Raw genomic sequence first — 57,501 nt, forward strand, 5'->3', positions numbered from 1 at the left:
ACGCTGTTTTGTAATGTTCGAATTGTGGAATGTTATTCAAATGCCGCTGTCTGTATGAAATATAGTCTTGAAACCGCCCGCCAGAGGGTGTAGTATACAAGATATCAATTTCATATGACTCGTATAATATTGGGGATATGGCCCAAAAGTTTCTACCGGACGACCACTGTAATCGTCCGACTATGAGTGATAGCGCATCGGCTTCGGATGAAATGCGGGCATTTATTTGTGCGCTCATCCGTCAGGGACTACAACCCCAGGACAGGCTTCACTTGAGAAACAACTCAAGAGAGCCTGTCCTTTTTTTGGTTTTGGCAGGTTTTATTCTATTTTAAAGTAAAGAAGGAGCGATACCCACAATCATGAAAGTTTTGGAGGAACGTATTCGTCAAGAGGGACAGATTTTATCCGACACGGTATTAAAGGTAGATTCATTTTTGAACCATCAGGTAGATACAGCATTGGCGCTGGAGATTGGTAAGGAGTTTGCACGTCTTTTCGGTGGTGCTCCCATTACGAAGGTGCTTACAATTGAAGCAAGCGGCATTCAGTTTGCCATGGCTACAGCCATTGCATTGGGTGTACCGTTCATCTATGCGAAGAAAAAGAAGGCAATCACGCTGAACGAGCAGGTATACTTCGCTGAGGTCCACTCGTTTACACGGCAGGAAACCTATCAGGTGAGTATTTCCCAAAAATATCTCGATGCCAGCGACCATGTGCTGATCGTGGATGACTTTCTGGCGACTGGCGCAGCATTGGTCGGACTTACGGATATTGTGAAGGAAGCAGGAGCGGAGCTGGCCGGGGTCGGCTGCGTGATTGAAAAGAGCTTTCAGGAAGGCCGTGGACTGCTGGAGCAAAGAGGTATTGCCGTACGCTCTCTTGCGCGTATCGCTTCCATGGCACCGGGCGAGGTTCATTTTATAGAAGAAGCGGGTGCAGTGATTCCTTCCGTTAAGGAGAATGTGGGATGCTAAGCAAACAAAAGTTATTCGCGCTGGGCTTCCAGCATGTGATGGCGATGTATGCCGGAGCGATTGCCGTACCTCTGATTGTAGGGGGAGCATTGCACCTGACGCCAGCCCAAATGGCCTATCTGGTAGCTGCGGATCTGTTCACCTGCGGGATTGCCACGTTGTTGCAGATTATGGGCACTCGGTTTTTCGGCAGTCGATTGCCTGTCATTTTAGGCTGTACGTTTACGGCGGTGGGGCCGATTATCGCGATTGCGTCGACCTCGAATTTGGCGACCGCGTACGGAGCCATTATTTTATCCGGTATATTCGTGGTGCTCGCGGCACCGCTGTATGGCAAGCTGCTACGCTTTTTCCCGACGGTGGTTACGGGTTCGGTGGTTACGATTATCGGCTTGTCCCTCATTCCGGTGGCGATGAATAATGTAGCCGGGGGTCAGGGCAGCGCAGATTTTGGACAGCCGCGTAATTTGCTGCTGGCGTTAGTTACTTTGCTGGTTATTCTGTTCGTGAATCGGTTGGCCAAAGGCTTTTTGCGCTCGATTTCTGTGCTCATCGGTTTGTTTGCAGGCACGGTGGTCGCTTATGCGATGGGGATGGTACATTTTGCTCCAGTGGCGCAAGCGTCTTGGGTGAGTGTTGCGCAGCCGTTTTATTTTGGTAAGCCTGAGTTTAGCATTATGGCAGTATGTACGATGATTATCGTTAATATTGTCAGCATGGTCGAGTCTACGGGCGTTTACTTGGCGGTAGGCAAGGCGATTGATCAAAAGGTGGAGCAGAAGCAAATCGTCAATGGTTTGCGCTCTGAAGGACTTGCGATTATGCTCGGGGGTATTTTCAATGCGTTTCCTTACACGGCTTTCTCGCAAAATGTAGGTCTGATTTCGCTGACACGTGTCAAGTCGCGGAACGTTATTTTTGCTGCGGGTGGTATTATGGTTGTTCTTGGTCTGTTGCCCAAACTGGCCGCCTTAACGACAGTGATTCCTAATGCTGTGCTGGGCGGGGCGATGATCGTTATGTTCGGTTCGGTTGCTGCATCGGGCATGTCTATTTTGTCAGAAGTGGACTTGAGGAAGGAAAGCAATCTGCTGATCGCGGCATGTAGCATTGCGGTGGGCCTCGGCTCTGCCGTGCTGCCCCAAATGTTCGACCAACTGCCGAGCTTTGCCAAAATGCTGCTGCAAAATGGTATCGTATCTGGCTCGATTACGGCGATTGTCTTGAATATTGTTTTAACGAAAAAACAGGGCGAATCGGTCAAAGGCGGGACGGTGTCAGAGGTTCCGCAGAAGGTTTAACGATTAGGGTTAGGTAAAGACAGCCGGAGAGAGGACGTAAGCCTCTTTTTCCGGCTGTTTGGTATGGAGCTATTCAGAATGAATTATTTGTTCAGCAGCATGAAGTTATTAATAAAACCCTCTTCCTGTATGAAGATCGGGGTTTGGATTTTTGATGTGAAATCATAATAGTACACGCCGCGCCCTTCCTCCTGATTTTTCTGGGAGGCGCTGCCTAGATAGTAGATACCCTTGCCGTCCGGGGACATATAGATAAAGCTGCGAGACGAAATGGGTAGCTCTAATTTGGTGCGTTTGCCCGTTGCGATATCGACAAGACTATACTCGGGGTTTCCGTGATTAATGAAACGGGCAGTTACCAGAAGTAACTGATCATTACTGCTAGACATGGACAGGATTTGTTCGTTCTTTAGTGTAATGATAGGCCGTTCTTGTTTGGTGTTGGTATTGATTTCTGTAACCTTGTAGTTTGCCGGCGTTGTAAATGTATTCTTTTTTGATGCAATGTCTGACCGTTTATCTTGCTCTTTCTCTGAAAATTGTGTATTGTAAATTGTTTTTTTTTCAGGATTATAAGATATAGACCAGGTGTGCTTATCCTGATTTTCATCATGCATAAATTGCATTGTATGAGTTGACTTATTGTAGAAAATAGTTTTAAGTGTACGTTCTCCTTTTTTGACAGCAGCCAGAACGAGTGGACCTTCTGGAGTCGTTGGTACGATACGATTAATGGCAAACAAATTATCAGAAAGTTGTTCAGTTTTTTTTGAATTCAAATCGTATGAAAATAACTGATCTCCCTTATCGCCAACATCGGCAGAATAATAAATCTTGTGATCAGGTAATGACACTACAGAAAGTGGATATTGAGAGGTGTAAGGAACATCGGCCATCTTCGTCATTTTTTTGCTGCTCAAATCATACGTCATGACCCGCATAACCATACCTTTATCTGTATTTTTCCCATTCACATATTCTGTATAGGTCATGGATAGATATAGGCTTTGTTCGAGTGGAGCTGACTTTTCGCCTGATTGGATTTGTTTCAATGGATTTGATTCTGCTGCTGGAGTAGAAGATGGAGAGCAGGCAGATAATAGTGCTGGAACGAGCAAGGAAATTATAATTAAGCGAATGCCGCTTGTTTTCAAAGGGATACATCCTTTCTGAGATGAGGGATTTACTGATTGAATATTGACAATTTAAATAGGGAAAAGGACAGGGCGTAAGCCCTATCCTTCTTTCATATGAAGATATTAGAATGTATAAAAATATCTTCCAGAAAATGAGAGGGATGAACTCCATGTCAAGCCTAAATCTTGCACGCCAGTTTTCCAAATATCAATAACAGCATCCGGCAGACTTCCATTGTCAGCCTTAGTGAAATCATGGACATTATTGTTGTCAATATTTCTTACAGAAATTTTTGTTGCAAACTCTGGATTATCAATAGCCCCTTTTGTTGCACAGTCGCCTCTTTTTAGTGAATTGGAATTTTCACCAGTTGAGTCCGTAAAGTTTGTCCCTCTACCTGTGCCTTGAACCTTGCCGCTCGATTTTCCGGTAATGACGATTTCATTATTATGTGATCCGTATGTATAAGTCCCTGGTGCTTTGCGTGTTCCGCGTGGCAGTGCCTGAAGTGAAACATTATTAGTAGTAATGGAATTTTCCTTTTGCTCAGGCAAGATAATATCTTTGATATAACCTTCACCATCATAAATTACTTTTAAACCAGGCTGAGGGTCAGGGTTATCAATATGATATACCGGCAGTGATTTAGCTTCTTCTTTGATTTCTTTAATCAGTGCTTCTTCTTTTTCTAGCTCAATTTGTTGTTCAGCAGTGAGTGGAGCAATAGCAGCTAGAGATTTTTGTGGTTCAGGCACAGGAGTTCCTTTTTCTAATACAACCATGTTATTGTTCTCATCATATTGGATGATTGTACCTGCTAACATTTGGTCAGGGATTTTTTCTCCTTTCTCGGCATGAGAGATTGCTGGACTGACGACCCCCCAAGAGATGAATAATGTTGCAGCCAGAATTGCTTGTGGTAGAAACTTTACTTTCATACAAAGCGCCCCCTTGAAAAATTTGTAAATCCATAGATAGCATAAATGAGCTTACAAACTATGTCAACCTTTTAATGGAATATATGAATATATTTATCTATATTTTGTGTCTGCAAGAGTCCATTAGTCGGATATGAACTACATTTATTGACAGCCTTGCATTGAAAATCCATTTTCTTGATTCTCGCCGTATCGTTTAAATTTAAAATATTGCGCATGTCTATTTTGTTAGAGGTGGATTTGCAGAAGGAAAGCAATCTGCTGATCGCGGCATGTAGCATTGCGGTGGGCCTCGGCTCTGTCGTGCTGCCCCAAATGTTTGACCAACTGCCGAGCTTTGCCAAAATGCTGCTGCAAAACGGTATCGTATCCGGCTCGATTACGGCGATTGTCTTGAATATCGTTTTAACGAAAAAACAGGGCGAATGGGTCAAAGGCGGGAAGGTGTCAGAGGTTCCGCAGAAGGTTTAACGATTAGGATTAGATAAAGACCGCGGGAGAGAGGACGTAAGCCTATTTTTCCGGCTTTTTGGCATAGAGTTATTGATAAAACCCCCTTCCTGTATGAAGATCGGGGTTTGAGATTCTATTAGAAGAATTTGCTAGAGTGATAGGCGAGGTCATGGTATAATCTACCTTATGGATTTTGAATAGTGGTGGATGTTTTCAGACCACGGCGCAGCTTCCCGAAAGGGGGTGAAGCCGATGGTCAACCTTGTGTCGTGCTACGATGTGTTGCGTTGGATGGTTACGTTACTAAGCCTGGTGTTTAGTATTCGTAAACTTTATCGCTGGCTACGTCGGAAATTTCGGAACAAGCGAAAACCCACCGTGTAATTAGGTTAGGCGCCTAACGGTGGGTTTAGCTACGCATTTAGCGCGCCGTGATGATCCACAGCCTTTCAAGTCCTAAGAGTCTTTGCCGTTGGTAGCGGCGAAGGCTCTTTTTAGTATACGGACACGGTGGTTATCTCTATACCTAATTTTATCACGTCCATTGCGTGCATGCAACGCAAAGTCATAGCCTTGATCCTTGCCGTATCGTTTAAATTTAAAATATTGCGCAGCATTTGTTGACAAGCCTGTAACAACAAAATAAGATAGTCCTAATTCGTAATATAGAGGAATAAAGGAAGAAAACAGGTGTGAACCGGACTTTCCACTTACAGGGTTTCGCTGAAATCATGTAGATGGCTGTTGTGCGTGTTCACTTAAAAGGGAAGTTCGGTAGATTCCGACACGGACCCGCCACTGTATACAGGCATCAGCAGGGAATTGCTGTAGCTTTCAGAACAGCCACTGGAACTGTGAGGAACCGGGAAGGCCTGAGAGATAAGCCTGAAGTCAGGAGACCTGCCTGTTTTAACATCACTGTCAGACCCACGGGATGCTGGGGAGGTGGTTAGGCGTGCTGCATACAGAATGTCTGAAACCGATCCGATCCCCTTGTTTTTAGAGGGTGAAGAGGGTGAGCTTAGGCATTTGATAATGAAAGCATTTCTGACTGCTGATCAAGCGGTCGGGGATGCTTTTTTTTGCGCTAGGTATTTGTGAATGACAAGACAGAGGGGGAGTCAATAGAATGATAAGCAATCGTAAAAAGCGTTCATGGTTTATATGTACAGGGGTGATGCTGCTGCTGGCAGTTATGGCTCTGGGGGGATGCTCGACAACTAGTAAGACGGCGGATAGCCCCAGCAAGGGCGAGAACACATCCACACAACAGGCTACAGCAGATAAGAAACTGGTGATGGCGTATACGTGGAAACCGTCGGGCGTTGACCCGCACGGAGACAATAGCTGGGATGTCATGCGGTCCGGCGCAGGTGAGACACTTGTCCGTTTGAATGAAAAGCTGGAGCCAGTGGCTTGGCTGGCCAAGGAATGGAAGCAGGACAGTCCCACAGTTTGGACGTTCGGCTTGCAGGATAAGGTCACTTTTCATGACGGAAAGAGTATGGACGCGGAAAGTGTGAAAGCTTCCCTGCTGCGCTCCATCGAGAAAAGCCATTTGGCAAAGGATTTGCTAGACGTAAAGTCGATTGATGTAACTGGGCCGCTGGCGTTGAAAATCACGACTAACCAGCCCAATTCAGCGCTGGTGTCCAATCTGGCTGATCCATCGACGATTGTGCTGGATGTAGCGTCTATGAAGGATGAGCAGAGCTACCCTGCGATGACAGGTGCTTTTAAAATTAAAGCGTTCAACAAGGATCAGTCCTTGGTCGTAGAGCGTTATGACGGATATTGGGGCGAGAAGGCCCGGCTGGCTGAAGCAACGATGAAGTTCATTACGGACGGCAATTCACGCCTGTTGGCGCTGCAATCTGGCGAAGTAGATGTAGCGACTGATATTCCGGTGGATAACGCGGAGGTATTAAAAAAGAACGATAAGCTGCAAGTGCTGTCGGCTCCCTCTTTGCGCACTCATATGATCGTGTATAACATGGAGTCGCCTGTGTTCAAGGATGCCGCGAACCGCAAAGTAGTGGACAGCCTGATACCACGTGCATCCATTGTGAGTGCGATCATGAGAGGCTATGGTACGGAGGCAAGCAGCCCATTCCCGAGCATTCTCCCCTTCGGCAAGGTGGAACGTAAAGTGCTGGACGGAACGGCAGGGCAGTTGTTGACGAAGGACGGCTGGCAAAAGGATGCCCAAGGTACATGGACCAAGCAGGGCAAGCCGTTCGAGGTTACATTGCTGACCTTCCCTCAGCGTCCAGAGCTTTCGGTCATGGCTGAGGTGATTCAGAGCCAACTGCTGAAAGAGGGCATCCAGGTGAAGATTCGCAAGGTGGAAAATATCGACGGGGCGCTAACCAAAAACGATTGGGATTTTGCCATGTACAGTATGCTGACTGCCCATACGGGGGAGCCGCAATATTTTATGGACATGTTTTATTCCTCTAAAAGCGAGGCCAATGTAAGCCGTTATAGTTCCAAACCGCTGGAGAACCTCCTTGGCAGCTTGAAGCTGGCAAAGGATACAGCACAGCGTAATGCCGTGACATTGCAAGCGCTGGATATCATTAATACCGATTTGCCGCAGTCGTTTATTGTTCACCCTGATAATGTATTTGGGGTGAAAAAAGGGGTAGAGGGCTTTACACCGCATCCGATTGAGTATTACTACATTACGGCGCAATCCGATATTGCGGAATAACGGACTGGATACCCTATGATTCGTTTTATTCTGGAACGTGTGGCGCAACTGGTCATTATTGTGTTCGTTGTATCCACGCTGACATTTGTGCTGATGAGGCTGGCTCCCGGCGACCCTGCTACCATTCTGCTCACCGCGCATAATGTGCCTGCCTCTGAGGAGGCGTTGACGGCGCTGCGGAAGGAGCTGGGCTTGAGCGAGCCGCTTCATATTCAGTATGTAAACTGGCTGCGTGATGTGTTCACAGGGCATTGGGGCACCTCCTATGTATCCAAGGAGTCGGTGCTAACCGAACTGTGGAACAGACTGCCTGCTACCGTGGAGCTGGCCTCGGCGGGCTTTGCCGTCATGACGTTGCTGACTCTTGGGATGGGGCTGGCTGCCTCGGTAAAATCCAGCGGTTGGCTGGATCGTCTGGGAAGGCTGTTTGCACTGCTCGGATCGTCCATCCCCTCTTTTTGGCTTGGCTTTCTGCTGATTTACCTGTTCACCGTCCGTTTGGGCTGGCTCCCGTCCATGGGTCGGGAAGATTGGACTCATTTGGTACTGCCAGCGCTGACCCTTGGGGCAGGTTTGGGGGCTGTGCAAGCCCGTGTACTGCGTGCCCAAATGTTGGAGCTGGGTGACCGGAATTTTGTGAAGGCGGCGAAGGCCAGAGGCTTTTCCCGTACGTATGTTTTGTTTTTTGAGATATTCAAGCATGCGATTTTGCCGATCATCACGTTGTTAGGCACGAATTTGTCATTTATGCTGGCGGGCAATGTCATCGTAGAGACGATTTTTTCATGGCCGGGTTTGGGCAAGTATTTTATAGACGCGATTACGCAGCGGGATTATCCGGTGATTCAGGGGTATGTTATTTTTGCTGCATTTTTAATTGTAGGTGTTCAGTGTTTGGTGGATTTGGTCCAAACGGCTATAGATCCGAGGCTGCGTTTGCGTTAGGGGAGGAAGTTGAAAATGAAAAACATGCGGCTGTCCTTCAAAGGAAGCTTACTGACAGGAGGCGTAATGCTGGGCCTGATCGTACTGCTCGGATTGCTGGCTCCATGGGTTGCCCCTCATGATCCTCTCAATGTCAATCTCCTGAAGCGCCTGGAGCCGCCCAGCCGGGAATATCCCTTCGGTACGGACCATTTGGGGAGGGATGTGCTGTCACGGCTGATTTACGGGATTCGGACCAGCGTACTGATTGCTTGTGCGATTACAGTGACCACCTTGTGTATCAGTTTGCCGATAGGCTTGCTCATTGGCTATGTGCGCGGGCGTGTGGATCAGCTAGTCATGCGGGTGATTGACGGAGTGCTTGCTTTTCCCGATATTATTTTGACGGTGGCGATTGTGGGTATCTTGGGTCCAGGCTTTGTAAACATGACCTTAGCCATTATTGCGGTACGGTGGGCCGGGTATGTTCGGTATATTCGCACCCTTGTTCAAAAAGCCTGTCAGGAGGACTATGTCCGATACGCCCGTTTATCCGGTAATTCACATGTGCGCGTACTCAGAAGCTATGTATTGCCGCAGGCGCTGCCACAGCTGCTTGTGTATGCGGTTTGGGACATCGGGCGAGTGGTGCTTATGGTTGCCGGACTTTCCTTTCTGGGGCTGGGTGTACAGCCGCCTAAGCCGGAATGGGGCGTGATGCTGCATGATGCGACGTCGTATTTTCAGGTGGCGCCGCATGTCATGATTTTTCCGGGCTTGGCGATTATGCTATTTGTGCTTGCCTGCCAGCTTCTGGGAGACCGATTCTCGGAAAAGGGGGCGGCAGAATGAAGGATGGGACAGGACAGATGAATGGAAATATGGCAGGGCGCAAGCCACTGTTACACGTGGAACATTTGGAGATATGTCGCATAGGCACAGGAGCGGGTACACGCATTGACGCAGCAGCAGGTACGGACGCAGGTAGGAAGCCGGGTGCGAATGGGAAAACAATGCGGATAAGCGGACATCAACCGTTGCTCAGGGATGTCAGCTTTTCCGTGTATCCGGGGGAAATTGTGGCCTTGACCGGGCCGAGCGGATGCGGCAAGAGTCTGACCGCGCACGCAATCTCGGGCATGCTGGAGCCGGGGATCGGCGTTACGCAGGGGCATATGTACTACAACGGGGAGGACATCGTCCCGTTCGATGAACGGCGCTGGCAAAGGCTGCGCCGCGAGGACATTGCCCTGCTCATTCAACAATCGCTGAGCGGGTTGAATCCGATCCGTACCGTCCGCGCACAGCTGACGGACACGCTTAGACTGCACGGGCGGCGCTGGATGCCGCCCGACCAGAGGGGGCTGGGCAACCTCCCCCGCCCTGTACAGCATCAAGCCCCCCCACAGGTCGTGCTGCCCCGGATGTGGCAGATGCTGAGCGGGATTGCACAGCTGGCTGGGGGCTGCGCTACTCAAGCGCAGGAGGCTTATCTGTGCTCTTTATTGAGCAAGGTCGGGTTTGCAGACCCTGAGCATATTTTGTCCTCGTACCCTTTTGAATTAAGCGGAGGGATGTGTCAAAGGGTACTGCTGGCTGCGATGCTAAGCTCCGGTCCGCGCCTTTTTATTGCCGATGAGCCTACCACGGCGCTGGATGTTATCAACCGGGACAAGGTTCTGGCGTTATTCCAACAGTTGAGAGAGGATTTGGATCTCACTATTTTGTTGATTTCTCATGATCGTCAGGGTGTGAGTCGTGTAGCGGATCGTGTACTGGAGATGAGCCCGGAAGGAAGGATGCGCGAATGATACTGGAACTAAAGCAAGTGACCAAAGCCTATCCTGTCCGCAGACGGAGAAAAGGCTGGTCCAACAAGCAAGATAGCGGGCAGGCCGCCGTGAAGCAGGTGAGTCTGGAGCTGCAACGGGGAGAATGCCTCGGACTGGTTGGCGAAAGCGGAAGCGGCAAAAGTACGCTGGCACAATGTATCCTAAGGCTGGAATCGTTGACCTCGGGGGAGATTTGGCTGGATCATCAGCCCATTCACACCGGAAGGATGAAGGATATCCATCTGTACAAACGAATCCAGCTGGTCGCACAGGATTCGTCTTCCTCGCTCCATCCTCGCATGATCATACGAGATATTTTGGAGGAGCCGATACGCAACTATTTTCCCGAACGAAAAGCGCAAGCACTGGAGATCTGCCTGTCTTTACTGGAATCGGTGGGGCTGGACGCGGAATGTCTGGAGAAATACCCATCGCAGCTAAGTGGCGGACAAAAGCAGCGGGTATGCATCGCCCGTGCGCTGGCGGTGGAGCCGGAAATCATCTTGTTCGACGAGTCTGTCGCCAATCTCGATACGGAAACGCAGGCTTCCGTACTGGACATGCTCAAGAAAGCACAGGAGGAGCGCCAGCTATCCTATCTTTTTATCACCCATGATCTTCAATCTACCCGTCCGTTTTGTGATCGGATTGTCGTCATGTATCAGGGGGAGATTGTGGAGATATTTCAGGAGTGGGATAAAGACCTGTTACAGCATGAATACACGCGTACTCTGTTTCAAACGTTGGCGGAATGAGCCATACCTCTCATATTCTACAAATTTAAAATAAATATAAGCTTTCTTTGTCGAATATTGATCGAGCGCTGTGACGAGAAGGACCGGATTTTTGAATCGGCTCATCCTGCGGTGCAGCGGCTGATTTCGTCCATTTTACCGGAACATCCAGCAGTCCGTCTTTCACTTCATGAATGAGAGTTGACCCGCAAGGGTCCTTTTTTTGTGCAACATATGGATAAGTAATTGAAATCAAATTTACTTGTTGTATTATTTAAATAACCCGTTATAATATAAAATCACAGTAAATCACTTGGATTAAAAAGGGATATCCTAATATGAGGAAATCTGCTTTCGTACTCAATTGCTGGAGCAGTACAATGCGAAGAACGGTCGTAAAATACGTGGAACGGGCTAAGCTGGATGAGCATAGCGTTCCGTCTGAAGGCGGATTGATCAATTGGCTGGTATTTCTATATCGAATTTAGATCTCTTTTGTTCCTACAGCTAGATTCTCTTTTCGTAAATCTAGTGGATCACGATCAGCTTTTCTACATAGCTGGAGATGTGGTCCTGAAAGCCAGAAAGCAGTTGTCGCAGACTTTCCTCTGTGATGGTTGCTTTTTCTTTTACATGCTGAGCCTCTATCAGCTTCGTTTCTAGTTGTAGAGTCTGTAAAATAAATTGTGTACTCACCCACGCTTATTTCCAATTTCACTTAAATCAGTCTTGTGATTTTTTGTGAAGTACGTAATGTATAGAATAAAAAGTGTTGAAATGAATTCCGAGGGGGAGCTATGTATCAAAAGGGGGCAATATCGTGAGGCCATCGGAATTGGCTTGATCTTTTCGCTCTCCATTGTGTTGTTCGTCGCTATTTATTCCCAAACGATACCGAATCAGGACATGCCGCCTGTGAAGCGGGGAGTGCTGGATTTGTCGAATTGGGATTTCCACAAGCAGGGATGGGTCAACCTGGATGGAGAGTGGGAATTTTATGAAGGTGAATTACTGGAGCCTGTCGATTTTCACGAAGGGACGCGTACAGAGGTCTCGTATTTATCCGTACCTGGCACGTGGAGAGGGAAATCAGCGAATGGCGGTATGAACCGAAGAGGGTATGGCACGTACCGGTTGAAAGTGCTGGTTAAAGATACGGATGAAGTTTTAGGTTTAAAAATAAGGAGTATTCGCCTTTCCCATCGATTGTTCATTAACGGCAAGTTAGAAGGCGAAAGTGGGCGCCCAGCAGTCGATATCAAGGAGCATCAGCCTGGAAATACGCCCTACAGTGCGTTTTTTCACACGGATGCCAAAGAAATTGACATTGTAATTCAAGTGTCTAACTACGTATTTGTCACCGGTGGTATTGCTGGCTCGATCCCATTCGGATTGGCTGAAGATGTGACGAAGCTAAATGGTATACAGGTCGGCACCGATATCGGAATTATATTGATTCTTGGCATGTTTGGCGTGTATCATCTCAGCTTCTGCCTGCTAGGGCGAAGAGAGAAAACATATTGGCTCAGCGGGCTATATTTGCTGCTGCTTTTATTGGAAAAAGCACTTTTTGGCGAAAAAATTTTACAGAGAGTACTGCCTGGCCTCCCTTTTGATATTACTTACAAGCTGCTGGATTTAAGCGAATTTGTCGGAGCTGTGGTACTCATCCTGTTTTTCAGTTCAGTTGAAGCCCGCCTCATATCGTCTCGGATGATGAAGCTGATACTGGCTCCGTTAGGCCTATATATTACGGCGGTTGTCGTGTTGCCTTATCGTGTGCATATCCAGGGAAAATACGTTTTCTTTTTTTACTTAATCATCGTTTTCCTATATATTATTGGCAGAATGGCGTATCTGTATATTCAAAGCCAAGGCGGCTCATCCGATCGGAAGGAATTAATGCTTTTTATTGGCGGGAGCGTTTCGATGATGGTCTTTTTGGTGGACGGAAGCCTCTATTCGGAAAATATGGTTTCGACCGATCTGGTGGGAAAACTCGGGGTGATTTGTTTCATTATCATTATGAATATTCTGCTCGTGGTTCGATTCTCCAATGCTTATGAGAAGACGGAAATCCTTTCATATCAATTGACGGTCTCCAATCAGCTCAAGGACGAGTTTTTGATGAACACATCCCACGAGCTCAAGACTCCACTGCATGGAATCCTGAATATGACGTCTTATTTGCTGGATGATGAGGAAAAAAATCTGTCGCCGAAGCAAAAACGGAATCTTTCGCTGATCAAGGATACATCTATCAAGCTGTCCATGCTCATTCACGATTTGGTCGATGTTACCCGTTTGAGGCACGGGGAACTGCGTCTGCATCCGACCGCTGTGGATGCCAGAATGGTAACGCAGATTGTATTCGACGTGCTGCAATTTGAACTTTTGGGAAAAGCTGTGCGACTGGATAATCAAGTCGGTCCCGACGTCTGGGTGCAAGCGGACGAAAATCGTCTGCGTCAAATTATGTACAATCTGGTCAGCAATGCCGTTAAGCATACAGACAAAGGGTCGATCAAGGTGGTGTCGAGCGTTACCAAGGGAACTGTTACGATTTCTGTCGAGGATACTGGAACAGGGATTCCTAAGGATAAGCATGCTGTGATTTTCGAATATTTTGAGCAGCTTGACGGGCCGCTGCCGAAGGATGGATATACAGGAATGGGCGTTGGTTTGTACATTAGCCGCAAGTTGGTCGAACGGATGAGTGGAGAAATTCGGGTGGATTGGTCGGAGGTCGGTCAAGGCACGCGCATGACGTTTACATTGCCAAGCGCAGTCCAAGTACCGGCTAATCGTGAAACGGCATATGCGTTGCAAGAGCAGCAGCGATATACCGATAAGGATCAGGAGCTGAATATTTGGGATGGACACGAGCATACAGTCATGATTGTTGACGATGAAGCCTCTAATATCCACACCTTGTTGAATATTTTGAAACGGCATCGCTACAATGTCGTCACCGCTTTCTCAGCAAAAGAAGCATTGGAGAAAATAGAAGAGTACCCGCAAGTCGATCTTGTCATTCTCGATGTGATGATGCCGGGGATCTCGGGCATTGAGCTGTGTCAGAGACTACGAAGCAGCTACTCTATTCTCGACCTGCCCATTTTGTTCGCAACGGTTAAGGATACGCCGCAAGACATCGCGCTCGGCTTCAGGGCCGGGGCAAACGATTATTTGACTAAGCCGTTTGAGGCGGAAACGCTCATTGCCAGAATCCAGACCCTGATCGCTGTGAAAACATCGCTCCAAGAAGCGATTCGCAATGAGCTGGCGTTCCATCAAGCGCAGATCAAACCGCATTTTCTCTACAACGCCTTGAGCAGCGTTATTTCATTCTGCTATACGGACGGGGAAAAAGCTGCGTACTTGTTATCGATGCTCAGTCAGTACTTGCGCTACATCCTGGACATGGATTCTTCCACACTGTTCGTCCCTCTCTACCAGGAAATGGAGTTGATCCAGGCTTATGTTGAGATTGAAAAAGCCCGTTTCGGAGAGAGGTTCGACTACGACTTTCACTACGATAACCGTATAGATCATTTGGGAATTCCTTCCTTATGCATCCAGCCTTTTGTCGAGAATGCGATTCGGCACGGTTTGTTCGAGAAGGAAGGTTACGGCAAGGTGACGCTCAGGATCGACGAGGAAGATGGTTATATCCGGGTGGTAGTCGAAGACGATGGCGTCGGCATACCGGATGATCTGTTGGATCGCATGTCCAAAGGAGATATGCATGATTGCGGCATCGGCATCCATAATATCCGCAAGCGTCTGGACTCTCTGCCAGGGGCAACGCTAAACATCAGCTCCGATAGGGGAAGAGGAACTAAAATAACGATGTATTTGCCTGTAAGGAATAACGAAAAGATCGGTTCGGGTAAACGGAGGAGGAGCGAGATTGTTTAATGTGGTCATTGTGGAGGACGAAATACCGATTTTGAATTTAATGAAATATGTCATCGGGCAAAACCCGTACTTTACGATCATAGGTGCTTTTACAAGCTCGCTTGAGGCGCTGGCCAGCCTGTCTGAGCTTCGGCCGGATGTCGCTTTCCTCGATGTGGAAATGCCAAAGATGAACGGGCTGGAACTCGCGGAAAATATCAACGAAGCGTCGGAGCAGACGAAAATCATCTTCACGACGGCTTACAAGCATTATGCGCTGGATGCATTCAAGGTTTATGCCTTCGACTATATTTTGAAGCCCGTGACACCCGCGGCGATCGAGCGGGTCGCAAACCGGCTGTTCAAGCTGCATCGACCTGTCGGCGATGCTGAACAGCAGGTGGGGCTTGCCTCGATTCGGTGCTTTGGAGGATTCGAGGTCCGAAGTCGGGAAGGGTCGCTAATCCGCTTTCCGACACGCAAGACGGAGGAGTTATTCGCTTATTTCCTCTGCCATCCGGGTCAGAATCTCAACAAGTGGCGATTGGCGGAATTGCTGTGGCCGGATATGAGCGAGGACCGCGCGTCGCATAATTTGCACAACACGATGTATCGTTTAAAGAAACTGTTGAAAGAGCAAGAGATCGGCATGGAGATTCAGAAAACGAACGAAGGATACATGCTGGAACCATCGAATCGAACGTACGATGTGCTGGAATATGAACGGTATGACTTTTCTCTTGCGGGAGGACTTCAGGATGAGGCGCAAGCGGAACATGTATGCTCGCTCTACAAAGGTCCGCTGCTGGATAGAAAAGATTACTTCTGGAAAGCTCCGCTGGAGGAAGTATTCTGCAAACGGTACACATCGCTTGTACGCAGCTTGATCCAACAGAATCTTGCCAGGGAGGATTGGAAAAGGGCGGAGCAGAAGATTGATTCGTATTTGACTGTATACCCCCTGCACGAGGAGATGAATCAGACTTTGTTGAGCATCTATGCAAGCAGTGGGGACAAGGAGAAAATCGTCAGGCATTACGCGCAGTTCGAGGCTTCCTATCGCAAGGAGCTGGGGCTGGAGCCACCGCAGAAGCTGAGAAGCCAGAAGGCGTCATATTTGGAGTAGGTCGGCAAAGTTTTTCTTGTCCGACCTTTTTTACCGAAACTGAATACTGGATGAATAAGAAAGTGATTATTCCCGATTGAACAATCTATTAGGGGATAGTCTCTTTTTGTTTTTTTTTCGACATTATTCGTGGTTTTGTGAGAATTTTGTGAGAACAGTTTGATAGTATGTATTGCAATGGGGGGAGGCAATAAGGGGCGAGTGAATCAAGCGATACTGTTGGGAGTTCTGGCAAATTGAGCGTTTCAATGCCGATTTATAATCAGGACGAGCAGAAACACGAAGTTGCGACGGTAATTAGCACGGGAAATATATAGCATATTATGGAAAACATTAAATATGGAAAGCGGGGGCATCCCATTCCGCAAAACGATCAGGGGGGAACAAAATGTTTAGAAAAGAAAAAATGAAGCTTACGGCAGTGGTAGTTATTCTATGTATAATTTCAACTTTGTTAGGTAATTTTAATGCCGCTTCTGCGGCTACTACTGACATATTAAAGAAAGCCTATATTACAAGCTTCAATACTGGCAAGGTTGATGTGGTGGATTTGGAAAGCGGTACGGTGGAATTGGGCAAAATTACGGTCGGGAGTGAGCCTAATAGCGCAGCGTTCAACCCGAACGGTACCCAGGTTTTTGTGACCAACAGAGCGAGTGGAACTGTTTCGGTGATTAATCCGGCTACTGATACAGTGGTCGGCACAATAACAGTGGGCTCACAACCTCACGGAGTAGCCTTTAATTCGGATGGCAGCAAAGCTTATGTAGCTAATATGAGCAGCAGCACACTGTCTGTAATCAATACAGCAACGCTTACAGTTACGGGTACAGTAAGTGTATTATCACGTCCTGTAGCCATGGTAGCGGCAGCCCAGAAGCTTTATCTGACTCAGTCTGGCGCTAACAAAGTAGCAGTCGTGGATTTTACCAACGATACGATTACCAGTCAAATTACGGTGGGAACCAGCCCGTATGGTCTTTCGGTTAATCCTGCGGGTACCAAGATTTATGTAGCAAATCAAGGGAACAAAACAGTTTCTGTCATCAACGTTGTGGACAACACGGTGGAAGCAACTGTAACTGTGGACAACTCCCCGTCGGCTACTGAGGTGTCTCCCGACGGGAGCAGGGTTTACGTGGCTAATAGTGGCTCTGGAACTGTTTCAGTAATCAATACCGCTAGTAATACAGTGGAAAGCACCGTAGCGGTTGGTTCTTATCCCTATGTGGTCGGTATCTCGGCTGATGGCAGCAAAGCCTTTACGGTCAATTATGGCAGCAGCAACATGAGCGTAATCAGGACATCAGATAATAAGGTAATTCAGACTATAGCTTTAAGCAGTGGTCCCTTCATGGTCGGTACCTTCATGGTTTCTACGGCTGTGGCTGCTGGCCAGAACCCTCCTGTTTCTTCAGATGCCACACTAAGCTCGCTGAATTTAAGCGGCATTACGCTCGATCAAACGGTAACTGGAAGTGTGTACGCCTACACCGCAACTGTGCCTAACGATATTTCTGTTACGACAGCTACGTATACAACTACGGATAGCCGCGCGACAGCGGCTTTACAGCTTAATGGGGCTCCAGTTAACAATCCGATTAATCTAAGTGTGGGGTCAAATATCATTAGCTTTGTAGTGACTGCACAGGATGGAACGACGAAAAGCTATACGGTCAATGTCACACGAGCTGGTTCAAATAGTGTTGCCTTAAGCTCGCTGAATTTAAGCGGCATTACGCTCGATCAAACGGTAAGTGAAAGTGTGTACGCCTACACCGCAACTGTGCCTAACGATATTTCTGTTACGACAGCTACGTATACAACTACGGATAGCCGCGCGACGGCTGCTTTACAGCTCAATGGGACTCCGGTCAACAATCCGATTAGTCTAAATGTGGGGTCAAATATTATTAGCTTTGTAGTGACTGCACAGGATGGAACGACGAAAAGCTATACGGTCAATGTCACACGGGCTCCCCGGTTGGTGACTGCTATCACAGTGTCGGGCGATAGTGGAACAATGTCCGTTGGAGACTCTCTTCAATTTAAGGCAAATGTAACTCCTGACAATGCAACGGATAAAACCTTTAGCTGGTCGGTAATTGCTGGTACAGGGGAAGCAACGATCAATGCTGATGGTGTACTCGTTGCAACTCAAGCTGGTACTATTACAATTCAGGCAGTTGCTCATGATGGATCAGGTGTTGTGGGAACGAAAGTTATTACGATCGACAAACGTTCTTCGAGCCGTGGTGGTAGTTCCACCACAACTAACACTAATCTGACTCCTGTACCTGTACCGACTCCTGTACCAGCTCCTGCACCTGATCCTGCAAAGGATGTGTTCAAGTCAGATGTAGTGAAGGGTGACCTCAATGTTATTAAGAACATTGAGACTCGGATTCAGGAAGCTAAAAAAACTCCGGTTACAGCAGCTCTTTCGGACACTAAAGGACACTGGGCTGAAAAGACTATTGATACTTTTGTAAAGCTGCATGTGATTAAAGGGTACAACGATGGTAAGTTCAAGCCGGATGGCAAGATCACACGCGCTGAATTTGCAGTGATTCTGAGTAGCGTGTTCGATATCAAAGGTGGCAACAATACAAGTGTCTCATTGAAGGACGTCGGCAGCCACTGGGCAAAAGACCCAATCAAGAAACTTGTAGAGGCAGGGGTCATCAGCGGATATGAGGATGGTATGTTCAAGCCGGATAACACGATCACCCGGGAGGAAATGGTTGTTCTTTTATCCCGCATCTTAAACCTGAACAACGTATCGAAGGACACCACCAAAGGCAATTTTGATGACGTGAAGGGTTCTTATGCAGCTAACGAGATCAAAGCTGAAGCACAAGCAGGTATCATCAGCGGCAGAGCAGATGGCAAGTTTGATCCCAAGAGTAGCTCCACACGTGCAGAAGCTCTGCAAATCATCCTGAATGCGCTGAATCTCAATCCGCAATTGAAGACGCTGTTGGATTCACTTAACTAATACCGTTACTACGAATAAAAGGGACAAGTGTATTTTGCACTTGGCTCTTTTGTTTTTTTATCGAAAAAGGTTAGTCAAAATATAGCCCTATAATCTATCTCCCCTTTTCGGATCAAAAGTAGCTTCTCACACTTATTCATGATAAATTCTAAGAACAATAAAGTGAAGATGTAATCGGGAAGGAACAAGGGTACATGAAAAAGGTTTTATTCATTAATACCGGAGGGACGATCTCTTCCTCCTATCAGGAAAATGGCCTGACGCCAACCCAATCGGCTGAAAATATTTTGGCGGAAATTCCGGAGTTGAAGGAAATCTGTGAAATTGATGCCCATAATCTGATGAGCATTGATAGCACAAACACACAACCGGAGGATTGGGCCTCCATCGCCCGAATGGTACATCGTTCCCTTGATCAGTACGACGGCATCGTCATTGCCCATGGCACGGATACGATGGCTTATACGGCTTCGGCTTTGAGCTTCATGCTGGGAACCGTAGACAAGCCGGTCGTGGTGACGGGTTCGCAGGTGTCCATTCTGGCTGAGCACAGTGATTCCAAAAAAAATGTAATCGACTCGTTCCTGACCGCATGTGGCGAGGTAGCGGGAGTATTTGTCGTATTTAACGGCAAAATCATCAACGGCAGCCGCAGCTCCAAAATCAGAACGCGCAGCTATAACGCTTTTGAGAGTATTAACTATCCGTATATCGGCCTCGTGGAAGACGGGAAGGTGGTCTATACAGAGGGCGTATTTGCGAATCGCGGTACAGTTCGCCATCCGTACAATGACGAGTATGCTTCGGAGGTATTTCTGCTCAGACTGATTCCGGGTACGAATCCGGCGATTTTCGATGCCATTCAGGGCTTGGGCTATAAAGGGATCGTGATTGAGGGCTTTGGCATGGGTGGCGTGCCCTTCAAGGAAAGAAGCCTGATCAGCAAAATTGAGGAGTTAATGAAGGATGGCATGAGTATCGTCGTGACCACCCAATGTCCTTATGAGGGCGGCGATCTGACGATTTACGAGGTGGGGCAGAAGGTGCTGGAAAAGGGTGTTATTCCGGGTTATGACATGACGACGGAGGCACTTGTGACTAAAATGATGTGGGCGTTGGGTCAGACCACTGACCCTGCGGGAGTAGCAAAAATTATGGCCACAAACTATGCGGACGAGGTTTCCTTGCCTACGGATACAGCCCCCCTGTAAGGAAGGGGGCTGGTTTCCACACAGGAAGGAAGCCGCATCCCAAAAACACCTGCCTATGGCAGATGCTTTTGCTTGTTACGTCCAGGCCCACAGGAATCCGTCGCGATCCCAGGCGATTTTACCGCTATGAAGCTTGCGAAACGCTTTTTTGATTTCCTTTTCGAGAGATACATGACCATGCTCACTTATAAACACATACTGCTCTCCGTACTCAGAGCGTACATATGCAATCGCGTCCTCTTGTTTCAAGGTTCCCACTTCACGAATTTGCGCGACCATCCATGCTGCAATTTGCTGTTCTGTTGTAGGGGTACTGTCTGTTTTGTCCATTTGTCATATCCTTTCCTTCGTTCCTTTCAATTCACTCTTTATATAGTATACGCAATCTAGGAAATTACCAAATCTGTTGGTAGTAAGTAGCCCCTATTGGGAGATTGGTTTTGAGTGATTTCAAGAAACGGTTGACTCTGTCCAGATATATTTCGAGTAAATAAATTTATATAGTTGGCGAAGTGGGTTTTATTTTGTATAATTAAGGGAATATTCACGGGAATTTTCTTTTTTTGAATTGAAAACATACAAGTAATCCCTGGGGGTGCCTGATTTGAAGGAAACAACCACGATTCGTGCAGAGCTGGAGCAGTATATCAGACGTGAAGGAATCACGATTAGTAAGTTTGGGGAGAACACGGGTATTAATGCGGGCACAATCAGTGCCATTATCAACGGTAATCGGCCGATTGCGATGTTGCTATTGGATCGGATTGCGGCAGGCATGGAGCTTGAAGAGGGAATCTTCTATGAGCTGTACATTGAAGAATTTATACGGAATTCAGCACCAAATTGGCGGCGGGTTCGTCCATTTTTGTACCGTTGTGCAGAGCTGAATAAGCTGGACTGTATTGAACAAGTCGTGGAATTTATGATGGACTATCTAATTTACGCTCCAGCCTTGTTTGAGACGGCAGAAGAATTGTTCAGAAAAGGTAAGTTTGCGGCAGCAGCTATCATCTATAAAAATGTCTCGGAAAGTGAGAAGTATCAGCATTCCGAGCGTCTGGCTCTCTGCCAGTATCGGTTATTTACAATCGCTGTTGGTGATGATCAGGATGAAAATTTGTGGGCCGCCACACACTTTGAAAGCTTTGTAGATCGCTTGGGTGAAGCGGATCAACTGGATGCATTAAAAGATTTGGCCAATACTTATGTTTCGCTGCGGCGTTGGGATAAAGTGGAAGCATTAGCTGATAAAATGTGTCGCAGGGCTAAAGTGCAGTATGAGCAAAGATATGGGAAAAAAAGAAAAAAAGAGCGGGACAAGCAAACAAAGGGTCCTTTGTTTATGTATATTGTATACTCATACGTGCTGCGTGCCGGTATTTGTGACGAACGAGGAGAATACGAAAAGGCTTTGGAATATGTCTCTCTGTACGCTGATTTAAGCTGGGTGCAGGAGGATACGGAAGAAGCACGCCGCTTGAAGGAACAGTGTAGCAACTGGGCTGAGGCTAACGGATATCTGTATCAGCTTATGTCCGGTAAACTGGACGTCATTCCACAGTATGTCGCCTATCTGGAAAGAAACGAAGGCGAGATTCTGATGGGATTGTTCAAAATTGTGCTGGCCGCAAACCGTTATGAATTTAATGTGGACGATGTATTGCAACGTTTCGAGAAACAGATTGCCGCATTTGCGGATCACCATACCAAGGTAGGCACCTATACGGAGCAAGTGTCAACGGATCTCTATGCACGATTCCTGGCAGAGCTGGCTTGCTACGATCTCGATAATAAGCGCTATGCGAAAGGTATGAAATTTCTGTTGGAAAGCCTGTCCTATTCCGTGGTGCTGAATGGTAATCCTGTAACGATTAAATGTGTAGGTTTATTTGAGAAATTCCGGCATACTGCCTCCCCTGAGGAGACGGAGGAATATAAAAATTTACTTAGAGAGGTAGATCACTTTAATGTTAAAAAAGATTATTTTTATTCTGCTCGCGTTTAATTTTTTTATCATACTTAATTCTTCACCCATTGCTCCCCCTGTAGAGGACCCTAGCGGAGCTCACAGTCATGGGCTGGGTGGCTGGTCATTTTCATCCAGGGATACTTCTGCTTAAATTAGGCTGGGTAGCACATGAAAGGTATTCTCTTATAAAAGAGGATACCTTTTTTAGTTTTCATTAAGGCTTGGATATTTGCGGTTGAGCCGGCGGGAACCAGACATGACGAAGATCCACCCAACCCTGGCTGTTGAAGGAAACGCCGCGCACAGAAGGGAGATATGCTGTCTGGACGGGCTTTTCATATAAAATATGGAGCTGGTGCTCATGAATAAGCCGGGCCTCGATATGCTCGAATTGACGCGCCCTGATCGTATGATCCGCTTCCCGTGTAATATCGCGCAGCAGTCTTTCGATATCAACGCGGCTATGCGGCTCGACATGCCCGGATACATTGAGATACAGATCGAACAGGCGCAATTGCTCATCACGGTCACGAAACAGAGAAAAGATGATCAGGTCCGATTCCATACGGATGGAGGAGCTTTTGAATTCATCCATGGATGCAGCCACGATATTACAAGTATATCCGCACGATTCCAGTTGGGCCGCGACCCGGTCCGCATCGGCTCTATACTCGGGAATGGTCGCAATTTGCAACGTTGCCGGGGGTTCATACGAATCGTCGGATGCATTCACCATCGGAGGGAGGCTGCGATGATCCAGACACGCCACAATACGGGCACGTACCTCCGGGTTGCGTAACGGCCCGTCCTTGTGTGTATTGCATGTAATAAATTTACGCACCGAAGCTGCCGAGTGAATCTGACTCCATGCCGTATCCGTGTTCCCGGCCAATACGGGATTGTGGATGATATGAAAAGGCGAAGCTGTATCTGCGGTATCTGCGGTATCTGCCGCCGATTCCGGCTTGGCCGCCCACGGGAGCTGAACAATTTCCACCCGGTCCAGATGGGCGCGGCCTTGAAAATAAGGAGCGAATGCCTCCAGAATGCATAAGCTCTCGTTCATCTCCGTGACCTTGAAAGCCCCTGTGCCCACAGGGCGGAGGCCAAAGACTGCTTCACCCGCCTGATTCAGCTCACGAGGCACGATGGCGGCACGACTGGTACATAGGAAGGACAGAAACAGCTCATTCGGCTCCTTTAGCTCGAAGCGTACCATCGTTGGATTTAGCGCCTGTACATGCTCGATTTGCCGAACGATAAAATGGTACAGCCGCCGTCCCGGCGCACGGCTCAGCCGCTCAAAGGTATAAACCACATCCTCGGCGGTCAGTATTTTACCGTTATGGAACAGTACTTCCTTACGTAAGAAAAAGGTCCATTGCGTACGGGTGGCGTCCACCTCCCAAGCGTGCGCCAGTCCCGGCAAAATCTCACCGCTCTCGTTCGCCCGGCGGGCCAGTCCGTCAAAGACATGGCTGGATACGAAGGACTCCGCGAGCCAGTTCATATACAGTGGGTCCAGCGTGTATAGCTGTTGGCGAATGGGCAGACGTAGCGTATCAATCTGCTGCTGATCGCTGCGAACCTCTGCGTGATGCCCGAAGTAGTTCAGCAGCCAGCCTTGCAAATGCTCCTGCATCGTGGATGAACGCGAATGGGTCCGGATTTCATCCAGTGCGCGTTTGATGTCGTGGCGGTCGATGGCCTGCATCATGGACTGCACCGCAATGTCCTCCGGCTGAATCAGGAAGTGCAGGCTGGAGCGGCGGCCCCTGCCTCGGCGGGGAGTCCACTGTATCCAGTCATGCTTTTCCATTTTCTGAATGATCATCAAGGCATTGCGGTGGGTGCAGTCAAAAATAGCGGCCAGCTCATCCAGCGTAATCTCTATCGTATGGTTCTCATCCCTGTCGTCAGCGGTGTGCGAGTGAAGCCGTAAAAATTGGGCATGAAGTTTCATAAAATGGTTGCTCCGTTTCCCCTATGGATGATTAAAGTGCAGTCGTTTATATAAAATAGGAAATTTTACGTCGATTAATTTCTCTTTATCTTCTTATTTTATCATCTACAATAAGGGTTATAAAGCATAGTTGTGGAGGTATTTACCATGCATGACAAGATGAGTGGAACGTCTTTGCCGAAACCGTCGTTCCTGTCCGCCTTTACTGCGGCGATTGTGTTGGCGCTGGTTCATCAATATCTGTTTTACGGGCATGCGCTGGGCGTGTCTCTGCCGATTTTTGTCATTCTGTTCTACACCTATATGTTGTATGTCTATAACCGGGATCGTATCCGGCTTGACTCGTGGATGGGGCGACTGCTGTTTATCGTAATTGTGCTGCTGTCGCTGACGTATGCGCTGTTCGATAATCCGGTTCTATATGTGCTAAATGCATTGGCTATACCTGCTCTGATTAGTGTACATATGGTGATGCTGCTCGGGGAGAAGAGGCATAGCTGGTCCGAACCCGGTATCATCGGGCAAGCGTTAAGCCATTTGTTTTATCAAAATCTGCGGCATGTCGTGACTCCGTTTCGGATGTTCAAAACAGCAGCCTTTCGGAATGTAAAGGATGAGCGCAAACGTGTATTGGGGAAAGTGATAGTCGGTTTGCTGATCGCCCTGCCGCTGCTGTTCATTATCATATCTTTGCTGGCATCAGCGGATGGGATGTTCGAGGAGTTGTTATCGTGTATACCTTCATGGATCGGCACGCTGTCATTTGGTAGCGGAATGCTGCGGCTGATCTGGACCTGCTTCTTTACCTTCTGTTTTTTCTGCTATTTGTGGGGATTCGTACAGCCTGCTTTGCGTGATCCAGAGCAAGAGGCGCAGTCGTGGCACGGGTTAAGCGAGGGGGCGAAGGGTCAAACCACCGAGTATGATGGTCATTCCTCGATGATCATCGACAGACCAAGGATACCTTATCACGAGCTGGTAGCGATCAGGTTTGATCCTGTGATTACAGCTACGGTGCTGATGGTTATGAATCTGGTGTATGTTGTATTCGTCGTATTGCAGTTCGGATATCTGTTTGGTGCATGGGAAGGTGCCTTGCCGGAAGGAACCTCATATGCAGAATATGCGAGAAGGGGCTTCGGGGAGCTGGTTATGGTGACAGGTATCAACTTTGTCCTGATGATCAGTGTGCTAAAGTGGACCGAATTCGGCTCAAATATATTGCAAAAAATGAACAACAGCCTGCTGTATGTACTCGTGGGCTGCTCGGGTGTGATGCTGTATTCGGGTTATACCCGGCTGGTCATGTATGAACAGGCGTACGGATATACATACACCCGTTATCTGGTACACGCATTTATGATTTTTCTGGGCTTGCTGCTGCTCATTGCAGCGGTGCGCATTCATGTCCGTCAGCTTCCGCTGGCGAAATATTATGTTGTACTCGCTTTGGTGGCGTATCTCGTCGTGAATTATGTGGGTATTGATGTACGGATTGCTGAAAATAATCTCGAACGGTATCGCACGACCTCGGTGATCGATAAGGAATATTTGAGTGGGCTATCGGCGGATGCTATTCCGCTGCTGATTGAATTTAGCCGTAAGGAACACGGAGCGATGGATGAGTTTCTACAAGGTCGTCTGATGAGCATGACGAGGGAAGAAACGGCATGGCCTGCGTTCAATTGGGCCGAATATCGGGCACAGCGCAAGCTGCACGACTATATTTTGGAATGAGAGGTGCTTGGGAATGATCGGAACAGATGCAGTACAGGGTATGGTGTTGGAGCTACAAAATGAAATGTCACAGTATCAGCATCAGTTTGTTGCAAGACGGAACGCTTTTCTCGCGGAGGCTATGTATCTCGGTTTGAGTGAGGGGGAGGCCCGCTCTTATGCTATCCAGAGCATCGGTCCGATCGTTCCCGTCACGTGTATGCCCATGCTGGCTCCCGGCAAAACCCGGCCGCTCAGTCCGATGCTGGAAGCACGCTACCGTTATGCCGGGTACTGGCAGGACATGGGAGAGCATATGCTCTTGCCGGATGACGTGCTACGGATCTCAAGCACAGAGCGGTTTCGCAGTTGGATCAGCGATATGCGGAATTATTGGGTCGAATCGGCCCCATACCGATTTGGGAATGATCGTCTTTCGCTGCTGTCGGTCGCCAATGAGGAGGAAGGCCACTTTTCCATGCTGGTCTGGAAGGAGCCCGCTGAGGAGCCAGAGGTGTGGACCTACGCTTCGCAGCATGAATACCGATTCAGTCATGTGCTCCACTGGTTCAAGTGGCTGAACGGGCGGAGTGAAGAATGAGAGGTAACTATGATTAAAAAGAATCGTATATCTGACTTTTTTGAAGCCGGAATTAACCGACAAGTACGCTTTGACATAGATGTCGAAGTGTATTTGCCAGTCAAGCCCGTAAAAGTGCAATATAACACCTCTTATATGGGCTATCCTCCTATACATGATGCAAATTGTAGTTATCTAACAGATCCGTCTGCTTACCAAAACTCTTCCAAGCGTAAGGATACGCTCGCATTACCGTTGACATTGTTCAATGTTCGCAAGGCCAGAGTTAAATTACCGTTTCCGGGAAGTGTAAAAGGAACTTGTACATTGGTGACACCCTCTATCGTTCCTGCAACTGACAGGCCCCCCAACACCCGAACGCCTTGAGACGTATTCATAGCCGTTGCCAAGATATCCGACTGCAAGGAGCTTTCGGAAGAGGGAGTCCCGCTCACTGCTCCGAAGGATGCGCCAGTGAGGACTGAATTAATCCGGACTTCCCATTGGAGATCGGCCGAAGCCAATATATCAAAGCTGGCAGTCCCCAAATTTATAGAGTTTACCTGGGTACTGTTGTCTGGAAAAAAGGATTTTCTTCGGAAGCTCACTGTAGGAGTGAAGGCAGTACTTGATATCGTGGCATTGATCCGGGTTTCTGTTGTGATTCGAGAGGTCTTAAAGATGGAACCCAGGTTGGTAAAATACCTTCCTCCTACATTGATGCTGAAGGCTCCCCCGGATGCACCGTTGAGGACGGTTGCCCTGATATTCTGGTTAGCGTCCTTCAGTAGTGCAGCGCTTGACGGAGTGAAGCGATGCACTGTAACGGCTTGCTGAAACAGCTGAGGATTAATTGCAATGATACGGAATTCTACTTGTCCGTAGGTATAGTTGTAGCGAACCTGATAAAGATAGCCGTCAGTTGTGTCCAGGGTCACCCGACTAGAACCGGTTCCATCCATCGCATCAATATTCCATGAGGATTGATACACCTTCAACGTCTCTACTCCATTTTGTAGCAGAGCCACATATACGCCGCTGCTATCTTGTCCAAAATAAGCCCCATTCGTGTTGTCGCTATATCCCCATTCAGCCCGCTGAGTTCCTGTGGGGGGGATAGGGACTTGTACATTAATACCGGATTCAAATGCCGCCCCGTTAAGAAATTGTCCGCGTTCGGCTGTTTGGAGCTCTGCACGATCATTGGAGGCTGCTGATGTACTCAGTTGATACGTTTCTGCCGAATTTTGCACATTTCCTCCGCCGTTTGTGGTGATAATATCCCTCAACTGAGAAATACCATAATTGGAAGCGTAGTTGAACTGAGGACTTGCTTCAGCCGTTTGTAACTTGTCAGTCATTGAGTTCAGTGTTGGTGAAACGCCTGATAAGTTGTATATCGGTTGAATTGTTGGACTCATGGATGTACCACTCCCTTCTATAAACATTGAAATTTACCTGATGATGAATTCAACCATGATCGGTACAGACGGATCAAGTGTGTCTCCATCTGGAAAGTTAATCGCAGTTGCTGAAACGGAGGATGAATTATCCAATTGGAGTACACCGTTAATATAGAGAAGATAGTAGTTAAACGTTGTTGGAAATGAAGTTACTGTCAATCCTGCATCATCAATAAAGTTTATAGCTGCAATTGAAAAGGAGGCTCCTGTTCCTGTGCCTTCTAAAATGTTGGAGACAAATTTTTTTGATCCCTGATACGGAGGAATGATTGGCATAAGTATATCTCACCTCCAGTTATTGAAACCTGGAGATTCACAGTTTACGAGACTGCGAATCTCCAAGCTAACGTATATCATTTGAGAAAAGGGTCCTGAATCCACTTTATTTTAAAAAAATAATTAAGTGCTGATCGTAACCGTTGGTGCTGAAATGGCTGGTTGAGTCGTAATGGTTGAGACTGTATTCCCAAAGCTGGCTATAGCCAGGGTGATAGGAACACCTACGGAAATATCAGTGGTCGCCAAAACTAGACTGGCGGGTGTCAAAGTGGATAAAGTAGCCTGCTGCAAAACACCATTCACAAATACATTGTAATAATCGTCTGCGCTAAGGACAGGTAAAGCGACGACTGGAGCATCAGCATCATCAACAAAGCTTGCGGCGAGAAGTGTTGTAACACCTCCGGCAATATCACCAGCAGTTACAGCTGAGAAAAAATTTGTAATAGCTGGGCTTACAGTAGTGGTGACTACGCCTCCGCTTGCGACCGGTGCAGTTGCAACGGCGGTATAAACAGGTTTAATAACGGGCATGTTGGTGCCTCCATTCTAAAATTGGGAAATTTATTTTTCTGAAAAAAGCAGGGGATTCAGTCCTACTTTCAGTAAATTCAGAAATGAAAATAATGTAACGGCGAAGTGGTAGTAAGTATTAATAGATTAATTAAAATTGATGTTTTTTGAAAAAAGAATTTAAGGAGGTCATCTGTCCAATCAGGTTGGTTTAGATTCCATAAGATAATGAAACTGTACTTAATTATGGAGGTGTTAGTATTGGGAAATTTATTGTTGCGTAAAAGATATCGCTTGACCAAGGTGACAAGGAGAACAAAGAAAGAAAGAGAACGAAAGATGGGATCATTGCGTTGTATGCCCATTTATCGTACAGAAACGAGCTGCATTCGTAGCAAAAAGGGAAATAAACGTATTTATAGACAGGGTAGAAGAAGAAGGAGAATATGCGCTTATAGACATCATTTGCACGCTGAGCGGGTGCCCTCAGGTTTATCAAATAAAAAAATCTGCTTTATGAAATTTAAAGGCCAACGAAGACTGCGAGTCGAACAGAAACCTCAAGGAAATTCAGGAGAAGCCATTCAAGGGGTGCAGGGATTAAGGGGGGCCGATGGTCATGCTGGACATCAAGGTATACAGGGTCTGGCAGGGCCCCAGGGCATTCCGGGTAGTGCCCGGCCCCAGGGCCAGGCGGGCGCCATGGGCCCCCAAGGTGAGCGGGGGCTTCAGGGGGTTCCAGGGATTCAAGGCTTGCAAGGAGAGGTTGGGCCACAGGGAGACCAGGGACCACCGCTTAATTTGGATGGGATCACGGTTGTGCCTGAGGTACAGCGATATTTCTATTTTGCCGATTCAGATCTAACGGGTACGATTCAAATCTCTATTTCCCAGTTTACGAATGATGATGGACAGTTGGCAAGTCAGCTTCCAGAATTGGGTGCGAACAGCTACACAGATTTGTATATTAATGGGGTACTGCAGGAAAGCAGGTTGTACCAGATAAGTAGGAGCACATTGACTGTTGAATTGGAAGAAGCTCTTGTAATTACGGGTACGCCGTTTATTTTCGAGGTTTTTCAATTTACATTACAAATGGCGAACTGAGTGAAATTATAAATTGGTATGATTAGACCAAACCGTGTATCTCCTGTTGAAGAGATTACATTATCTGATTATTATGAAGCCCATACTACTACCGATGTAACTTCTTCAGCAGGTACCGTTTCTTTTCCAATTCACGCCATGTGATGATAAATATTTCCTTATCCAAAGCATGTATGCCTATTTTGGGTGTATTGAGTCTTATGAATAAGGAGGTTTTTTCTTGGATCGCGTAGGAATGGTCAGGGACTTGGATAGCTTAGGTCGGATTGTCATCCCCGTAGATATAAGGAGGCGTCTTGGGATTGACAAGTATACAGCCATGGAATTTTGGATGACGGAGAGTGGCTTGATTATGCGACGATGCGTGGGGGAGGCATGTATTTTATGTGGCGAGCTTCAACATCTTACATATTTTAAAAATGCTTGGATATGTATCTTCTGTATGAATGAACTGAAAAATAAATGATAGAGCGGGTAATCAGATGATTTGGCATGTATGTTACAATAAAAGGGCGAGTGACCCACCACAAGTTTCTCGCCCAGTCGATTGCTGTCAAGCGATCGGCTTTTTTAATTTTGTATAGTACATCCGATGATATTGATTAATCAGCTCGTCCAAAACCATAGATTGCCGGAGTACATACATGTGACCTAGTCCGTATTTCGCTTGCAAATCATAGAGCCGTTGTCGATTGTTCTCTAGTCGCTGTTGCAATGTTACCTCACTTTCCATCATACATCCCTCCTTAGATGGTACTTATTTTAGGGTGCCATGTGTATTTTTGGGAAAAGTGAAAGTGCATGATGCCTCATCCTTTAAAAGAAAAAACCAGCTCAAAAAGCTGGCTGTAAGTGAAATTAATATCTACAAGTGGTTATAGCTCGATCTCGATAGCGACTATTTGGCTTGTAAATAGTCCTATGGAATTGGTAGGGAGTGCAGTTGCTCTCTAAAAAGGCTATTAGAATTAGAGATAGAATAATCTCTCTTTTCTCACTTCGTTAATTAAATTGTAGTATTCTGAACCTGTTTGGTCGCTTGCAAAATTCTTGAATTGCTCAAACAACCCCGAACATTTGATCAGATATATTTTGTGGGGCATATACGCTTTTTGGTTGCTGTTTAATATACTCGGCGTTGAATATACTGGAGGTTTATCCTATTTAATCATGAAAATATCTAGTTGGAACCGATGATTTGGGCTACCAATCCCACGAATCACTAAAGAAACATTCAGATTTTTTTGGATTAATATTTTTAAAGATTACTGACTATTGCCCAAAATCTGAATACTGCTTCAAATTTAAATTATTATAAATGCCTGTTGCATCAAGCTTGGATGGAGGTACCTGAATTCGTTTAGACGGATGATAGAGCATAAAAAGGGGTATTTAAACATGTCATAAATTTTGGAATTTTCATAGTTTTATAGTCAATTACATAAAGAGGGTTTGTTGCTATAGTTTGGGACGTGGGGACGATTTAGTTCTCTCCTCTCACCTTAGAACTGCAACAGTGAGTGTCTAATGAATAGAGGGACTCAAAGGGCTGTGTGCAAACCTCATGCCTCTTAATGGGGAGCACATCATAAAAGGAGGTGTTCGTGTATGGAAAATTAGAGGCATGGGGTCTAGCTATAAACCTCAACATTCTTTAAAAATATACAGTTCAAATTTAATCTATGAAATCATTTTGTGAAAAAAAAGCAGATAATGTACATTGTATCATATTTTTTATACATTATATTAAAATTTAGGGAGGATATAGAATGAAGAAGGGGAATATCCATAAAGTTATGACTGAAAAAATCGTTACAATTGCTGCACTTACTATTTTATCATTACACAGTTCATTGTTTTTTTCTTTGCAAGCCTCTGCTGCTACCACATCCTTATTGTCGTGGGATTTAGTTGATTCTACTAAGCACCTAGAATGGGGAGGAAGTACAGCTTATCAAACTTCATTTAATGCCGGGGTAAATACCTGGGAAAATTATAAATTTGGCATTATTAGACCGGACTATGCATCAACTATTGAAGATGTTACTTTGTCCGATTATTACGATATAGATAACTATGCTGCTCTAACCTATCCATCAGGTAGGATGACATTCAATCAATATCGAATGAACCAGTTGAGTTCTGCTGAGAAACAAAATGTTGCCACTCATGAGCTTGGTCATGCTCTTGGGTTGGAACATAATACAAGTAATGATTTAATGTATGCGTATGTTACGTCTATAACAAGGCTCAGCGCTAATGATAAAGCTTCATACGATCTTGCTTATAAAAGATACTAATTAAGGAGGTACAACCAATGAAAACTAGCATGAAGAAAGCATTTATGATCTTGTCCATTTTCACTACGGTTGCAATACTGGCTTCTGGCTGTTCAAATCCTAAGATAGACAAGAATATAACGAAATCTGGCGAAATTCCAACTAGCTATATACAAGCATCATTTGTTATAGATATAAATAACCCCAAAGAGGTTGTAGGTTATGCTGACTATGCATTTGTAGGCCTCGTAGAAGAAATGACGGGAACGGAGTATAAATTTCCTGTCACGAAAGAAACGGAGGATGGCCCGAAAGTATTGACGATGCCCTATACGAATTATTCGGTTAGAGTGCTTGATAATATAAAAGGTAATTTAAAGAAGGATGTTTCCATTCCAATTCAAAAAAACGGAGGTCTGAGTGATGATAAGAGCGAATATTTCTTAAATGAAGACGATCTTCTTCCACAGGAAGGAAAAATTTATGTATTCACTGCTAACGCACGGCCCGATGGTTCTATGTTAGTATCAGGCCCTAATTCTAACATAGAGGTAAAAACAGACGTTTTTTCGAAAAACAGTATCCAGGCGCTTAGTGAAGAGAGCATTGCTAATGAACTAACCAAGACAGAGGAGTATAAAACGTATCAAGATGCCTATAAAAATGAGATTGTTAAAGATCGAGAAAGATTTATTTCCAAGTATGAAGCTCCTTAATATGAGCATTCTGCTGCGAAACTCTAAATACCAATTTCTAATATAAATTTTTGTGAAGCAGTCTAAACCTCTACTATAAGGGATTTAGACTGCTTTTAATCTAAAGATGTATATTCCCTTACTTTGCAAATCTTCAAAAGAAAAAACCAGCTCGAAGAGCTGGCTCCACGGTATAAAATGCTTTAACAAAAATCATCAAACCCCAACATGTTGTTCAAATGGTTTGCATATATACTTTTTGTGGAAATTATATTGAAAGGGTGACTATTGCCACTTTCAGAAGGCTAGTCACCGATAAAAGTAACCCTAACTTTTTTCAATTTCGTATACTTTATTAATCAAATTTTGGTAGGTATCTATTGTTCCCGATGATGCATATTTTTTAAAACGTTCAAATAATTCAACACACTTGATGATGGATGCTTTGCTACTCGATTTAATTGTAAAGGATATTTCCAAACTGTTGATTAAATATTTAAATCCCTCTTGATAATCACCTCTACGTAAGTTGTAATTAGCTAATTCCTGTAAAAAATGAGCGATGCGCTCTGACATGAACTGTTGAGTGTAGACACCTACCCTTTTTTGTTGCTTCACTAAGGATTGAATTTCTAGTTCAAAACGCTTGAGAGCATCATCTACATTAAAAACATATTGATTAGCCGCTTCAATTATGTTAATCAATGCGGGGAGAACCTCGTTTTTCTTGGAAGTAACGTAGGATAAATAGTCTGGAAGGACACCTATATCTCCAGCTAACAGCTTATTCACGTACGTATTAGCCTGTGCCCATTCTGTAAACCGCCCCTTCCATAGCAAGGTCTGTTCATCCGTTTCCTTCACCCAGCTTAAATCAGCGTAAGTGTACGTATACTCCAATGCCTGATTGTAGTCTTTTTGCGCTTCACAGACACCTGCACGAAGTAAATAGGAGTAGGCCCAATACACAAATGGGGGATTGACCGAAGTTTTCTTCTTTTTCCGTCTTTTTAGCTTAACCTGTTGATTGATCCCGCACTGAATGGCAGCCTTCTCTCCCATGAGCTTAGCGAATATGTTTACCTTGCCCCATTTCCGTAATGAGCGATATGTATTCACTAAATCCTTTAACGCGTCGAGCTGGTCGGCATCATCAAGCCGTTCAACGTAATCCTCGAAATGGATCGCAGCCTGGTAATTTATTTCCTGGTCGTCCCCTTGCTTCGCCATAAAAATGCGGTACTGACAAAGGGCTAGTCGCTCAGAGTGCTGCTTTTTCTCACCGACGGCAATGCTTTCATACAGGATGATAGACGCTGCAAACTTCCCTTGTTGGAAAAAGCCCTCAGCTATGGTAAACAGGGCATCGCCGTATGCCAGCTTTTCCATGAGCAAGCTGACGACCTGCTCAATACAATCCAGCATGTCCAACTCCGCGCAATGGTACAAAAGGGGTCTGACTCTACGGATGTTAGGAGTTGTTGCACTCAAAAAGTCCTCAATATAATTCTTGTAAAAATGCCCTTTGGAGTGGCCTAACGTAGCTGTAATGCGGTCTAACTGATGAACCGAGAGTGCGCGGTTGCCTGTGACGATCCCGCTTATTGTGCCTGGATTGATGTCTGCCACTAGGCCGAATTGGGTAATGTTTAACCCATTCTGTTTCATGAAGTTTCCCAGTTCTGTGCGTATCGTGGTTGTAGGTTCCAAATGTAACAACCCCTTATGGATGTATTATATATACTTTTCAAGTAATTACTTTTTGTGAATTATGGATATGTAAAGCTGGAGAGATATCGAAGCTCAAACCACAAACAACCCTGTATATCTTGAGAATACCAAGACACGCAGGGTTGTTCTTTGTGAAAATTTTTCCAAACTACCGCTTGGTCAAGGCCAATATCTCATCTGCAACGAGATCAGGGCGATATTGATGAATATAATGCTCGGTATCCTTAACCACCAATTGCTTCGATTGCACGGACCAGGAAGTAAATTCCTTTTCGTACTTGTTCCAGACGTCATCGGGAACCCCTAAGTAATCGGAGGTCAGCACAGTAAGCGGGAAAAGGAAGGGCTGTTTGTCATCCAATACGACCTTTGCATTCGTCCGCGATTGACGCAGCTCGTCCTCTATATTGGCATTTTCAAGCTTAAGCAATGAGGCTGTCATATCAATCTTCTTCAGCTTATCCGGCACGAACTTCAAGCCGTTGCGAGCTGCCCGTGAGGCTTCGATAAAACTGTCAGAGTGAAAAAGCATCCGAATTACGCCTGTTTTAATGAGCAACTGATTGAGCAAGCCGCCGCGTACGGGCTCCTCAGCATCAGTATAGTAATATTCCGGGCTTCCGCTATCCAGCATCACGATGCCTTGTACCTCGTCCGGGTATTTCTGTGCAAACCGGAGCGTTTCGAGGGAGCCTAGCGAATGTGCTACAAACAGGTAAGGTGGCTTTTGACCGGACACCTGAAGCAATTCGTGTATTTCATTCGTTATTGTATCAATGTCACGCTTCTTGTCCGTCGTATCACTATACCCATAGCCGAACCGGTCATAAACTGCAAATTTAACATGTGGCGCAAGCTTATCGTACAGTGGGGAAAAATCGACATACGGATTGGCCGTGCCCCACCCGGAAGCGAATACAACTGTTACTTTCCCTTGTCCTCCGGTATATAAATGCATATTATGCCCATTCACAGGGTATAGCTTTCCGCTGGGGGTATAAGATTTCAGATCCTGCCGGGTGCTTACCTGTTCATATATCACACCTGATGCCAGAAGAACCAAAATAGCCAGCACCCCGAACATAGCCGTCTTCCCTAATCTTTTAAGCCATTTTTTCACTTCTCGGATCCCCCTTTAACTCAACAGCTACTCTCCTTGTATTCCCCTCATTATATATGCTCAATCTTACCCAAGAGAAAACAGCAGCTTAATTTTAGCTTAACTATTTTTTGTGTATTACGTTGTTAAAGAAAGCCGGAATTCACCTAAAATGTTGAGAGGGAATTGAGGCCAACATCCTTTGAATGTGGAGCCATTCAGATGTTCAGGCGACTCCATCGTTTCTTCTACAACTTATATACAGGGGGAAATTCAAATGGCTAGAAGTGCAAGCACCTATGCATCTGTAATTGACGGTTTGAAGGTAGAAACGAACAAAAAGTATTCGCCGGTAGGTGGAACGAAGTGTAATATTTTTGCGCAAGATGTGATGTCAGCTATGTCGGCTTCCTTACCAAGTGGCTTGGCCAATCAGATGGCTGATGCTTTGTCCGGTAACAATACGCCAGGATGGTACTCCGTAACCTTTCTGGATGCTCAAAAAAGAGCCAACCTCGGCTACCCTACCATCGGGATCAAAAAGGCGGACGGGCATGGTCATGTCGTCGTTGTCAGACCGAAGGGTTCATCAATCACGATCTTGAAAGAGGTACAAGTTGCTCAGGCGGGGACCAAAAATTACAACAGTAATACTATTAACTACTCGTGGGTGGCAGCAGATCTGCCTGGAGTGAAATTTTACACGCACGATTGATATCTTCAAAATCTCGGTAAACGTATTGGCTCCGGAAGCAGATGTACTCTCTCTGCTTCCGGGGCCGCCTTTTTTATTTTGAAACGGAACGTTTGGATATAATGAACGCTTTGCCTGGCTTGATAAAAGCAACAGCATAGCCATTGGAGAAGGAGGAGGATTCCACCCTGTACTCAAGCTTGGTCAGCAACTGGCCTTGACGATTGATGTAACCGAATTTTCCGTCTGAGACAGATGAATTTGCTTGTTTACCCACTAAAGCAATACCTTCCTTGAACGGGAATGTGACATCATATTTTTGTTGATATTGAATGACCAATGCTCCGCTTTTATCAATAAATCCGACCTCGTTTTTCGCATTTTTTACACTCGCCAAGCCTTCACTGAAATCCTGGGCATCGGAAAATGTAAAGGGAATCACGACTTTCCTCTGTTTATTCATGTAGCCCCATTTTCCCTTGGCATTTTTTACAGGAGCCAGCCCTTCCGAGAAGTCTCCTCCCGATTTGTATTGGAGAGGAATAACCTCCTTTCCTGTGGTATTTATATATCCGTACAGTCCTTTGCTATCCTGCACAATAGCCAAGCCATCCGAGAAACTGCGACTATATTTGTATTTATAGGGGATCGCTAATTGACCGGAAGCATCAACAAAACCGATTTTGCCTGTGTTGGGTGCGTAGGCAAGCGCCAGACCGTCCGATAATAGATATTCTGATTGAACATTTTCTTTCAATGGAGTAAGAATTGTTCCTGTTCGATCAATAATGACATTTTCTTTGGTAGAGGCTAGGGTGACCTTGGCCTTTCCTTCGCTAAATGAATTAGCTTCGGTATATTGGCAAGGAATGACCACTGTTCCTTTGGTATTCATGTACCCATAGAGATTGGTTTTTGTATTTTTCACAACGGCTCGTTGCTCATGAAAATCACCAATGGGTTTAAGCTCGGCGGGGAGAGAGAACGCTTTTTCCCCTTTGGTATTGTAAAACACAAGATTTCCAGCGGATGTTTCAGCGGCTAATAAGCCATCATGAAAAGCACCATCGCTTTCGGGCCGAGCAACGTTGTAATCCAGCGATGTTTTAGAAACTTCAATGGCTGTTGCACTACTGGGAGCAGCCGAACCTATCCCGGAAAAGGTAACGCTGGTACATAGAATCAATATCGCTAATCCAAACTTTTTTAACATGCATAAGCTCCTTTGCAAGTTGATTTACCATAATATAGACGAATCATATGTAAGAATGTTTCTTACAATTCTAAATTTTTCTAATTTTTAGAATGACATATTCATTTATTGTCCGCTGTACGGATTGGTGCGGTAGGTCAACGAAAATTCACCCAACCCGTCAAAGAGCTTGTCCACCAGGTAGGCAGGGTCATACAGCATCCGACCAGATCCCAAATCCCGATAGTTCTCGAAGCTCCAGCCCCACGGCGCATCGGCGGCGTTGGCGCGGCCATTGTCGCCCTTGAACGTGCCGTAGCTGCTCCACAGGTCCAGCGTAAAATCGTTCCGCAGCGGCCACAGCGAGGTTTCAAGCGGGATCAACTCGTACCCCATACGCTTGCTATCGTCAAAATTACCGATTTTGGAGTCCCATAGCTGTCCACCGGAGGCGTTGAGATTCACCGGAGCTCCGGCCTGAAAGACGTAGCCGGATTTGCCTTTGGCCCCTTTACCGTTGTAAGGCTTGAGCGCGTGTCCAAAATCACCGTCCGATTCGAGGAAGGACTCGTCATTTTGCGCACTGTATACCAAGGGATGGGTGCCGAAGGCGTTCGTTTCGGTGGTAAAGTTGCTGTCATAGTAAACGGAGCTCATGCCCGGATCATATTGAACCGCCTTGTTGGCAGGGCCATACATGCCCAGCTTGGCGTGTCTCGGCATCAAAGCCAATTCCAGCTCGCCGTTCGGATGGGTCACCTTGGTGCCGTCTTTTTTGGCTGTGCCTGGCTTGCGGATCGTGAACATCATGCCTTCCATATCATTTTCATGATCGCCCAGCGTCCCTCGTGGATCATGTGTAGCGTAGAACAGATCGTAGCCAATGAAATAGTGGGTATCTGATTCCACGACCGACCAATACACGCTTGGCTTCAAGGGTAAGCTGCTGCCTTTGGCATACTTGCCGATATTATCCCAGTTGTTTAGCCCTGACCAGTCGCCGTCAAAGTTTACGGGAATCGGAATATCCCCTTCGGGGTTGTTACCTACATCCTGATACAGCACAGGCGACCAGTATTCCGCAAGTCTGGATTGCTCGGAGGCGCTCAGACCCGCTGCTGCTGCCTTGGATGGAGCCACAGCGGGTGCGATCAGGGTCGCCCCCAGAATGATAACCGCTGCTAATGCTTTACTTCCTTTTGTCCACATGATAAACACACTCCTTCGTTTCTTGAGATTTTTAATTCCAATGGAGATTCTTCCCCGCGAATACATGTAAAAAAGGTGTTTACGTCTACGACTCCTTTCCTGATGCGGCTTGCACACGTGTTACAGGATGCCCTTGCCTGACATCGCTGCTGGTGGTGATGCTCATGAGCTGCCAGTATCTTTATTTTTTTCCAAACTTGATGATATACAGTTCTCTCTTTCTTCGAAGAATACCTGCCTGTCCTACTAACACCTACAAATATTGACGTTTCAGCTCCTGTACACAAGCTTCCATTCGTTCCGGTATGATGCGAAATAGTGAAGACCAAGGTATGAACAGCTCCGGTGCAAAGTAATATTTCTCAAATTCCATAGCGGGTACGAAGGACAACGATTGGAGATGGCGCCGTACAAGTCCATCAATCTCATCGTTCGTGGCAATCAGGCCGTGGAACAGCTCGTTCGTTCGCATTGGTGTACAGGTCAGGCAATAATTCGAAAATGTCCGTGATCGGTGAGAAGGCGTGCTTTCCCGGTTGAGAGTACAGACGCACATGCGTATCGTTTAGTAGATTACTGCGGTCCTTGAGCAGCCCTTTGAGCACCCTGCCATGGAAGCTGGCTTTGCAGTCTACGACCTCGCCATCATGCCCGACATAGACCCACACATGCTCCAACTCGTAGAGGTGACCGATTTCGTAGTCCCACCAGATGGCGTACTCCACAATATGCTTCACCCATTCGTCTGAAAAATCCAATGTAATACAATCGCTTTCATTCTTCGTCTAAAAGAGTTCGACGCATTAATTTTGAAAATAAAGCAGGACAAATTGTCATTTTAAAAAAAGTCTATACATATAAATTAAATGTATAGACAAATTTAAAAAGCGGATTTATAATTACCTTGTAAACGTTTTCTAGTAGTTAGCATTCAATCAGACCTTGAAGGGAAGGAACAATCATGAAGAAAATTTTACTGGCGTGTAGCTCAGGTATGTCTACAAGTTTGCTGGTTACCAAAATGCAGGATTATGCCAAATCTATTGGAGACGAGGCTGAAATTTGGGCAGTAGGTCAAGATCAGGCGACAGAGGACATGGCTAATGCTGACGCGGTATTGATTGGCCCGCAAATGAGTTTTCTTAAAGGACAGCTGCAAAAGGAAGCTGCCCAATACGGTATCCATGTAGAAGTGATCGACATGATGGCGTACGGACTGGTGGACGGCAAAAAAGTCTATGAACAGGCTTTGAAGCTGGTGGAGCGTAAAAATGGATAAAGTCAACATAGCCGATCTGACGGAAGAGCAAATTAGTTTCCAACTTATTCTTCATAGTGGAAGCGCTCGCAGTAAAGTGATTCAAGCACTGAGCGAATATCGGAATGAGAACACGGAAGGTGCAGACGATCTCATTAAGCAGGCGAAGCAGGATTTGCGGGCTGCGCATGATATTCATTTTCAAATGGTGAAGAATGAAGCCGGAGGAACCCCAACTCCTTTGTCGCTCCTTCTGATGCATGCGGAAGATCATCTCATGTCCACGGTCACTATGAAGGATCTGGTTCAAGAGCTGCTAGAGCTTTTCAAATCCAGAAATTTATAATCTGTACACAAGAGTTTGTGAAATTAGGGACATGAAAATTTCACAACAAACCTGATGCAAGTTACTTCGCGGGGAGGAATAGGCTTTGTTTGAAAAATTAAGCCAAATTTTAATACCTATTGCCGGTAAACTGAACAACAACCGCTATCTTACTGTACTGCGTGATGCATTTATGTTGTCATTTCCATTAACGGTTTTCGGTTCCATTATCGTCGTTATTATTAATCTGCCGTTTCTGAAAGGGTGGATGGGCGAGGGCAATCTGACGACTTTACAGAATCTGCTGAATATTGCGCCTAATGCAACACTGAACATCATGACCCTATTCGTGGTCGTGGGGATCGGATATTATCTATCCCGAAGTTATAAGGTCGAACCGATATTTGGCGGCATGATCGCTTTGGCCAGCTTCCTGATGCTGACTCCGTTCGTGCTGACTCAAGAAAGCGGTGCCACGATTGCTGGTGTCATTCCGATGGATCGGATCGGGGCCAAGGGCATGTTCCTGGGTATGATTGTCGCCTTTATCGCAGCTGAGATTTATCGAAAGGTAACGCAGAAAAAGATTGTTATTAAAATGCCACCAGGGGTTCCGCCAGCGGTTGCCAAGTCTTTTGCCGCGTTGCTTCCTGCGTGTATTACACTGGGCATATTTTTGATCATCAACGTAGTGGTCACTTTGACGCTTCACAATAATCTGCATGACTTGATTTATCATGCCGTTCAGGCACCGCTGGTGCATTTGGGCAGTGGCATTATTCCTACCTTGATTGCTGTTTTCTTTGTCCAGCTCTTATGGTTCTTCGGGCTACATGGTCAGATTATTATCAACTCGGTCATGGACCCGATCTGGAATACGCTGGCACTGGAAAACTATGAAGCGTACTCCAAAGGCTTGGAGCTGCCGCATATTATCACTAAGCAGTTTGTGGATATTTATACAGTAGGTATCGGTGGTACAGGTATGACCCTGGCCGTGGTGCTTTCGATTCTGTTCTTCCTTAAGAGCAAGCAAATGAAGCAGGTCAGTAAGCTGGCCCTTGGACCGGGCTTGTTCAATGTTAACGAACCCGTCATATTCGGTCTTCCGATTGTGATGAACCCGCTGATTTTTGTCCCATGGGTCATTTCTCCAATGATCGTTACACTGATTACGTACTTTGCCATGTCCACCGGGATTGTACCGCCACCAAACGGGATACAGGTTCCTTGGACGATGCCATTGTTCTTTAGTGGAATGATGGGTACGGGCTCTCTGATGGGTGGCTTGCTGCAACTGTTTAATATGGCTGTCGTCTTTATCATCTGGTTCCCGTTCCTGAAAATTATTGACCGGGTAAACGTTCGTAAAGAGCAGGAAGAGGAGCTTGGCCAAGCAGCCATTGCAGGTAAGGATCAAACTATTGGAATGTAACGTGAATGAGCTGCTGGATTAGCAGCTTGTTCATTGGAAAAGAGAGAGGAGTAGAGCTGTGAATCATACCGAAATGAAAGATACAGAGAAGCAAACCGTTTCATACCTTTTTCCATCCGACTTCTGGTGGGGTTCCTCAGCTTCGGCTACCCAGACAGAAGGAACCGTGGAGGGAGACGGCAAAGGACCGAACATATGGGATTATTGGTTTGAGCAGGAGCCGAACCGTTTCTATGACGGGGTCGGTCCTGCGGAAACGTCCCGTTTCTATACCCGTTACAAAGAAGATATTGCACTCATGAAAGAGCTTGGTCACAACTCTTTCCGGTTCTCCATTTCCTGGTCGCGTTTGTTTCCGGCGGGAAGAGGTGCCATAAATCAGCAGGCGGTTCAATTTTATAATGCCGTCATTGAAGAATTACGGCAGGCCGATATAGAGCCGTTCGTGAATCTGTATCATTTTGATTTGCCGATGGCTTTACAGGAAAAGGGAGGCTGGGTGAACCGGGATACGGTCGAAGCATATGTGGATTATGCCAATATCTGCTTCGAGCTGTTCGGGGATCGTGTAGCCAAATGGTTTACGCATAACGAGCCAATTGTCCCGGTGGAAGGCGGCTATCTATACGATTTCCACTATCCGAATGAAGTGGATTTCCGTAAAGCTGTACAGGTGGGGTATCATACCCTGTTATCGAGCGCCAGTGCCATTCAGGCATACAGAAAGGGAGGCTACAAGGGCAAAATCGGCATTATTTTGAACCTGACGCCAACCTATCCGCGTAGTCAGCATCCGGCAGACGTGCAGGCCGCTGAGATATGCGATGCGTTCTTTAACCGTTCCTTTTTAGACCCATCTGTGACGGGAGAATTTAATCCTTTGCTCGTGGACCTGCTGCGCCAAGAGGAATTTTTACCCATCACGGAAGAAGGGGATCGGGAGATTATACGTCAGGGCACTGTGGACCTGCTGGGCATTAACTATTATCAGCCGCGCAGAGTCAAGGCCCGCGAAAGTCTGCCGAACCCGGATGCGCCTTTTGTACCGGAACGTTACTTTGATTATTATGTGATGCCAGGTCGCAAGATGAATGAGATGCGGGGCTGGGAGATCTATGAGAAGGGCATTTACGATATCCTGACCAATGTCAGACAGAATTACGGAAATATTGAATGCTTTATCTCGGAAAATGGGATGGGCGTTCAGGGTGAGGAAAAATTCAGGGATGAACAGGGCATGATCCGCGATGACTATCGCATTGATTTTATCCGTGAGCATCTAAAATGGGTTCAACGGGCGATCTCGGAGGGCTCCAATGTGAAAGGCTATCACCTGTGGACGTTTATGGACAACTGGTCCTGGTCGAACGCCTATAAAAACCGCTATGGCTTTGTATCTGTCGACCTGCAGGACGGAGGTAAACGATCCGTTAAACAAAGTGGGCACTGGTTCAAGCAGGTGATCGAAAATAACGGATTTTAAGGTGGTCCTCTGGACCGCCTTTTTTTCTTCATCACCGAAAATGGACTATGTTGTATGCCGCTGGTGAGAAAGTATAATGTTCGGTATACTTACTTCATACCGTAACACCTTAACGTCCCGCCTGCAGAATAAAATGAACCAGCGATACCGATGTTTTGGTAAAATGCTGACATAAAACAATTTTTAGTACAGGTGGTAGACTGATGAATAAATACGAGCGGATTGCGCAAGAAGTCAAACAGCGGATTATGGATAAAACCTATAGCGGTGATGATCCGATTCCCGATGAAATCTCGCTGGCAAATGAGTTTCAGGTGAGTCGGATGACGATTAAGAGGGCATTGGATACGTTGGTGATGGAAGGGCTGTTGAATCGTAAAAGAGGGCACGGGACCTTTATCGTCAAGTCGGTTCACAATGGTCCTGTTAATGTCGTCGTGAATGAAATGCTGGGGTTAACCAATCTGCTGCGCGGGAAAGAAATCAAAAATAAAATCGTAGCCTTTGACGTTCAATTTCCATCCGAGGAAGTAGCGGCTCATCTATTTATTGATGCCAATTCTCCTGTGTATCATGTGATCCGTCTGCGTGTTGTGGAGGGTGAGCCCTATGTTATCGAGCGCACGTACATGCCCACGAAGCTGATTAGCGGTATTACCGAGCAGGTGCTGTATGGCTCAGTGTACAAACATATTAAGGATGAGCTGGGCCTTAATATTGTCGGTTCACATCGTACCATTCGCGCGTCCAAGTCGACAGAGCTGGATCGGGAGCATTTGGACTGTGCAGCGGATGATCCAATCTTGGAAATTGAACAGGTGGGATATCTGGATACGGGTATTCCGTTCGAATACTCATTCTCGCGGCATCGGTACGATAAATTTGTGTTCACCACAGTGAACCGGATGCGTTGATAAGTATGTGGGGAGCGAGTAGTAGTGTGAAAAAAAACAAACATGGCAGTAGAGGCCTCCTTTATGTGGGTGCTTTCCTGCCATGTTCTTTTTAATGAAGCGAATTAATTGTCAAGCAATCTGACTTCATGCACGGTCGGGGTATACCAGTTGTTCGGGTTATTAAATAACACTGCATTTACAAGATTGATTCGTACGTAGCGTGCCTGAAAATTGACTTTGTCACTGGTAAAGCCATACGCGGTATTGGTCGTGCGGTCAATGGTGGAATAGTTAGCTCCATCGGTGCTGTATTCGATTTTATATTTATAATACGCCTCAGACCCTTTGTACATAAACCATGAAATATCCACTTCGCTGATCGTCTTCGTACTGCCGAGATCAACCTGCCACCAAGCGGGCCAGGATGCAGATGCAGCCTTCCACGAGGTTTGGGCGTTGCCGTCATTCGCCAGTGAAGCCGGAGAGCCGGATGCGGCTGAGTTAGCAGTCGCTGTTTTGCCTTGCGCGTGATTCACAAGCGAAGGCAGAATCACGTTGCCTGTCGCGGCATCCAAATCCCAACTGCTGTACCAGTTCAGCGTTGCCGTTGTGCTGGAGTCATTCAGGGTCAGTGGTAGCCATATAAATTTGTGGTCGCTCAGATGGAGCGGATTCCAACGGTCGCCCATATAGATGTAGCTGGTTCCTGCGCTGCCTGTAATCGTGGCGATGGAGTGGATTTGCGAACCATAGGCTGCCGGGTCACCGAAGGGCGAAAGAGCAGACCAGCTTCCAGTCATGGAGCTGGCGGTTGCATAAGCACCCTGATTCGGATACCAGCCGGATGCCTGCGAGGTAAACAGATAGTAGGTGTTGTTCTTTTTCACAACAGCAGGGGCTTCACGGTAGCCATTCTCGAAAATCCAACCGACGAACGATTGCACGCCCGTATAATCGTCGGTCAGCTTGAAGATCGCCATCGTATCGTTGGCGCCGCCATTTTTGCGGGAAGCGGTAACGAGGTAGCCGCTGCCGTCCGTATCCGTGAATACGGTCATATCGCGGGACTCATAATTCAGTGGACGGAAGCTGCCTTGGTAGACAAAAGCTCCGTCCGGTGTATCGCTGGTAGCAACAGCTACGCGGCCCAGCGAATAATCGGTACCATTTTCATAATGCGCCCATAGCACGTATTTTCCAGTTGCTTGGTTATAAATGACCTTGGGACGCTCGATTTTGCTGGAATTCAGCTCAGGGGCGGAATCCTTGCTGAGAATAGTGCTGCGGAAGGACCAATTTTTCAGGTCGGTTGAGGTATATACGTTCACTTTTTCAAATTTCCAGTTCTCGGCATGCTCGCCGTACCAGTAATAAGTGGAGCCTACCTTTAGAATATTGCCGCTGTTGGCCTGAATCGGATTACCTGCGGTATCCTTCCAATCCGTTCCGTTTGTAATAGCTGTGCTTGCTGCTGCGTTCAGCGATCGTGCTGCATCAGCATGAATGGTATCCCAACCATTCAGCGCTTCGACTCCATAGGTTGCATGGGTCACACTTGTCGTATCGGCATGCGCTGCATTCGGTTGAAGCCCTGTACCGACCATTGCAAGTATGATGCATATCCATGCGCCCAGCCATTTGCTGTTGTTGATCCACTTCACGATATCATCTGCCTCCCTTAATACGGATAGAATGGGCCAGTATGGATTGTCCGGCACCTCACCTTAAATTTTATCTTAATTGGAAGCGTTTACAAGTGGAATAAATTGAAGTCTTTTGTTACTGCGGCGTTACCAATGCCGTATAGGAGCCTCGTTGCCAGGAGGAATACGGATCAGCGAAGTACACCTGTATGCCATGAATGGCTTCCAGGCTTCATAACAGGCAAACTCCTTGCCTAGGTAAGCCGTAGCCGTTTGAAATGATTAGGAGGGGTGACCATTTGAAATACTTGGAAGAAAATTGAATCTGAGAACTGAAAGATCTATTCACCATGTACAATGATTGGAAAAAGGACCCGTAAGCTTTAATGGGTCCTTTTTCATAGGTGATTTATCTTATAGGGACTAATATTTCATTAGCTGCACGCAATTGCACAGGTTGTAACTGCTTGTACTCATTAAGGATGTCTTCATACAAACTTCCTACATATTTGGGGGCAGATATTGTTGCAATAACAGCATAATCCATTCTATCATTCCCGCTGTTACGCCCCATTCCGTGAAGGACCAAAAATGGATTTTCTAATGAAGTTGCCCTCATTCTATCCCAGCGTTGAACGACAGTGTCCCATTTCAGTTCCCCGCGTCTTGCTTGCTCAGTTTGATAACTATGAGGACTTCTGGATACAGGAAGCAGGCTTTTTTGATACCCTTGTTCTAAAAGACGTTGTATTTCATCTTCATCTTCGTGTATGTGCCTGGTCAAAGGCTTCTTGTTTAAAGTAAAACGGTATTTTTTATCATGAGGATAAAATGTATCTTCTATTGCTGATTCAGTATAATCTTCGACATGTAGTGGGTTTGCCTTAGCTAAGACAGCAATTGTGTATTTAACATCAACCATTCCCGCATCTCTGGCGTTTATAGGATAAGGAATCGGAAGTTTTGCAAAATTCGCTGGGAGGATTGAACTACTGTAGACAAGGGTGACAAGTTTATCAGAACAGTTCATAATCTGTTCCACAGATTGATCGATAAATCCGTAGCCAAATTCATTGCATATCCCATTAGGGTTGTTAGCAGAATGAATTAGTAGCGCTCGTGCAACTAACGGATCGAATCTATCACAGCGCCCTAAAATTTCTCCTGCCATTCCAGAATGATTGGAGCTGAAAAGCTTGTCCCCATACTGAGATGTTTTTGACCGTGAATACTAGAAACTAGATGAATTGGCCTGTTCTCATCTCCGCCAAAACTAGAGATGTCTGGTTTAACCTTACAACCTTCTCGTCCTTGTCCGATCGAGCTGTAAGAAGCTCTGATAATCTCTCCGCTAGAAAAATCATATGAGAATGCTCCCACTCCAAGCCCGTTCACTATATCGGAAGGAGCTTGAATGCGGTTAAAAGGCTTCTCTAGGTCCCCGCCATTACCAACTGCGACAACAAAAAGTTTTCTATAATTCCAGGCTAAGTCATCAAGTACATAGGTGAATCTGGAAATGTCATCGTCCAAGATAGGTCCGTGAGGCCCAAAAGATAGATTATAGACATCTATATCATGCCTGGCAGGCACGATGCTTTCGATTATATCGATTGCCTCATACAGTTCGTAATCATTAGGATCATTTAATGGTAGCACACGAAAGCTTTCAACTGACACGAGTGGCTGAGGTACTTGAGAACCCCGTCCATATGGATTCAAAGGTCCATAGAGGATACATCCAGCTACTGCTGTACCGTGTGCTATCCCCTCATTTATTGGCTCGGTATCCAAGACATTATTATCGTGAACATGATCTACTAGTAATGGGTTAGTTGGGTCTACACCACCATCGAATATCCCAACCTTTATAGACGATCTTGTGTTACCCCTCGCAGGCTCAGGTGCATACGGCTCAACACTTATTGTTCGCATCTCAGGAAAAGAACTTATCCGTATAGGATGCGCTGTTCTTAAGGGATTAAAATCATTAATCGCATCTAATGCTTTTTTATTAAGATTCCCACTTATAAATGTAGGGCCGTTAGTATAATTTTTTATTCTTAATGATTCCGGGGGGACGCCATGCTCTGCAAGAATTCTTTTGAATTTTTCTATGGCAACATCAGTCTCGCTTTCAAATGGATGCAGGACCATTTCAACTTTACCGTGTTCCCAATTTTCTTCAAACCCAACAATCACTTCTTCTGGGGAGAGTAAAGAAATATCTTCGATTTTCTGTAAATCCTTTCTAAACGCCTCTTTTGTTACAGCCTCATTTTGATCTAAAATCTCTTCTAGTCTGTCAAGATTAGCAGGGGTGGCACGTACAAAATGCATCTTGCTATAATTGGATTCATCTGCGTTATCCTCTTCAGAATAAAACCATCTTCTAGAACCAATGTTCTCAACATCTATATCTTTAAATAAAGTGTTGGGAGTGTATGATTTAGCGAGAAATTTATGATTCAATCTAAATGTAACAACAATTTCTTCTACCCGTTTTTCTGAAGGGATGTTATCAATATTTTTCCTCAAATTTAAAATTTGTTCTTTAGCTCGTTGGCGAGCTTCAGAATAAGTCCTAGGAAAACTAGTTTCACCATATCCATTTGCAGGTTTTACCGGTTCTATAAGGTTCTCACCATAACCAATTATGGGTAAAAAGCGTTGATCTTCATCAGGCATGTCTTATTCCTCCTTATTGACTTTTAAGTGATGACTTAATGTTGAAGGGCTGATACCAAGCCAAGAGGCAATGGTTTTTTGAGTAACTTTTTTTCCGAGTGATTCCTTAGCGGCTTTTGCAAATAAGCTATTAAACTTGCTATCTTCGCTAACTGTTTTTAAATGATTGATAATCGCGACTATGGGTTCACTGTCATCAACAATAATTTGTCTGATGATTCTTTCTGATAATTGGGAAATATCTGCTGCACTTCTTCCATATGTCACTTCTGCAAGAACATAAGAGAACTTCTCATCAAGCGTTTCCATATAATTTCCTAAGTAATGTAACCAAAGCGTTTTTCTTGCCTTCAGGTCAGGTAGTCCTATTTCCAAGGCCGCATCAAATCTTCTCCAAATGGCCTTATCCAACAAATCTGCATGGTTTGTAGCGGCTACAACAATTGAATGACTTGGCCAGTCTTCCAACTCTTTTAGAAGAACGTTAACTATTCTTTTTAACTCGCCTAAATCTCCGGGATCGTCTCTGCGTTTAGCTACAGCGTCAAACTCATCAAGAAATAGAATAGAGGGAGAACTTTGGGCGTATTCAATCACTTTTTTTAGATTTTGCCCAGTTTTTCCTAAGTAACTTGATATTGAAGATGCCAAGTCTAAGGTAATTAGCGGGAGATTCAATTTGTGAGAGAGCAAAGAAGTTAGATAAGTCTTTCCTACTCCAGGAGGGCCATAGAGCAAAAGACTAGTTGGGGGCTTAATACCAGCCGCCAGCAATTTGTTAGCTAAGGATCGCTCTCGGATAAAAGCATCGATATGCCGGGAGTTTTCTTCGCTCAAAACGACTTTAGGTTCATTTGCAATGGGTTCTTCCACTCGAGCCAAAGACATAAAAGTATCACGATCAGTTGGAGGTGGATCAATACCAACTGATCGTGATACGGAAGCGCCTACCCCATAATAGGAAAGTGCCTTTGCTATTTCTTCGGCAGCTGCGGGCTCTTCTTTTTTTAATTTTCGGATTAAAGTGAGGGCAGCGGCTTCAACTGTTCGCATGTCATTTTCAAAAGATGCACGTATCAACTGGGGGATCATGCTAAGGATTGCCTTCATAAATTCACACACCTCAAATATTTAATTGTACATCGAATATGTAAATTATAGATTATACATGGTTTATAGTCAACGAAATTCGATCAATACATTAAATGATATTTCCATCGAATTATTTATGTATTGTGATTTGTTCTGGCTTGGCCTGACACCAGTGTTCGTATTAAATGGTTTTTTAGCATCACTCATATATAAAAGGTTATTTAATTGTAAAAAGTAAAAATATAGTTATTATACGATTATGAGAGAGACGGAATGTTTCTACCCAATAATCTATTTTCTATATCTCGTTGTAGGGTTTTTAGCAGTGTAAGTTCACTGTATCTTACTCCATTGTGGTTTGATCCAATGCAGAGAAGACCATTTGATATATTTAATATTTATGAATGTTCACAGCAACAGGGCGAAGGTTGGATTCCTTCGCCCTGTTTTGATTATCCTTATTCAGTTATTTCGTGTTACATAAATGTCGGTAATCGTCAGATTGTTCGGTCCTGACCGGAAGGTCGCAGAAACGCTGCTTGCTGCGGCATGTATCGGCGTAAAGCCTCTGGAATACGGATCGAACCGTCTTCCTGCTGATGATTCTCCAGCAGCGGGATCAAAATCCGGGGCGAGGCAACTGCCGTATTGTTGAGCGTGTAGGCATATTGCAGCTTGCCGCTCGCATCCCGGTAGCGAATGTTGGAACGCCGCGCCTGAAAATCAAGCAATTGGGACGACGAATGCGTCTCGCCGTAAGCCTGTCGGCTGGGCATCCATGTCTCAATATCCACCTGCTTGTACGTTTTTTGCGCCATGTCGCCTGTACAGACGGCCATTTTGCGATAAGGCAGCTCCAGCAGTTGAAGCAGGTCTTCCGCATTGTGCGTAATCTCCAGAAACATCTGCTCCGAAGCGTCCAGACTGGCTTCGCAGATCACCACCTGCTCGACCTTGGCGAACTGGTGAACACGATACAGTCCGTGTACATCTCTACCAGCCGAGCCGACCTCATTACGGAAGCATACCGACACGGCTGCCAACCGGATGGGGTCCGTAACGTCCACGATTTCACCGCTGTAATACGAGACAAGCGGAACCTCCGAGGTACCGACGAGCCATTGATCCTCTCCTGCGATACGGTATGTCTGATCCACCCCGAGCGGGAAGAAGCCGGTGCTGTGCATCGCCTCGGTGCGTACCATCAGCGGAACATCCAGCAGCTGGAAGCCCCGTTCGGTCAGCAGATCCACAGCAAGCTGCTGTACTGCCCGGTGCAACGAGACTCCGGCTCCAGTCAGGTAGTAGTTACGGGTTCCAGCTGTTTTGACGCCACGGGTAACGTCGATCAGGCTGTGAAGCTGACCGAGCGCCATATGATCGCGTGGCTCAAATCCCCAATCGGGGACCGTACCGATCCGCTCTAGTTCTACATTATCCTCATCCGATCTACCCAGTGGTGTATCGGGTGAAACGATATTAGGAACCAGAAGCATGAGCTGTTGAAACTGCTCCTCCACTTCCCGCTGTGGTGCTTCCAGACGGTCTAACTGTTTGTTAATTTCTTTGACCCGCCGCTTGGCTTCTTCCGCCTGATCGCTCTTCCCGGCATGAATGAGTGCGCCAATATCCTGACTACACTGATTCCGTGCCTGGCGGAGCTGCTCCACTTCCTGAAGCAACTGCTTTCTCCGGTTATCCAGGGTGAGCAGCTCTGCAACCGAAACCTGTATTCCTTTTCCATTTGCTGCTGCCTGAACCTGTTCCTGATGTTCTCTGATCCACTTGATATCCAACATGACACCGCACTCCTTTTCGGATAAAAATACAAAAAGCGCCCTCATCCACATGGGACGAGGAGCGCTCTAATCTCGCGGTGCCACCCAAATTGACCGGACAGCATGACAGATGTCATGACTCTCCAATCCACTTTGCTCCGCTATAACGGGCGGGTGTCCGGTTTACTTAGGAATACATGTTCATATCGTACACTCATGTATGTTCCTTGGCGTAAACGCCTCCGAGTTGGATGCTCTTCACGGGCGTAATGTCGTTTGCTTTTTTGTTAGTATACGGATTTTTGGTGGGTTAATCAAGCTACAACAGTTTTTTAAGCTGTGATATACGGCCTTGTGACACGCCAAGCCATTGTGCATATTCTCCCTGCTTGGCATGGGGATGTTCATGTACCATTTTTCTTAGACGCTCAGCTAATTGCTGTGATGATTGGTTGACTCGCTTTCCTTTGTACGCAGGTTTCTTAACCATTGGAGCAGGAGTGCGACTAACGCCTATATTTCCTTTTAGCTCTTGTATACAGTTTTTACATAAAAGTGAGTTTCTAAAATAGGTCAGATCTTCATCAGCATTACATAGGTTACAGGCAACCCCGGTATACTTTCGTATACTTAAAAAACCAGTTTCAATATCCATATAAAATTCTAAAGGATCGCCAATATGGATACCCATAGACATCCGCATTTCTTTAGGAATAACAATTCGGCCTAATTGATCTAAAGATCGAGTCATACCTGTGTTCTTCATCATGATCCCCTCCTTCTTCATCTGTCTTGGCCAAGCTCATTCCTCCAGTTGGGCACTTGCCTGATCGAACACTTGTTGTATGAGCTGGCTTATGCGAGCTTCTGAGATACCCAACATGCCAGCATATTGCTGTTGTGTAGCATATGGATGGCTTTCATATAGATCTAAGAGAAGATGGGCCATGATCTCTTTGGGTTGAAAGACTTGTACACGCATAGATACAGTCTTGAGCATATAGCTGCAATTTTTACATATGAGAAAGCCTTTGAAGTGACTTAATTCTTTGGTAGAGAGACAAAAATGACAAGACTGCCCGTAGTATCTTTGTAGTAATAGCGTACCCGTCTTTTCATCTGCAAAAAATTCAATAGAATGACCGTGAAAAATATCGCATGTATACAGGATTGCCTTGGGAATGACCAAGCGCCCTGTAGGGTCTAAGATTCTTGTCATTTTTACATGAGGCATTGCCAAAAGACCTCCTATTACCAAGATAAAAAGCAATAAAATAGAAGTATTTATTGTTATTCCAAAATGTGGTACCATCAGGAGTAGTGAAAACTTTTATCATATTATAAGTTTCCAGAATATATTTTTTAAAAAAATGTGTATCATATTAAAGTTCACGCTGAAAGGGTGGTTATTCATGGAAATCACACCCAAGATTAAAGCAGAATTAGAAAGATACCTCAAACAAGCAGGCTTGAGCATGACCGGGTTTGGACATATTGCTGGCATGAATCCGGGTACGGTGAGCGGTATTATAACGGGTAATCGTACCATTTCGGTGCACCAGCTGGATCGCATTACGTTAGGAATGAATTTACCAGCAGACCATTTCTATGAAAGATATATTGAAGAAAGTGTGATAGATGCACCGCTGAACTGGAAAAGAATTAGCCCGTTCTTGTACCGATGTGTGCAGTTTCAGCGCGTAGACTGTTTGCAAAAAGTAGTAAGTGTGCTGCTGGATAATCTGGGCTATCTTCCTTATCTTTTTGCATTAGCAGAGGATTGTTTTAAACAAGATTATCGGGAAGCAGCGGCTTACCTATACGAGAATGTCGCTGAGGGCGAAAAACAGCAGCATTCGGAACGACTTGCGATCTGCCAATATCGCCTGTTCACCCTTGCGATCGGAAAGGATCAGAATCGCAATATGGACGCCGCCGCCAAATTTGAATCGTTTGTCCATCGTTTGCATGAAGCCGACCAACTGGATGCGCTGAAAGATTTAGCGAATGTGTACAGAGCATTGAGCCAGTGGGACAAGGTGTATAAGTATGCAAAGCAGATGGGACAATTAGGACAGGTTCAATATGATTTGGTTCATAACTCTGGGCGCAAGGAAAAAGAACCACAAAAGAAGCTAAGTAGGCCGCTTTTTGTATACATAGCCTACGCCGAATTGATGTGCGCTAATGCCTGTGATGCCAAGGGAGATCATGAGCAGGCATTAGTACACCTTCAAGGTTATGCTGATCTAAGCTGGGTTAAGGAAAGTGATCCTGATACACTCCATTGGTTGGGTCAGTTTCAGCGATGGGCGAAAATTAATACGTATGTGAACAAGCTGATGTCGGGAGATGTGAGTGTCCTGCCGAATTATGTAGAGTATATGGCAGGCGAAAAATATATTTTCAACGAACTCTTAAACGTCATTGAAGCAGCCAATCGTTATCATATTGATGTGGATCATATCCTTCGACGCTTTGAACCCCAAATTACTGCATATCAGGAAGTTTCATCTACGGATATGTACACACAACAATTCTTACCGCAGCAGTATGCACGTTTTTGGTACAAGATGGCTAAATACAGCCTAAATAAAGGTAGATATTCATATGGTTTCAAATGTTTAATAAACGCATTAGAAAAAGCTGGTACAATTAATCATGTACTACTTATTGCCAATTGTGCAGGTTTATTTGACTGCTTCAGGGCATATGCCGCTCCTGAAATATTGGCTCAGTATCATTCTACTTACCAGGAGGTGTGGAAAGAAAATGATCAAAAAGATGGCTTTGCTCTTGGCAGCAATTAGCTTTGTACTGGTACTCGTACTACCAGTTCAGGCTAAAGACCCTACCTTGGGCATATTCAAACCGCAGGAACACGTTGGTGGAGCTTGATCCAAGCACTTTTTCATTACCATTGACCAGCCTATCCGCTGGTCTTTTTTCGCTATATTTTTCTGATTTTTGATTGGTAAAATAGCAATTCATATTTCCACATTCCATCCTAAAATGAGATACATTAGGAGGGAATGCGATATGAATACAGATGAAACGTTAAATCAACAGTTGGAAGATGCCCGGCAACGATTGCATGATCTGTACAAACAGTATGGTTTCGGACATGCCTGTGTGCTTGAACAGTCTATGTTGTTGGATGAACTGATTAATCAGTACAACCGTATGTTTCAGACCAAGAAGCTGACCCAACCGATATAACCAAACATCCTCATGCTTTCAAAGCCACATCAGCTACATTGTTTTTCTTGCCTTAGCATGACGCCTGGTTTCGTTCAAGTAAATAAAACAGATGCCGTTTATGCAAAACTATTCCTCCTCTCATCTAACTAGTATAATCATTCTATATAATGGCTTTTTTAAAAGAAAAATACAATAACATGTCATAAAATGTAATAAATTTGGGGGTGATAAGGTAAGAGTTAATGCATATATTAATTTCAAAAACCAACCAATGACCAATAAAACCTATCCTTTGACCTAAAGGAAATGGCAATGCAAGCTTGTTAAAAGCTTTGTGAGGTTAGCTATCTAGGAGAGGGGATTCATTTATAGGGGATTATTGAACATTTGCGTAGAAAAACAGAAATCGTGTGAAATAATTACCATTTATAAAAGAATATAATAATAATGCAATATGTTTGAAATTTTTTTCACATGCAATTTTCTTCACTCTATTTTTTGCTCGATTACATAAGATTACATACTCACATGTTTATTAGCATTGTTAGTCACTTTTTTTGTGAGTTTCTATGCAAAAAAAGTTTCTATAAAATAATATTATTTGGAGGGATTTCTTTGAAAAAGAAAAGTTTTGCGTTGATTGCTCTATCGGTAGCTCTATTTTCTGTTCCAGTTGTATCTGTTGCAAATGCTGAGGTAACTAATTCTAATATTGCTGTTAGTGAGTCAGCTACTTCACAGCCCGAAGTAGTTAAAGCCTACTTAACTACAGATAGTGGTTTGGAAGAAATTTCGTTAAATGAGTATCAAAAACTTCTTTCTCAAGAACAGCCACAGACAGTCACAGCTCAAGTTTATGATGGCGGAAATAGGATTAGTCCAATGGCTGATACTGGCCTTGACTTTGTTTCTAAGCGTAAATTAATCCAGTCCGTATATTATCCTCAACAATTACAAGTAGCTATGAAAAGCGATGTAACTGACTATATTAAAAATAAAAGCAAAACTACCACAGTAACCCAAACGGTAGGTTGGTCAAAAAGTTATACGTGGAGTGCGAATATGACCGTTTCCACTAAATGGAATGACGCAGTAACTTCAGTTCTAGGAGGTGGATGGTCAACTACTGACTCCTATACTTATACTAGTTCTCTAACTGTTAAGCCTGGATATCAAGCGAAACTACAATTTACCCCTTTTTATAAAGTAGTTACAGGAGACCTAGTTGGTTATAATTATGTGGATACGGTATTAGAGCGCATTCGTAATGTTACAATCAAAACCCCTGTTAAACTTGCGGGTGGTAAAGTACAAGGTGTAATCACTGTAGTAGAAACTAAGCTATAGTAATTAATTGATAATGTAAAAGAAGAAGGACTAGTCCTTCTTCTTTTTATTAAAATATTCATATTCACTTACAGCTAAGTAAGCTACTCCAATAATCAAAGCTATTACGGCAAAAACTTTTAGAGAATCAAACGTTACATTATAATTAGGATTTAACGTTCCGGCTCCTATAATTGATGCACTAAGAAAGTAAGAAGAATACAATATAGCAGATATAAAACAAAATATTGTTCCTATCGCGGCCCTATTCATTGTCATCACCCTTTATAATTTTATGTAATAAATCCAAAAAATATAAACATGATTATTATAATCCAAAAGGTTGCGCACATCAACTTTTGGAGATTATCAATATTCATCACTTCTCTTACCCCTCCCAGTCATCCTGACAGAATCAAAACGAAGGATGGATTGTTTGTAAAAAAAACTTCAGTCAAAATGAAGTAGTTTATGGTCAGTCAACAGATGAGGAAACGCAAGAGAGGATCATCTGCAAGAAAAAAGATGGAACCTTGCTATTGATTGATCTCATATACCTGAAAGATACATTAAGTCATGACTTAATATTTTGGCCAACACGGGAGACCAAAGCTGGTAAAAAAGAAGCCGTGTTGCAAACTTTTAGTGAAACCATGCTCACGTGACGACTCTTCCCTTCTTCTGTGAAAATCTAAACGCTCAGATCTGAGCTATACCCGTTGTTCTATTTCTCTGGACGACCTACTTTTTTCATCATGATCCTTCCAATAAAAATAAATACAAAGAACAATTAAGATCAGTGGAAATAAGTAAAAAGCATCATTAAATCCTGCGGAATGGGTGACTCTTAAATAGTATAAAAGCCAAAACATAGACATGCTTGATATTAAAGCAATGGTACCGCTTAGGGAATACATGTATCTCTCTCCTTTATGAAATGTGATAAAACGCCTGTAAAACAGATGTGAATGTTATCATTATAATGTAAATATATGACCAGAAGGGAATATCATGAAAAAAATAGCGATTATTATTGCTGCTTTACTGCTTTTTGTTGCAGCAGTACCTCATCCTGATAAGATTTCGGCGAACACATCCACTAAGGCGACCCGAGATACTGGTACAACAACTACTGGTGACCATGTCATAACTCCTCAGAGCGTGGGGAATTCTTTTAACTTTACTGTAGGGGGAAGTGCAACTGCACCGGGTAGCTTCGAGGTTCCTAAGGGTTTTGGGCATGTTAAATTGCGCATTAGAAATTATGCTAATGCCCCGGTTGATTTTACTGTACAGCACAACGATTCTGGTAAAGTGTATGTTGACAGCAAGACAATCAGCAAAAACAGTGAAACAGTTTGGAGAAGTACTGATGCGGGATTTTCGGACGGTTTGCGTTCTGGACGATATACAATTCAGTTCCGGGGTGGTACAAACAAAGTTAATGTGGAAATTTGGGGCGCAGCCAGTTCATTGCCTTCGGACGCAAAATAATAACTGACCTAAACAAAGAAAGCTCTGGGCCTAAGGTCTGGAGCTTTTTTACGTTGTTTCTTAGGGTTCACGTTGTAGTTTGAGAAAACTGGCCTAGGAAGATATATCAACCAATTAATAAGCTTTATATCACGTCTGTTGATTAA

Annotated in this window: 48 protein-coding genes, 3 pseudogenes and 2 riboswitches; of the genes and pseudogenes, 29 read left to right on the plus strand and 22 right to left on the minus strand. The window is 45.3% G+C overall.

Annotated elements, in window-relative coordinates:
- Positions 1-99: 99 nt before the first annotated feature.
- Positions 100-203, plus strand: a riboswitch (purine riboswitch).
- 159 nt (positions 204-362) lie between these two features.
- Positions 363-980 (plus strand): xanthine phosphoribosyltransferase, encoded by a 618-nt coding sequence (locus ACIFQM_RS07940; protein ID WP_134911889.1) that lies wholly within the window; start codon positions 363-365, stop codon positions 978-980.
- Positions 974-2,281 (plus strand): nucleobase:cation symporter-2 family protein, encoded by a 1,308-nt coding sequence (locus ACIFQM_RS07945; protein WP_430041707.1) that lies wholly within the window; start codon positions 974-976, stop codon positions 2,279-2,281. Before ACIFQM_RS07940 ends, ACIFQM_RS07945 begins: the two co-directional genes overlap by 7 nt.
- An 83-nt stretch (positions 2,282-2,364) precedes the next feature.
- Here ACIFQM_RS07945 and ACIFQM_RS07950 read toward each other — a convergent pair whose 3' ends face one another.
- Together ACIFQM_RS07950 and ACIFQM_RS07955 are read right to left on the minus strand one after the other, a co-directional pair.
- Positions 2,365-3,435 (minus strand): hypothetical protein, encoded by a 1,071-nt coding sequence (locus ACIFQM_RS07950; RefSeq protein ID WP_430065225.1) that lies wholly within the window; start codon positions 3,433-3,435, stop codon positions 2,365-2,367.
- 105 nt (positions 3,436-3,540) lie between these two features.
- Positions 3,541-4,356, minus strand: a complete 816-nt coding sequence (locus ACIFQM_RS07955) for a hypothetical protein (protein ID WP_430065227.1) — start codon at positions 4,354-4,356, stop codon at positions 3,541-3,543.
- Positions 4,357-4,572: 216 nt separating this feature from the next.
- Here ACIFQM_RS07955 and ACIFQM_RS07960 point away from each other — a divergent pair.
- From ACIFQM_RS07960 to ACIFQM_RS07990, 7 genes and pseudogenes are all read left to right on the plus strand, one after another.
- Positions 4,573-4,827, plus strand: a pseudogene (locus tag ACIFQM_RS07960) (purine permease); the annotation flags it as partial.
- A 706-nt stretch (positions 4,828-5,533) separates the two neighbouring features.
- Positions 5,534-5,731: riboswitch (cobalamin riboswitch) on the plus strand.
- A 207-nt stretch (positions 5,732-5,938) separates the two neighbouring features.
- Positions 5,939-7,522, plus strand: coding sequence for an ABC transporter substrate-binding protein (locus ACIFQM_RS07965; protein ID WP_430065229.1), 1,584 nt, complete (start codon positions 5,939-5,941; stop codon positions 7,520-7,522).
- Between the two features lie 15 nt (positions 7,523-7,537).
- On the plus strand, positions 7,538-8,467 hold the full coding sequence (gene nikB, locus ACIFQM_RS07970) for a nickel ABC transporter permease (protein ID WP_430065231.1): 930 nt from the start codon (positions 7,538-7,540) through the stop codon (positions 8,465-8,467).
- 15 nt (positions 8,468-8,482) lie between these two features.
- On the plus strand, positions 8,483-9,298 hold the full coding sequence (gene nikC, locus ACIFQM_RS07975) for a nickel transporter permease (RefSeq protein ID WP_430041698.1): 816 nt from the start codon (positions 8,483-8,485) through the stop codon (positions 9,296-9,298).
- Positions 9,295-10,257 carry an ATP-binding cassette domain-containing protein gene (locus ACIFQM_RS07980; RefSeq protein WP_430041696.1) on the plus strand — a complete coding sequence of 321 codons (963 nt, stop codon included), beginning with the start codon at positions 9,295-9,297 and terminating at the stop codon, positions 10,255-10,257. Before nikC ends, ACIFQM_RS07980 begins: the two co-directional genes overlap by 4 nt.
- Positions 10,254-11,033 carry an ABC transporter ATP-binding protein gene (locus ACIFQM_RS07985; RefSeq protein WP_430041694.1) on the plus strand — a complete coding sequence of 260 codons (780 nt, stop codon included), beginning with the start codon at positions 10,254-10,256 and terminating at the stop codon, positions 11,031-11,033. Before ACIFQM_RS07980 ends, ACIFQM_RS07985 begins: the two co-directional genes overlap by 4 nt.
- A 57-nt stretch (positions 11,034-11,090) precedes the next feature.
- Positions 11,091-11,210, plus strand: a pseudogene (locus ACIFQM_RS07990) (nickel import ATP-binding protein NikE); the annotation flags it as partial.
- Positions 11,211-11,540: 330 nt separating this feature from the next.
- Here the strand turns inward: ACIFQM_RS07990 and ACIFQM_RS07995 are convergent.
- Positions 11,541-11,708 (minus strand): hypothetical protein, encoded by a 168-nt coding sequence (locus tag ACIFQM_RS07995; RefSeq protein WP_430041692.1) that lies wholly within the window; start codon positions 11,706-11,708, stop codon positions 11,541-11,543.
- Positions 11,709-11,789: 81 nt separating this feature from the next.
- Between ACIFQM_RS07995 and ACIFQM_RS08000 the strand changes: the two genes are divergently transcribed.
- The 4 genes from ACIFQM_RS08000 to ACIFQM_RS08015 all read left to right on the plus strand — a co-directional run bounded on the left by ACIFQM_RS08000 (position 11,790) and on the right by ACIFQM_RS08015 (position 20,247).
- Positions 11,790-14,933, plus strand: coding sequence for an ATP-binding protein (locus ACIFQM_RS08000; protein WP_430041690.1), 3,144 nt, complete (start codon positions 11,790-11,792; stop codon positions 14,931-14,933).
- 1 nt (position 14,934) lies between these two features.
- Positions 14,935-16,038 carry a response regulator gene (locus ACIFQM_RS08005; RefSeq protein ID WP_430041715.1) on the plus strand — a complete coding sequence of 368 codons (1,104 nt, stop codon included), beginning with the start codon at positions 14,935-14,937 and terminating at the stop codon, positions 16,036-16,038.
- Positions 16,039-16,426: 388 nt separating this feature from the next.
- Complete coding sequence (locus ACIFQM_RS08010; protein ID WP_430047008.1) at positions 16,427-19,036, plus strand: S-layer homology domain-containing protein; 2,610 nt, start codon at positions 16,427-16,429, stop codon at positions 19,034-19,036.
- 194 nt (positions 19,037-19,230) lie between these two features.
- Entirely contained in the window at positions 19,231-20,247 is a 1,017-nt protein-coding gene (locus ACIFQM_RS08015; protein WP_430041686.1) for an asparaginase, read from the plus strand.
- A gap of 75 nt (positions 20,248-20,322) precedes the next feature.
- On the opposite strand, the gene ACIFQM_RS08020 is transcribed toward ACIFQM_RS08015, so the two are convergent.
- On the minus strand, positions 20,323-20,577 hold the full coding sequence (locus ACIFQM_RS08020; RefSeq protein ID WP_430041685.1) for a DUF6953 family protein: 255 nt from the start codon (positions 20,575-20,577) through the stop codon (positions 20,323-20,325).
- Between the two features lie 274 nt (positions 20,578-20,851).
- On the opposite strand from ACIFQM_RS08020, the gene ACIFQM_RS08025 reads away from it, so the two are divergent.
- Positions 20,852-22,252 (plus strand): transcriptional regulator, encoded by a 1,401-nt coding sequence (locus ACIFQM_RS08025; RefSeq protein ID WP_430041683.1) that lies wholly within the window; start codon positions 20,852-20,854, stop codon positions 22,250-22,252.
- A gap of 178 nt (positions 22,253-22,430) precedes the next feature.
- On the opposite strand, the gene ACIFQM_RS08030 is transcribed toward ACIFQM_RS08025, so the two are convergent.
- Positions 22,431-24,179 carry an ABC transporter substrate-binding protein gene (locus tag ACIFQM_RS08030; RefSeq protein WP_430065233.1) on the minus strand — a complete coding sequence of 583 codons (1,749 nt, stop codon included), beginning with the start codon at positions 24,177-24,179 and terminating at the stop codon, positions 22,431-22,433.
- Positions 24,180-24,326: 147 nt separating this feature from the next.
- Between ACIFQM_RS08030 and ACIFQM_RS08035 the strand changes: the two genes are divergently transcribed.
- A complete protein-coding gene (locus ACIFQM_RS08035) occupies positions 24,327-25,916 on the plus strand; it encodes a DUF4153 domain-containing protein (RefSeq protein ID WP_430065235.1) in 1,590 nt (529 codons plus the stop codon).
- A gap of 13 nt (positions 25,917-25,929) precedes the next feature.
- Positions 25,930-26,496, plus strand: a complete 567-nt coding sequence (locus ACIFQM_RS08040) for a hypothetical protein (protein ID WP_430065237.1) — start codon at positions 25,930-25,932, stop codon at positions 26,494-26,496.
- A 191-nt stretch (positions 26,497-26,687) separates the two neighbouring features.
- Here ACIFQM_RS08040 and ACIFQM_RS08045 read toward each other — a convergent pair whose 3' ends face one another.
- The 3 genes from ACIFQM_RS08045 to ACIFQM_RS08055 form a co-directional block, all read right to left on the minus strand.
- A complete protein-coding gene (locus tag ACIFQM_RS08045; protein WP_430041675.1) occupies positions 26,688-27,896 on the minus strand; it encodes a hypothetical protein in 1,209 nt (402 codons plus the stop codon).
- 33 nt (positions 27,897-27,929) lie between these two features.
- Positions 27,930-28,214: a DUF4183 domain-containing protein gene (locus ACIFQM_RS08050; protein WP_430041673.1), complete on the minus strand. Its 285-nt coding sequence runs from the start codon at positions 28,212-28,214 to the stop codon at positions 27,930-27,932.
- 123 nt (positions 28,215-28,337) lie between these two features.
- Positions 28,338-28,751 (minus strand): DUF4183 domain-containing protein, encoded by a 414-nt coding sequence (locus tag ACIFQM_RS08055; RefSeq protein ID WP_430041672.1) that lies wholly within the window; start codon positions 28,749-28,751, stop codon positions 28,338-28,340.
- A gap of 495 nt (positions 28,752-29,246) precedes the next feature.
- Here ACIFQM_RS08055 and ACIFQM_RS08060 point away from each other — a divergent pair, with 495 nt between their 5' ends.
- Positions 29,247-29,837: a DUF4183 domain-containing protein gene (locus ACIFQM_RS08060; protein WP_430065239.1), complete on the plus strand. Its 591-nt coding sequence runs from the start codon at positions 29,247-29,249 to the stop codon at positions 29,835-29,837.
- A 553-nt stretch (positions 29,838-30,390) separates the two neighbouring features.
- Here ACIFQM_RS08060 and ACIFQM_RS08065 read toward each other — a convergent pair.
- On the minus strand, positions 30,391-30,573 hold the full coding sequence (locus ACIFQM_RS08065) for an aspartyl-phosphate phosphatase Spo0E family protein (protein WP_430047013.1): 183 nt from the start codon (positions 30,571-30,573) through the stop codon (positions 30,391-30,393).
- Positions 30,574-31,606: 1,033 nt separating this feature from the next.
- Between ACIFQM_RS08065 and ACIFQM_RS08070 the strand changes: the two genes are divergently transcribed.
- Together ACIFQM_RS08070 and ACIFQM_RS08075 are read left to right on the plus strand one after the other, a co-directional pair.
- Positions 31,607-32,137 carry a matrixin family metalloprotease gene (locus tag ACIFQM_RS08070; protein WP_430047015.1) on the plus strand — a complete coding sequence of 177 codons (531 nt, stop codon included), beginning with the start codon at positions 31,607-31,609 and terminating at the stop codon, positions 32,135-32,137.
- Between the two features lie 17 nt (positions 32,138-32,154).
- On the plus strand, positions 32,155-32,832 hold the full coding sequence (locus ACIFQM_RS08075; protein WP_342415987.1) for a cell surface protein: 678 nt from the start codon (positions 32,155-32,157) through the stop codon (positions 32,830-32,832).
- Positions 32,833-33,138: 306 nt separating this feature from the next.
- Here the strand turns inward: ACIFQM_RS08075 and ACIFQM_RS08080 are convergent, their stop codons facing one another.
- Together ACIFQM_RS08080 and ACIFQM_RS08085 are read right to left on the minus strand one after the other, a co-directional pair.
- Positions 33,139-34,521 (minus strand): transcriptional regulator, encoded by a 1,383-nt coding sequence (locus ACIFQM_RS08080; protein WP_430065241.1) that lies wholly within the window; start codon positions 34,519-34,521, stop codon positions 33,139-33,141.
- 169 nt (positions 34,522-34,690) lie between these two features.
- Positions 34,691-35,662, minus strand: a complete 972-nt coding sequence (locus ACIFQM_RS08085; RefSeq protein WP_430065243.1) for an alpha/beta hydrolase — start codon at positions 35,660-35,662, stop codon at positions 34,691-34,693.
- Positions 35,663-35,918: 256 nt separating this feature from the next.
- Here ACIFQM_RS08085 and ACIFQM_RS08090 point away from each other — a divergent pair, with 256 nt between their 5' ends.
- Entirely contained in the window at positions 35,919-36,356 is a 438-nt protein-coding gene (locus ACIFQM_RS08090; protein WP_430041652.1) for a hypothetical protein, read from the plus strand.
- A gap of 73 nt (positions 36,357-36,429) precedes the next feature.
- On the opposite strand, the gene ACIFQM_RS08095 is transcribed toward ACIFQM_RS08090, so the two are convergent.
- From ACIFQM_RS08095 to ACIFQM_RS08105, 3 genes are all read right to left on the minus strand, one after another.
- Positions 36,430-37,548: a WG repeat-containing protein gene (locus ACIFQM_RS08095; protein WP_430047025.1), complete on the minus strand. Its 1,119-nt coding sequence runs from the start codon at positions 37,546-37,548 to the stop codon at positions 36,430-36,432.
- A 105-nt stretch (positions 37,549-37,653) separates the two neighbouring features.
- Positions 37,654-38,736, minus strand: a complete 1,083-nt coding sequence (locus tag ACIFQM_RS08100) for a hypothetical protein (protein WP_430041649.1) — start codon at positions 38,734-38,736, stop codon at positions 37,654-37,656.
- Between the two features lie 425 nt (positions 38,737-39,161).
- A complete protein-coding gene (locus tag ACIFQM_RS08105; protein ID WP_430065245.1) occupies positions 39,162-39,494 on the minus strand; it encodes a hypothetical protein in 333 nt (110 codons plus the stop codon).
- 203 nt (positions 39,495-39,697) lie between these two features.
- Here ACIFQM_RS08105 and ACIFQM_RS08110 point away from each other — a divergent pair, with 203 nt between their 5' ends.
- From ACIFQM_RS08110 to ACIFQM_RS08130, 5 genes are all read left to right on the plus strand, one after another.
- Complete coding sequence (locus ACIFQM_RS08110) at positions 39,698-40,015, plus strand: PTS sugar transporter subunit IIB (protein WP_044644206.1); 318 nt, start codon at positions 39,698-39,700, stop codon at positions 40,013-40,015.
- Positions 40,008-40,340 carry a PTS lactose/cellobiose transporter subunit IIA gene (locus tag ACIFQM_RS08115; protein WP_025684654.1) on the plus strand — a complete coding sequence of 111 codons (333 nt, stop codon included), beginning with the start codon at positions 40,008-40,010 and terminating at the stop codon, positions 40,338-40,340. The genes ACIFQM_RS08110 and ACIFQM_RS08115 overlap by 8 nt, the downstream gene beginning before the upstream one ends.
- A gap of 85 nt (positions 40,341-40,425) precedes the next feature.
- Entirely contained in the window at positions 40,426-41,754 is a 1,329-nt protein-coding gene (gene celB / locus ACIFQM_RS08120; protein WP_430041644.1) for a PTS cellobiose transporter subunit IIC, read from the plus strand.
- Between the two features lie 73 nt (positions 41,755-41,827).
- Positions 41,828-43,237, plus strand: a complete 1,410-nt coding sequence (locus tag ACIFQM_RS08125) for a glycoside hydrolase family 1 protein (RefSeq protein ID WP_430041714.1) — start codon at positions 41,828-41,830, stop codon at positions 43,235-43,237.
- 203 nt (positions 43,238-43,440) lie between these two features.
- Positions 43,441-44,151 (plus strand): GntR family transcriptional regulator, encoded by a 711-nt coding sequence (locus tag ACIFQM_RS08130; RefSeq protein ID WP_430041643.1) that lies wholly within the window; start codon positions 43,441-43,443, stop codon positions 44,149-44,151.
- A gap of 104 nt (positions 44,152-44,255) precedes the next feature.
- On the opposite strand, the gene ACIFQM_RS08135 is transcribed toward ACIFQM_RS08130, so the two are convergent.
- The 8 genes and pseudogenes from ACIFQM_RS08135 to ACIFQM_RS08170 all read right to left on the minus strand — a co-directional run bounded on the left by ACIFQM_RS08135 (position 44,256) and on the right by ACIFQM_RS08170 (position 52,568).
- Complete coding sequence (locus ACIFQM_RS08135) at positions 44,256-45,794, minus strand: family 43 glycosylhydrolase (protein WP_430041641.1); 1,539 nt, start codon at positions 45,792-45,794, stop codon at positions 44,256-44,258.
- Between the two features lie 145 nt (positions 45,795-45,939).
- Positions 45,940-46,058: pseudogene (locus tag ACIFQM_RS08140) on the minus strand (IS30 family transposase); the annotation flags it as partial.
- 127 nt (positions 46,059-46,185) lie between these two features.
- Positions 46,186-46,947, minus strand: a complete 762-nt coding sequence (locus ACIFQM_RS08145) for a hypothetical protein (protein WP_430047029.1) — start codon at positions 46,945-46,947, stop codon at positions 46,186-46,188.
- A complete protein-coding gene (locus tag ACIFQM_RS08150; protein ID WP_430047032.1) occupies positions 46,929-48,464 on the minus strand; it encodes a S8 family peptidase in 1,536 nt (511 codons plus the stop codon). Before ACIFQM_RS08150 ends, ACIFQM_RS08145 begins: the two co-directional genes overlap by 19 nt.
- A 3-nt stretch (positions 48,465-48,467) precedes the next feature.
- Positions 48,468-49,574, minus strand: coding sequence for an AAA family ATPase (locus tag ACIFQM_RS08155; RefSeq protein WP_430041636.1), 1,107 nt, complete (start codon positions 49,572-49,574; stop codon positions 48,468-48,470).
- 479 nt (positions 49,575-50,053) lie between these two features.
- Positions 50,054-51,355: a serine--tRNA ligase gene (serS, locus tag ACIFQM_RS08160; protein ID WP_430041634.1), complete on the minus strand. Its 1,302-nt coding sequence runs from the start codon at positions 51,353-51,355 to the stop codon at positions 50,054-50,056.
- 298 nt (positions 51,356-51,653) lie between these two features.
- Positions 51,654-52,100: an AbrB/MazE/SpoVT family DNA-binding domain-containing protein gene (locus tag ACIFQM_RS08165; RefSeq protein WP_430041713.1), complete on the minus strand. Its 447-nt coding sequence runs from the start codon at positions 52,098-52,100 to the stop codon at positions 51,654-51,656.
- A 36-nt stretch (positions 52,101-52,136) separates the two neighbouring features.
- Entirely contained in the window at positions 52,137-52,568 is a 432-nt protein-coding gene (locus tag ACIFQM_RS08170; RefSeq protein WP_430041631.1) for a hypothetical protein, read from the minus strand.
- Positions 52,569-52,746: 178 nt separating this feature from the next.
- Between ACIFQM_RS08170 and ACIFQM_RS08175 the strand changes: the two genes are divergently transcribed.
- From ACIFQM_RS08175 to ACIFQM_RS08190, 4 genes are all read left to right on the plus strand, one after another.
- Complete coding sequence (locus tag ACIFQM_RS08175) at positions 52,747-54,144, plus strand: helix-turn-helix domain-containing protein (RefSeq protein ID WP_430041628.1); 1,398 nt, start codon at positions 52,747-52,749, stop codon at positions 54,142-54,144.
- Between the two features lie 229 nt (positions 54,145-54,373).
- Positions 54,374-54,553: a Spo0E family sporulation regulatory protein-aspartic acid phosphatase gene (locus tag ACIFQM_RS08180; protein WP_430041626.1), complete on the plus strand. Its 180-nt coding sequence runs from the start codon at positions 54,374-54,376 to the stop codon at positions 54,551-54,553.
- Positions 54,554-55,150: 597 nt separating this feature from the next.
- Positions 55,151-55,882 carry a hypothetical protein gene (locus tag ACIFQM_RS08185; RefSeq protein WP_430041624.1) on the plus strand — a complete coding sequence of 244 codons (732 nt, stop codon included), beginning with the start codon at positions 55,151-55,153 and terminating at the stop codon, positions 55,880-55,882.
- 990 nt (positions 55,883-56,872) lie between these two features.
- On the plus strand, positions 56,873-57,355 hold the full coding sequence (locus tag ACIFQM_RS08190) for a hypothetical protein (protein WP_430065247.1): 483 nt from the start codon (positions 56,873-56,875) through the stop codon (positions 57,353-57,355).
- Positions 57,356-57,501: the final 146 nt, after the last annotated feature.

It is taken from the genome of Paenibacillus sp. NRS-1782 (assembly GCF_050467685.1).
GTDB classification, from domain to species: Bacteria; Bacillota; Bacilli; order Paenibacillales; family Paenibacillaceae; genus Paenibacillus; species Paenibacillus terrae_A.

What these genes read in the sequence shown, in the direction of transcription:
- ACIFQM_RS07940 (WP_134911889.1), top strand. Translation starts at nt 363, where the DNA reads ATGAAAGTTTTGGAGGAACGTATTCGTCAAGAGGGACAGATTTTATCC.
- ACIFQM_RS07945 (WP_430041707.1), top strand. Translation starts at nt 974, where the DNA reads ATGCTAAGCAAACAAAAGTTATTCGCGCTGGGCTTCCAGCATGTGATG.
- ACIFQM_RS07955 (WP_430065227.1), bottom strand. Translation starts at nt 4,356, where the DNA reads ATGAAAGTAAAGTTTCTACCACAAGCAATTCTGGCTGCAACATTATTC.
- ACIFQM_RS07965 (WP_430065229.1), top strand. Translation starts at nt 5,939, where the DNA reads ATGATAAGCAATCGTAAAAAGCGTTCATGGTTTATATGTACAGGGGTG.
- nikB (WP_430065231.1), top strand. Translation starts at nt 7,538, where the DNA reads ATGATTCGTTTTATTCTGGAACGTGTGGCGCAACTGGTCATTATTGTG.
- nikC (WP_430041698.1), top strand. Translation starts at nt 8,483, where the DNA reads ATGAAAAACATGCGGCTGTCCTTCAAAGGAAGCTTACTGACAGGAGGC.
- ACIFQM_RS07980 (WP_430041696.1), top strand. Translation starts at nt 9,295, where the DNA reads ATGAAGGATGGGACAGGACAGATGAATGGAAATATGGCAGGGCGCAAG.
- ACIFQM_RS07985 (WP_430041694.1), top strand. Translation starts at nt 10,254, where the DNA reads ATGATACTGGAACTAAAGCAAGTGACCAAAGCCTATCCTGTCCGCAGA.
- ACIFQM_RS08000 (WP_430041690.1), top strand. Translation starts at nt 11,790, where the DNA reads ATGAATTCCGAGGGGGAGCTATGTATCAAAAGGGGGCAATATCGTGAG.
- ACIFQM_RS08010 (WP_430047008.1), top strand. Translation starts at nt 16,427, where the DNA reads ATGTTTAGAAAAGAAAAAATGAAGCTTACGGCAGTGGTAGTTATTCTA.
- ACIFQM_RS08015 (WP_430041686.1), top strand. Translation starts at nt 19,231, where the DNA reads ATGAAAAAGGTTTTATTCATTAATACCGGAGGGACGATCTCTTCCTCC.
- ACIFQM_RS08020 (WP_430041685.1), bottom strand. Translation starts at nt 20,577, where the DNA reads ATGGACAAAACAGACAGTACCCCTACAACAGAACAGCAAATTGCAGCA.
- ACIFQM_RS08030 (WP_430065233.1), bottom strand. Translation starts at nt 24,179, where the DNA reads ATGAAACTTCATGCCCAATTTTTACGGCTTCACTCGCACACCGCTGAC.
- ACIFQM_RS08035 (WP_430065235.1), top strand. Translation starts at nt 24,327, where the DNA reads ATGCATGACAAGATGAGTGGAACGTCTTTGCCGAAACCGTCGTTCCTG.
- ACIFQM_RS08040 (WP_430065237.1), top strand. Translation starts at nt 25,930, where the DNA reads ATGATCGGAACAGATGCAGTACAGGGTATGGTGTTGGAGCTACAAAAT.
- ACIFQM_RS08045 (WP_430041675.1), bottom strand. Translation starts at nt 27,896, where the DNA reads ATGAGTCCAACAATTCAACCGATATACAACTTATCAGGCGTTTCACCA.
- ACIFQM_RS08050 (WP_430041673.1), bottom strand. Translation starts at nt 28,214, where the DNA reads ATGCCAATCATTCCTCCGTATCAGGGATCAAAAAAATTTGTCTCCAAC.
- ACIFQM_RS08055 (WP_430041672.1), bottom strand. Translation starts at nt 28,751, where the DNA reads ATGCCCGTTATTAAACCTGTTTATACCGCCGTTGCAACTGCACCGGTC.
- ACIFQM_RS08060 (WP_430065239.1), top strand. Translation starts at nt 29,247, where the DNA reads ATGAAATTTAAAGGCCAACGAAGACTGCGAGTCGAACAGAAACCTCAA.
- ACIFQM_RS08065 (WP_430047013.1), bottom strand. Translation starts at nt 30,573, where the DNA reads ATGATGGAAAGTGAGGTAACATTGCAACAGCGACTAGAGAACAATCGA.
- ACIFQM_RS08070 (WP_430047015.1), top strand. Translation starts at nt 31,607, where the DNA reads ATGAAGAAGGGGAATATCCATAAAGTTATGACTGAAAAAATCGTTACA.
- ACIFQM_RS08075 (WP_342415987.1), top strand. Translation starts at nt 32,155, where the DNA reads ATGAAAACTAGCATGAAGAAAGCATTTATGATCTTGTCCATTTTCACT.
- ACIFQM_RS08090 (WP_430041652.1), top strand. Translation starts at nt 35,919, where the DNA reads ATGGCTAGAAGTGCAAGCACCTATGCATCTGTAATTGACGGTTTGAAG.
- ACIFQM_RS08095 (WP_430047025.1), bottom strand. Translation starts at nt 37,548, where the DNA reads ATGTTAAAAAAGTTTGGATTAGCGATATTGATTCTATGTACCAGCGTT.
- ACIFQM_RS08100 (WP_430041649.1), bottom strand. Translation starts at nt 38,736, where the DNA reads ATGTGGACAAAAGGAAGTAAAGCATTAGCAGCGGTTATCATTCTGGGG.
- ACIFQM_RS08110 (WP_044644206.1), top strand. Translation starts at nt 39,698, where the DNA reads ATGAAGAAAATTTTACTGGCGTGTAGCTCAGGTATGTCTACAAGTTTG.
- ACIFQM_RS08115 (WP_025684654.1), top strand. Translation starts at nt 40,008, where the DNA reads ATGGATAAAGTCAACATAGCCGATCTGACGGAAGAGCAAATTAGTTTC.
- ACIFQM_RS08125 (WP_430041714.1), top strand. Translation starts at nt 41,828, where the DNA reads ATGAAAGATACAGAGAAGCAAACCGTTTCATACCTTTTTCCATCCGAC.
- ACIFQM_RS08130 (WP_430041643.1), top strand. Translation starts at nt 43,441, where the DNA reads ATGAATAAATACGAGCGGATTGCGCAAGAAGTCAAACAGCGGATTATG.
- ACIFQM_RS08145 (WP_430047029.1), bottom strand. Translation starts at nt 46,947, where the DNA reads ATGGCAGGAGAAATTTTAGGGCGCTGTGATAGATTCGATCCGTTAGTT.
- ACIFQM_RS08150 (WP_430047032.1), bottom strand. Translation starts at nt 48,464, where the DNA reads ATGCCTGATGAAGATCAACGCTTTTTACCCATAATTGGTTATGGTGAG.
- ACIFQM_RS08155 (WP_430041636.1), bottom strand. Translation starts at nt 49,574, where the DNA reads ATGAAGGCAATCCTTAGCATGATCCCCCAGTTGATACGTGCATCTTTT.
- serS (WP_430041634.1), bottom strand. Translation starts at nt 51,355, where the DNA reads ATGTTGGATATCAAGTGGATCAGAGAACATCAGGAACAGGTTCAGGCA.
- ACIFQM_RS08165 (WP_430041713.1), bottom strand. Translation starts at nt 52,100, where the DNA reads ATGAAGAACACAGGTATGACTCGATCTTTAGATCAATTAGGCCGAATT.
- ACIFQM_RS08170 (WP_430041631.1), bottom strand. Translation starts at nt 52,568, where the DNA reads ATGCCTCATGTAAAAATGACAAGAATCTTAGACCCTACAGGGCGCTTG.
- ACIFQM_RS08175 (WP_430041628.1), top strand. Translation starts at nt 52,747, where the DNA reads ATGGAAATCACACCCAAGATTAAAGCAGAATTAGAAAGATACCTCAAA.
- ACIFQM_RS08180 (WP_430041626.1), top strand. Translation starts at nt 54,374, where the DNA reads ATGAATACAGATGAAACGTTAAATCAACAGTTGGAAGATGCCCGGCAA.
- ACIFQM_RS08190 (WP_430065247.1), top strand. Translation starts at nt 56,873, where the DNA reads ATGAAAAAAATAGCGATTATTATTGCTGCTTTACTGCTTTTTGTTGCA.